Below are 57,268 nucleotides of genomic sequence, written 5' to 3' on the forward strand. Positions count from 1 at the left end.
GCAAATTGCTGTCCGGTCGATTGCCCTCGTGACTGCGCATCACCGGCGAGAAAGCGGACAGCTCGCTCCAGCGCATCAGCAGCTCGGGCGTGCGGACGTTGTCATACAGGCTGGTGTACCCGCCCAGATCGCTGTGGTGATAGGCATTGCCGACCAGGCCGGACGACAGCGCCGCGCGGATCACCGTGCCGATCCCGTCGTGGCGCGAGAAGTCGACGCACTGGTCGCCCGCCCACAGCAGTGGGCAATGCGCGCCCACCCCGGTGAAGCCCGCGCGCATGAAGAATACGGCATCGCCGGTCTTACTGCGGCTCGCCACCGCCCGTGCGTTCACCTCCGCCCAGAGCGTCGGCCAGGCATTGTGCGCCAGCATGCCATCGCTGCCGTCGTGCAGGCGCACGTCGGTCGGCAGATACTCGCCGAAATCCGCCATCCATCCCGACAGGCCGATGTCCAACATCTCGCGGCCGATCACGCGGTCGGCGAACCATTCGGCGGCGGCCGGGTTGGTGAAATCGACGATGCCGCAGTCGAACTCGCCGAAATCGACGATATACGGCTCGTCCGCGTCGAGCTTCAGCGCGAGATACCCGGCTTCGGCGGCCTCGACATATTGCGTGCCGTCGATTGCCAGATAGGGGTTCACATAGCCCATGAAGCGGATGCCGCGATCGTTCAGCTCCGCAATCTTCTGCTTAAGGTTTGGATAGCGCGCGTCGTTCGCTTTCCAATCCCAGAACAGCCGCTTGCCGAAGCTGGTGACGCGCAGGCCGATCCAGTCCTCGCACCACAGCCCGGTCACCTCGGCCCCCGCCGCGATGATCTTTTCCATGCGCTCGAAGCTGCGCGTGCCGTCCTTCAGCCCCAGGATCGCGCCCGAAAAGGCCCAGGCGGGTAGCTGCGGCTGCCGCCCGAAGCGTGTGGAAAGCTGTCCGACGAGGCTGGCGAAGCGATCCGCCGCGAACAGCTCGATCCGTGCGGGTATTTCCCAGACCTCGATCTCGGGCGCGTCCGCATCGCGAAAGTCGAAGCAGCTATATGCCGTCGTATCGACATGCAGCGCGTAGCGGCGCGAGGAAAGATAGGTCGGCTGCGGATAATTGGTGTTCCAGTAATCGCCGCCGGAGCGGTGGTCGCGGTCGCACTGGAACGTCATGAGCGTCGACTTGTCGCGCCCGATACCCGGCTCCGACGTCCACATCGGAAAACGCCGGCCCGCCATGTCGACATAGGACAGTTGCTCGCCGCCGCCCCAGAAACGCTCGCCAGCCTCGCCGACGGTGCTCAGCCACAGCCGGTTGAGCGCCGGGTCGAGCGCCTCGCATGCCAACGCGCCGTCGCGCACGGTCAACGCCAGCAGCGCGCGGCCGCCTGCAGACAGGATTACGCGATCGCCGTCGATCGCCGCTTCGCGGAGCGCCACGCGCTCGGCAAGCTTGTCCTCAAGAAAGTAATTGCCGCGATACATATCGACGCGGGGGCTTCCCGCGCCGACGAACAGCGCCGGCGCGTCGGCACGGTGGCGGATGACCAGCACGTCGCCGGCAAAGATGTCGAACCCGCCCTCGGCAGCGTGGAGGCGTACGCTCATGCCGCGGCCCGCGTTGCATGGTCGCGCAGCGCGGCGGCGGCAACCTGCCGTCCGACGAGGCGCAGTTGCTCGATCACCGCCGGGTCGCTGCATCCGCCCTGCGCGTCGAGCTTGGTCTGCGCGCTGTTCACCGTTGCCGCAAAGGGCGTCGGCCAGCCCCGCAGCGCATGCGCGATCGAGCGCAGCGCCGCGACCGTCGATCCGGTCGCCTGCCAGCCGTAAGCGGTGGCGATCAGCCCGACCGGCACATCCGCCAGATACGGCCGCGAATCGCGCGCGGTTTCTTCCAAGAGGTCGATCGCGTTCTTCACGAGGCCGGACACGCTGCCGTGATAACCGGGCGAGGCGATGATCACGCCAGAGGCGGCGCGCACCGCCGACACCAGCGCTCGCTCTTTATCCGCACGGGTCACGCCGGGCGTGTATAGCGGCAGTGCGGCCAGCGCCTCGCCGCCAAACAACTGGATGTCTGCGCCTGCCGCGGCAGCGGCGGCGAGCGCGATCTGCAACGCGCGCTCGGTTGACGAGCCGGCGACGGTGGTCCCGCCGATGCCAACGATCAGTGGCTTGTCGGTGTGCATGTATCTTTTCCTCTCACCGCCGCCGCGCGGGGTCATCGTCCGGCCTGCCGGTCTGCCGACGCCACGCGCGCTGCAGGGGCAGGTCTCGGCCGGTGCGGCACAAGGCGGGCGGACTGCGCAGCCCGCCCGCCTGGACTTCTCAAACCGCGAGCGGCCCGTGCTCGAGCTTGGGCAGCACGTGGCGGGCGAACAGATCGGCTTCCGCGGCATGCGGATAGCCCGACAGGATGAACGCCTCGATGCCCATGTCCTGGTACATCTTCAGCTTCGCGAGCACCTGATCTGGATCGCCGACGATTGCCGCGCCGCAGCCCGAGCGCGCCCGGCCGACACCGGTCCACAGATTCGCCTCGGCATAGCCATCGTCGGTCGCGCCCTCGCGCAGTGCGGCCTGAGCGGCGACGCCGGTTGAGGTGGTGTCGAGCGACTTGTTACGGATCGCCTCGCCCTGCGCGGCGTCCAGCTTCGACAGCAGGCGGTCGGCAGCAGCGCGCGCCTCGGTTTCGGTGTCACGTACCACGACATGCGCGCGATAGCCGAACTTCAGCGTGCGGCCGTGCTTGGCGGCGCGCGCGGTCATGTCGTCGATGATCGACTGGACCGCTTCCTTCTTGTCGGGCCACATCAGATAGACGTCCGCGCCCTGCGCTGCGACTTCCCGTGCGTCCGGCGACAGCCCGCCGAAATACAGCGGCGGGCACTTGCCCGACACGGTCGTTACCGCCGGCGGATCGAGCTTCAGCTTCCAGAACTCGCCCTGGTGATCCAGCGCCTCGCCGTTCAGCATGGTTTTCAGGATCTGCATCGCTTCCAGCGTGCGGGCATAGCGCGGTGCCGACGCCAGCGTCTCGCCCGGCAGGTCGGAGGAGATGATGTTCACCGTCAGCCGCCCGCCCAGGATGCGATCGATCGTCGCGATCTGGCGCGCCAACTGCGGCGGCCAGCTCTCGCCGATGCGCACTGCCATCAGCAGGCGCATGCGCTTCACCATCGTCGCGATCGCCGCGGCAAAGGCGGTGGTGTCGATCCCCAGCGCATAGCCCGACGGCAGCAGGATATTGTCGAACCCGCCCGTTTCGGCCTGCATCACGATGTCGCGGCAATGCTCCCAGCTCGACTTCAGCTTGGGATCGGGAACGCCGAGAAACTCGTAATCGTCATCGCACAGCGCGGAAAACCAGCTGACTTCGCACCCTTTGTTCGTCGAACCCGTCACGGCAAACGTTCTCCCATGCTGGCTTGAAGGACGGCGTACCATTGCTCGCGCGTCCATTGCGGTTTGTAGGCATCGGGGATCGTGGCGATCCGCGACACATTCTGCGTGCCGACGATCGGGATCGGGCGCGCGGGATGCGCCATGATCCAGCTATAGGCGGCTGCCGTGCGATCGACGCCGGCTTCGCTCGCCTTCTCGTCAAGCAGCGCGACCACGGCGCGCGAGCGCTCGTCGGTCGGCTCGGCCAGGCGGCCACCGCCCAGCGGCGACCAGGCGAGCACCGCCATGCCGCGCTGCATCGCCTGATCGAACAGACCGTCGAACAGCGGCGCGGTGGCGAGCGCCGAAAACTCGGGCTGGTGGCTCACGATCGGCACGGAAAGGAACTCGGCAAGCGCCGCGGTCTGCTGCGGCGTGTGGTTCGACACGCCGATCGCGGTGATCTTGCCCGCGGTACGGGCATCGTCGAGCGCGCGCGCCACTTCCTGCGGGTGCGCCAGCATGTCGGGGCGGTGGATCTGGTACAGGTCGATCTTGTCGCAGCGCAGTCGCGTCAGCGAGGCGTCGATTGCCTCGGCGAGATAGCTGGCGCTCGAATCATACGGCACGCCCATGCGGATGCCGCCCTTGGAGGCGAGCACCATCTTGTCGCGCAGGGCAGGCGCGTCCGCGAACACTTGGCCGAGCAGCGCCTCGGAGGCGCCGAAGTCCTCGTTATTGTCCGGGCCATAGATGTCGGCGGTGTCGAACAGGGTCACGCCGGCATCGAACGCCGCTTCGACGAGGGCGCGCGCAGCGGCGACATCGGTGCCGCGAAAGCGCCACATGCCCCAGGCCATGGTGCTGATGGTGAGTCCGGTGTCACCCAGGGCGACGGAGCGAGCGGGGGGAGCTAAATAAGACACCGTTGTCTTATACGTTCGAATCGGCTTATAGGGAAGCGGTCAATTGAAACGTCGCCCGATCCGCGATCGCCATGAAAGTCTCTGCCAAGGAGCGGGATGATTGCAGGGCGCCGTGGATTTGGCGGCGTTTGACTGGTTTGGGGTTTGGAGAGGGTTATGGTAAGTTTCTCTAAGAAGGCGGTTTTGCTCGCCGCGAGCGCGGCATTCGCCGTCGCGGCGCAGGGTGTGTCGGCGCAGGCCATGTCGCCTGAGGGGCAGGCAGCCGAGCCGATGACGGCGCAGGAAACGCCGCCGGCACCGGGTGTAGCGGCCGAAGCGCCTGCACCTGCCGACGTCGGCGCAGGAGACATCGTTGTCACGGCGCAGAAGCGCAGCGAGCGTCTGCAGGACGTGCCGCTCGCCGTTTCCGTCGTCGGTGGCGAGGCGCTGGCCAGCACCGGCGCGCCGGGTCTCGAAGGCGCGACCACGCTGGTTCCCGCGCTCAACATCCTGAAGTCTGGCACCACGCTCAACCAGTCGCTGTTCCTGCGCGGCGTCGGCACCACCACTTTCTCGATCGCGGGCGAGCCGTCGGTGTCGGCGGTTGTCGATGGCGTCGTGCTGGCGCGCACCGGCGAAGCGTTCGGCGATCTCGTCGACGTGGAGCGGATGGAAGTGCTGCGCGGCCCGCAGGGCACGCTGTTCGGCAAGAATGCCTCGGCCGGCGTGATCAACATCGTCACCAAGCAGCCCACGCGTGATTTCGGCGGCTATCTCGAGGGCAGCTATTTCACCGGCGGTGACGAAGCTCGCGTGCGCGGCGCGCTGAACGTGCCGATCACCGAGAACCTGCTGTCGCGCTTCACCGGCTTCTACAGCCGCTACGATGGCAACATCCGCAACGACGCCTTTGGTGGTCGCCGCGTGAACGGCTACGAGCATGTCGGCGGCCGCGTGCAGCTGAAGTGGATGCCGAGCGATGCGACCACCGTCGCGTTCATCGCCGATTATCGCAAGAACGACGACGATTGCTGCGCCGAAGTGATTGGCACCGGCCCGCTCAACGGCGCCGGCAATCCGATCACCAGCCCGATCTCCGCTGCGCTGCCGACGCCGCGCGGTGACGAGACGCGCCGGATCAACCAGAATCTGATCACGCGCACCGAAGAGGAAAGCTACGGCGCGTCGCTCCAGATCGATACCGAGCTCGGCACGCAGACGGTCACCAGCATCACCGCCTATCGCGAATATTCGAACACCGAGATCCGCGATGGTGACTTCCTGGCGACGCCGTATGTCGGCTTCACCCAGCTGCACGATCTGGGGCCGCAGACCGGCAACACGTTCAGCCAGGAACTGCGCCTCACTTCGCCGTCGCGCCAGTTCATCTCATACGTCCTCGGCCTCTATTACTCGCGCGCCGAGTCGGAGCGGACCTTCTCGCGTGCGGTGGTGAACTGCAATGCGGCCGCCGTACCGACCACGCTGATCCCGTGTGGTACGCCCGGCGCCCCGGCGACCACCAATCCGTTCGGCAGTGCGACCTTCGGCTCGGTGTTCCAGAACATCGCGGCGTTCAGCCAGTTCACGGTCAACTTCACCGATCGTTTCCGCTTCATCGGCGGGCTGCGCTACACCACCGATCAGCTGAACGTGTCGCACCTGCGCGCCACCACGCTTGCCGGCCCGGGTGTGAACCCGAACTTCGACCAGGGTGTGTTCGATCGCTACAACCAGCTGCTCGCCGCCGGCGTTGCGCCGGGCGCGGCGCAGACCCAGGCGGTTGCGGCCTCGAACGGTATCCCGTGGCGTGGCAAGACGACCAACGACAATTGGTCGGGCAAGGCGACGCTGCAGTTTGATGTCAGCCGCGACGTGGTCGCCTATGGCGGCTGGACGCGCGGCTACAAGGGCCCGGCGTTCAACGTGTTCTACAACCTGAACTCGAACGGCACGAACGTGATCGCGCCCGAAACGTCGGACAGCTACGAGATCGGCCTGAAGAACACGCTGTTCAACGGCCTGCTGACGCTTAACCTCGCCGGCTTCTATGCCAAGTACGACAATTTCCAGGCGAACAACCCGGATCTGGTCGCCGGCGTGGTGGTCACGCGCTTCACCAACGCAGGCGAAGTCTCGACACGCGGTGTCGAGGCCGACCTCGTGCTGCGTCCGGTTGACGATCTGTCGATCTCGGGCGGCCTTGCGTACACCGACGCGCACGTCGATCGCTTCGTCCGACCGGCGGGCGCGCCGGCATCGGCAGTGATTGAACCGGGCACGTCGCTGGCGTTCGCGCCAAAGTGGAAGGGGTCGCTCGGTGCCGACTATCGCTGGCGCACTGGCGGCGCGGTGGACGTATTCCTCGGCGCGCAGGGCAGCTACCAGTCGAAGCAGCTCGCGCTGTTCTCGCCCGATCCCGTGCAGCGTCGCCTGGCCACGATCGACGGCTACGGCCTCGTAAACCTGTCGGCTGGCGTAGGCGATCAGGACGATCGCTTCCGCCTGACCTTCCAGGTGCGCAACCTGTTCGACCAGAGCTTCGCCGCGGCGATCGCCAATGGCGGCCCGGCCGGCTCGTACCGCTACCAGATCCCGCGTGACGCCGATCGCTATTACGGTGTCACCGGCCGCATCAACTTCTGACGCCCCCTCCCAAGTCAGAAAACCTCGAGGCTCCCGGTGCGAACCGGGGGCCTTTTTTTGTGCGTGGCGGGTCTGCGCTCCGACGCGCTTCGTCGCGCATCAGGCTCATGCTGCGGTGCGGCAATATTAACTTACGTTGGCGTTCTCCACCGGAAAGACTGCCGCCCCATGTTGCGCAGCCAACGAAAGGACATTCATGACCCAACCCCCCGAGGAAGAACGCAGCGAGGCAATTTATACGGCGCGCGCCTCGCTGGTCCTGCTGGCCTTCGGCCTCGCGGTGCTGGCATTCCTGGTCGCGATCGATCGGCCGCACTGGTTCAGCATCAAGCCCGTCAGCGGCACGGCCGCTGCCATGGCGATCAGCGCGCAGCCGGCTGCGACGACGCGGGGTGGGCTTTCCTGAGGGTGAGCAACCCCTTGTGTCGCTATTCTCGAGTGCGGCGGCGGGAGCCGATTGAGCCCATCGGCGTTGGGCGGCGATGATCGTCGGAGCCGCACCGCGCCTTAGCCACATCGTCAGCCAAGTCTGGAAGCCGCTGGCGGCTTTGTTCGTGTGGGATGTGGTGGTGACGCTCACCTATTATGTTCTGCCGTTCCGCGCACCATCGCTGCCGCTCACCCTGTTCGGCTCGGCGCTGGCGCTGTTTCTCGGCTTTCGCGATAATTCGGCCTATCAGCGCTGGTGGGAGGGCCGCGTCCTGTGGGGCGCGATGATCAACGCCTCGCGCAGCCTGGCGCGTAGCGCGCGCAATTTCCTGCCCGAGGAAGCGGTCGATCTGAAGCGGAGCATCGTGCTCCGCCAAGTGGCCTATGTGCACGCCCTGCGCTGCCAATTGCGGCGGCAGAAACCCGACGAGGAGGTGCTGCGCTTCCTGTCCAAGGGCGAGGCGGAGCCGGCGCTTGCCCGCACGAACCCGGCCAATGGCCTGGTCGACGGCACCGGCCGCCGGATCGCCGATGCGGTGCAGCGTGGCTGGATCGATACCATCCAGCAATCGGCGATCGAGCGCGTGCTGGTCGACATCTCAAACGCGCAGGGCGGCATGGAGCGGCTGAAGAACACGCCGCTTCCCAATCAATATCGCTTCTTCCCGACGCTGTTCACGCACCTGTTCTGCGTGCTGCTGCCGATCGGCCTTGTGGAGACATTGGGCTTCGCAACCCCGCTCGGGTCGACCATGGCGGGGCTGATGTTCCTCGCGGTGCTGCAGATCGGTGACGATCTGGTCGATCCGTTCGCCGATACGGTCCACGACGTGCCGCTTTCGGCCATGTGCCGCACGATCGAGATCGACCTGCTGCAGGCGATCGGCGACGCGGCGCCCGGCCCGCTGCAGCCGGTCAAGGGCGTGCTTTGGTAAGCCACGCCCGACCGGCTGCCCCGCGTTGACCGGGCTCAATGTCCGGTCGGCGCCACCTTTGCGATACCAGGCTCGGCCACCACCAGCTTCGGCACCAGCAGGTGGATGAGCAGCAGCGCCACCAGATACGATCCGCCACAGATCAGGAGCAGCGGCGTATAGCCATGGCCGTTGTCGAGCGACCAGCCGGCCAGCTCGATCATCCCCATGCCCGACAGGTTGCCGGCAAACGCACCGATCCCGATCGCGGTGCCGATCATGCGCGAGGGGAAGATATCCGCCGTCATCGCGAACACGTTGGTGGAAAAGCCCTGGTGCGCAAACAGGCCCAGCCCCAGCAGCCCCGCGGCTACCCACGGATCGCCCGTCAGCAGCACCAGCGGCACCGGCAGGATGAGGCAGGCGTAGAGCAGCATCGATCCCTTGCGCGCGCGGTTCACGTCCATGCCCCGGCGCAGCAGATACGTCGGCAGGATGCCGCCGCTGAGGCTGCCGAGCGCGGCGAGGAAGTAGATCATCGCAATCGGCACGCCGAGGCTGCCCTGGCTCATCCCGAACATGCGATGGAACAGGTCGGGCATGAAGAACAGGAGGAACCACCACACCTGATCGCTCAGCGCCTTGGCCGCGATGACCGCCCATTGCCGCCGGTCGCGCAGCAGCGCGGTCCACGGCACGGAGGCGCCGCGATCGCCATCGGCGGCGCCCGGCGCACCGGGCGTGCGCGAGGTGCGCGGCGTGACGAACAGCCACGCCACCACCCACAACAGTCCCAGCCCGCCGGCGATCAGGAACGCCGCGCGCCACCCGAGCCACAGCGCGAGCGCCGGAATGGTCAGCGGTGCGACCACCGCGCCAAAGTTCGACGCCATGTTGCCGACGCCCAGCATCAGCGAGCGTTGTTCGGGCGGGAAATAGGTCGCCGCGGTCTTCACCTGTGCCGGCGTGCCGATCGATTCAGCGGCGCCCAGCGCCGCGCGCACGCCGACAAATCCGCCGACGCTGCCGACAAAGGCATGCGCCATGCCGGCCAGGCTCCACGCGCCGACGCCAATGGCGAAGCCGCGCCGCAGCCCGATGCGATCGATGAACCAGCCGGTGCCAAGGAACGCCACGGCCGCGCAGAACTGAAAGGCGGAGGCCATGTGGCTGTAGTCGCGATCGCTCCAGCCGAACTCGCCCTGCAGCATCGGCTTCAACAGCGCGATGATCTGCCGGTCGACATAGTTGAGCATGATCGCCGTGAAGGCCAGCCCAACGATCAACAATCGGCGCGTGTTGCCGATCCCCTCCACCATTATCCTACTCCAACAACCCGTAGGACAACGGTGTCACCTATGCGGACGGATTAATCAACCTTTTGGTGGCGCCGTCGACGCGCGGGGCACCACTTCGTGGCCCAACAGCCGCTGTTCCGCCTTGTTCACGGGTGCTGCGGCGAGCAGCAGGTCGGTGGCCGCATCGGCCAGTGCGCGCACCGGCTGGCGCACCGTCGTCAGCGCCGGCCACACGATCGTCGCCGTGGGTCCATCATCGAAACCGGCAACCGACAGCGCCTCCGGCACGCGCAAGCCCCGGCGATGCGCCGCGGCGAGCACGCCCGCCGCCATGTCGTCGCTCGAGGCAAAGATTGCGGTCGGCGGATTGGGCAGCGACAGCAGCACGTCCGCCGCCGCTTCGCCCGAGGCCACGTCGAATTGCCCCTGCCGGATGAGGTCGAGATCGACCTCGACGGCATGGTCGCTCAGCGCACTGATATAGCCCGCCAGCCGCTGGCCCGACGCAGCATAGCTGCGATCGCCGACGACAAAGCCGATGCGGCGATGCCCCAGGCCGAGCAGGTGCACCGTCATGTCGAATGCAGCGCGTTCATTGTCGATCAGCGCGGCGGGCGCATCGTCGATCCGCATGCCCGGTTGTAGGCGCACGAACGGCGTGCCCCGCCGCGCCAGTTCATCGAGCACGCGGGTATCGTCACAGGCAGGCGGCGCCAGCACCAGCCCGTCGGGATTCGCCTGATCGAGCAGCGCGACGATGTCGTCGAGCAGCGTCGGCGAGGCGCGGTCGTATGGCTGCGCGATCATGCGCACCTGGTCGCGCGCGCAGCGTTCGCGCACGCCCGCCTGAATCTCGTACACGTACCAGGGATTGGGGTTGTCGCAGATCAGCGCGATCTGGTGCGATCGATGGCCGGCCAGCGCGCGCGCCGCCTGGCTCGGTTGAAATCCGATCTCGCGCATCACGTCGCGGATACGCTCGCGCTTGTCCGCGCTGACATATTGCTGATCGTTGATGACACGCGAGACGGTCTTGATCGAAACACCCGCGATCCGCGCGACATCACGGATCGTCGGGCGCGCGCTGTCGGGGGGAACGATGCTCATGATCTGTCCCATAGGACAGATATTTCTATTGTCACCCGAAACAGTGAATTGAGCCGACCTGTCTCGCTCAGCCGGCCGGCTGCGGCTTCGTCTCCTGCGGCGCCGCTTGTTGTGCGCCCGATTGTGCCGCCTGTTGCGCCGTCAGATACTCGACGATCAGCGGCACCTCGCCCGGGCCGATCGGCGCCTTGTAGGTATCGCGCATCTTTTCCACCGTCGCCTGCCATTGCGCCGCGGTCAGCCTGGGCTGGGTCAGCGCCATGCTGGCCGAGTGGCACGACAGGCAGCGTTGATTGACCACGTCGACATGCGGACCGGCAGGATAGGTCGCAGCATCATCGGGGAGGTCGATCGCGGTGGAGGTCAGCGCAAAGCCGTTGGCGGATACCGATGGCGCGGGCGGCACGGCCGAGGTCACCGGCTTCGGCGCCCCGCCGCTGCCCGCGCCGATCGCGACCAGCACGAAGAGGCCGCCGGCGATCAGCACCACGACGATGGCGGCGAGTGACGGCGCACGCATCAGCCGAGCCTCACGATTACGGGCTCGACGCAGTTGCGCATATAGCCACCGGGGTTCCAGTTCGCTTCCATCGGCTGCGTTTCTCCGCGTGTGTTGGTGCAGCGCGCCATTACCTTGACGCGCCCGGGGCGCGGCACGTTGACGCGCGCCGTGAAGCGGCGGAAGCCGTAGCGATCATCCTCGCGTCCAAGCGCCGCCGGCTCCCAGGTGCGCCCGCCAGTCGCCGATATGTCGACCCGCGCGACGCCCACGTCGCCGCCCATCGCGATGCCCTCGATCGGCAGCACGGGATCGTAGCCATAGGTGGCGCCATCCGCGACGCTGGTGATCCACGATCGCGGAATCATGCGGTTGATCGGCGTGGTCGGGAAATCCTTCGACCCCGGCGCCACATTGGCATGCGGCGTCGTTGGAATCTTGTACGCCTTCGCCATCCAGTAATTATCGTCCGGTCCGGCAAGCACCTCGATCGTGTCGAGCGTCTTCATCCAATAAGTCGAGAACCAGCCCGGCACGATCAGCCGTACGGGAAAGCCGTTGAGCAGCGGCAATTGCTCGCCGTTCATCGCGAACGCCAGCATCACCTCGCCGTCGCGCGCGTGATCGAGCGCCAGCGACTTCTCGAAATCGGCCGCACCCGCGACCAGCGGCTTGTCCATGCCACCGACGCGCACGGCCGTAGCACCGCCGCGGACCCCCGCGAGATCGAGCACGTGACGCAGCGGCACGCCCATCCACTTGGCGTTGCCCATCGCGCCATGGCCCCATTGTGCGCCCGGCACGCGCGGCTCGAACAGGCCGCGCGAATTGCCCGAACATTGGTTCACCGCCGCCAGTTCGATCCGCGGCATTCGCAGCAATTGCGCAAGCGAGATCGACAGCGGCCGCTCGACATGCCCGCCGACGCGGATGCGATAGGTCTCGACATCGATGCTGGTTGGCAGGTCGCCCCAATGCCAGCGTACGAAAAATCGATCGTTGGGCGTGTAGAGCGATTGCTGAAACACCTCCATCGGCGTTTCCAGCAGTGCGGGGCGCGTCCGTTGCAGGATCATCGCGCCCTTTTGCGGAAAGTCGCTCGTCATCGCGCGCTTGGACGGGCCGCCCGGCAGGCGCAGATCGACATCGGCACCCAGCGCACGCGCCGCCAGCATCGCGCCGCCGCCGGCAATTCCCGCCGCCAGCAACCGGCGCCGCGTGACCGCGCGCGCCTCGTTGAAATCAAGCCGATCCATTGCTCACCTGCTTTCTTGCCCTCGCTGCTTGCGCGTGCGGCGTGGCGGCCGGGCTGGTGCCCCCCGCCTGCGTGCGTCCTTGCGAAAGGCTGGTCATATCACCCTGACGATCGTGACGTTTGCCGCATCGCAAGCCGTGGCTAGCGCATCGTCAATCTCGTCGGTCACCAGATAGTCGATGTCGTCCAGCCCGCCGATCCGCACCGGCGCGGGTCGGCCGAGCTTGGAGGAATCGAGCGTCAGGATCACCTTGCGCGCCTGTGCGATGATCGTCTGCGACACGCGCACTTCATCGACGTCGAAATCAAGGAAGGTGCCGTCCGGCTCGATCGCGGAGGCCCCGATCAGCGCAAAGTCGACGCGAAAGCTGCGAATGAAGTCCATCGCCAGCGCGCCCACCACCGCACGGTCGCCCGGCCGCACGCGCCCGCCCGCCGCGATCACCTCGATCCCCGGGCTATCGGCCAAGATATCGACCACGTTCAGATTGTTGGTGATCACCATCAACTCGCGGTGGCCCTTCAGGTGCCGCGCGATCGCCTCGGTGGTCGATCCGATGTTGATGAACAGGCTCGATCCGTCGGGTACCAGTGCCGCCGCCGCCGCGCCGATTGCATCCTTTGTTTCCGCCGCGATCAGCCGCCGCTCGGCATAATGCAGATTGCCGACGCCCGATGTCACCACGGCGCCGCCATGCACGCGCGACAGCATCGATCTTTTGGCGAGCTGGTTCAGGTCCTTGCGGATCGTCTGCGGCGTCACGCCCAGCGCGTCGGCAAGCGCGTCCACCGAGACGCTGCCGGTATGCCGCGCCGTTTCCAGAATCTGCCGGTGGCGCGTGGCCACCACGTCGGCGCTCTGCTGCATCAGCCCGCGACAGCCGCCTCGGCAACCTGCGGCGTGGCGAGATATGCGTCGATCGCCGCGGCGGTGTGATCGGGCGTGTGCAGCCCCAGCTTGCTGCGCCGATACAGGATGTCCTCGCTTGTCCGTGCCCATTCGTCGGCGACGAGGTAATCCACTTCGGCCTGGTACAGGTCGCCGCCAAAGCACTGGCCCAGATCCGCCACCGTCTGCGCGCTGCCGAGCACCTGGTCGATCCGTGTTCCGTACGCGCGCGCCAGGCGGCGCAGCAGCGCCGGAGGCAAGCTGCGATAGCGCGCGCGCAGCCCGGTCACGAAGCGATCGAAATCGGCGTCCGCCATGTCGCCGCCCGGTAGCACCGCGCCCGCCGTCCACGCCCCGCTCGCCTGCGGGAAGAAAGGTGCCAATTCCTTCATCGCGTGCTCGGCGAGCTTGCGGTAGGTGGTGATCTTGCCGCCGAAGATGCTCAGCATCGGGGCGCGGCCTTCGCTGGCATCGAGATCGAGCACATAGTCGCGCGTTACCGCCGACGCGTTGGACGATTTGTCGTCATACAGCGGCCGAATACCGGCATAGGACCAGCGAATTTCGTTTTCGCTGACGGTCGTGTCGAAATAGCGGCCGATTGTCTCCAGAAGATACCCGGTTTCCTCCGAACTGATCGTGGCTTTGCCCGGTTTGGCATCCCAAACCTCGTCCGTTGTACCCACCAATGTATAGTCGCGCTCGTAGGGGATCGCGAACACGATGCGCCGATCGGGGTTCTGCAGCATGAAGGCATGGTCGCCCGGATAGAGCCGCGGCACCACGATATGGCTGCCCTTGACCAGCTTCACCCCGCGATCGGTGCGCGCATCGGGTACCCGGCCGAGCACGTCGGCCACCCACGGCCCCGCTGCGTTCACGAGCACCTTGGCCCGTACGGTGCGGCATCCTTCCGGCCCTTCGACGATCGCTTCCCAGCCGCCGGCGACGCGGCTCGCATCCACCAGCCGCGTGCGCGTCTCGATGGTGGCGCCGCGCGCAGCCGCGTCCATCGCGTTCAGCACCACCAGCCGGCTGTCCTCCACCCAGCAATCCGAGTAGATAAAAGCCTTTCCCTTTCGCGGGTTAAGGCCAGCGCCGACCGCGGCCTGCGCCAGATCGACCGTGCGCGTCCCCGGCAGCTTTTCACGCCCGCCAAGGTGATCGTACATGAACAACCCCAGCCGGACCATCCAGGCCGGACGTGGCGACTGGTTCTGCGGCAGCACGAACTCGAGGGGCCAGATGATGTGCGGCGCCATGTTGAGCAGCCGCTCGCGCTCGATCAGCGCCTCGCGCACCAGCCGGAACTCGCCATATTCCAGATAGCGAAGACCGCCATGGATCAGCTTGGTCGACGCGGAGGAGGTGTGGCTCGCCAGATCGTCCTGCTCCACCAGCAGCACGCTCAGCCCGCGCCCCGCCGCATCGCGCGCAATCCCCGCCCCGTTGATCCCCCCACCAACGATCAGCAGGTCCACGCCGTCCACCGCCACATTCGCCGCCATTCCATCAATCTCCGCCATCTCACCGCCATACGCCAAAACTTACCCAAACGAAAGTGTTTGACGTTCGTCCGAAAGGTGCCAAGGTTCACTCGAACGTTCAGGTGGAGAGTTTTGTGGCGGCGCATATCCTGGTGATCGATCAAGGGACGACGTCGACGCGCAGCGTGCTGTTCGACGATCAGGCCCGCCGCGTCGCGATCGCGCAGGTCGAGTTCCCGCAGCATTACCCCGCACACGGCTGGGTCGAGCATGATCCGGAGGACATCTGGCGCGATGCCGTGGCGACCGCACGCGAGGCGATCGGCAAGAGCGGCGTGGCGGCAGGCGACATCGCCGCGATCGGCATCACCAATCAGCGCGAGACGGCGGTGGTATGGGATCGTGCCACCGGTGAGCCGATCCACCGCGCCATTGTTTGGCAGGACCGGCGCGGTGCGCCGTTGTGCGCAAAACTGCGGGCGGAGGGTGCCGAGGCGCTGATCCAGGCGCGCACCGGCCTGCTGATCGACCCGTATTTTTCCGCCACCAAGATCGCCTGGATACTCGACAATGTCGCCGATGCGCGCGCGCGTGCCGAGCGCGGCGAGCTGGCGTTCGGCACCATCGACAGCTTCCTCCTCTGGCGGCTGACCGGGGGCAAGGTGCACGCGACCGATGTGACCAACGCCAGTCGCACCATGCTGTTCGACATCCACCGCGGGGCATGGGACGAGGAGCTCTGCCGGCTGATCGGCGTGCCACCCGCAATGTTGCCGCAAGTGCATGACAACGCGCACGTTTATGGCACGGCTGACCCGTCGCTGTTCGGCGCTGCGATCCCCATCGCGGGCATGGCGGGCGACCAGCAGGCGGCGCTGTTCGGGCAGGCATGCTTCGAGCGCGGTGCGGCGAAATCGACCTATGGAACGGGCTGCTTCATGCTGCTCAACACGGGTGATCAGGCGGTGGAATCGAAGCATCGCCTGCTCACCACGCCGGCCTATCGACTGAACGGCAAGACGACGTACGCGCTGGAAGGATCGATCTTCGTCGCGGGCGCTGCGGTGAAATGGCTGCGCGACGGGATCGGCATCATCACCCATGCAAGCCAGACCAACGACATGGCGACCAAGGTGGAGAACAGCCACGGCGTGTACATGGTGCCGGCGTTCGTCGGGCTGGGGGCGCCGCACTGGGACCCCGATGCGCGCGGCTCGATCCATGGGCTGACGCTGGACACGACCGCCGCGCATCTCGCCCGCGCCGCGCTGGAAGCGGTGGCGTATCAGACGCTGGATCTGGCGGAGGCGATGGTGGCTGACGGTGGCAGCCGCCCGGAGGTCTTGCGGGTCGATGGCGGCATGGCGGCCAACGACTGGCTGTGCCGGTTCCTCGCCGATCTCACCGATATGGCGGTGGAACGCCCGGCGGATCTGGAGACAACCGCGCGCGGTGCGGCCTTCCATGCAGGGCTTGCGGCCGGGATCTGGCCTGATCTCGGCACACTTTCGGCCTTGTGGTCACGCGAACATTGTTTCGAGCCGTCGATGACGCCCGAAACGCGCGCGCCGCTCGTCGCCGGATGGCGCGATGCCGTGCAACGCACGCTGAGCCAGCGCGCCGACACATAACGTTACACAGGGGCCACGGCCGTTTGGTGGACTTCGCCCCCGATCACGTTCAATAAGGCTGCCGCCCCCCCATTTGTAGGGGCCGCACAGGACAAGCGCTTCTTCAGGCTCTGACCCGATGACGCCGCACCACCGTCGCTTGAACGGAAAGGACGACGCCATGCCGCTCTTTGTCGCCTATTGCGGAGAGGCGCCCGCGCCGGCCGCGCTTCTTGCTCGCTGGAATCTCGATCCCTGGTTGTTGCTCGCCCTCGCGATCGGCACCGCCATCGTGGCGCGCGGCGCCGGCAGCAACGAACGGCGCCTGCTGGCGGCCGCCGTGCTGACCTTGCTGGTCATCTTCGTGTCGCCGCTTTGCGCGCTCAGCAGCGCGTTGTTCGCCGCGCGCATCGTGCACCACGTGCTGCTCGTCGCAATTGCCGCGCCGCTGCTGGCGCTGGCCATACCCGCCGGCCGCGCGCAGGGGCTTGCGCTGCCGTTCGCCGTCTCGACCATTACCTTGTGGCTGTGGCACGTGCCGGCGCTGTACACCGAGGCGCTGCAATCGGTGGCGCTCTACTGGCTGATGCAGCTGTCGTTGCTGGCGACGGCCTGGTGGTTCTGGCGGGCGGTGTTCGCTGCGCGCGACGCGCTGCCGACGGCGATGCTGACGATCGCGGCGGCGGTCGGGCAGATGGGGCTGCTCGGCGCGATCCTGACCTTTGCGCCGCGCCCGCTCTATCCGCATCACCTGGTGGCGCCGCTCGCCTATGGCGTGAGCCCGCTTGAGGACCAGCAACTCGCCGGCCTCATCATGTGGGTGCCCGCAATGCTGCCGTATGCGATCATCGCCGCCTGGGTCGCGCGGCGCGGCTGGAGCGCGGGCTGGACGACGCGACCGGCATGATGCTGGCCATCACCATCGTGAAAGGGGTGCACATCGCGGCGTTGCTGCTGTGGGGCGCCGGGTTGATCGGCCTGCCACTGCTGCTGGCGGAGCACCGGCGCGACGACGGCCAGATCCAGTACCAACGGATCCGCCGCTTTACCCATTATGGCTATACCCACCTGCTGACCCCGGCGGCGGTGGTGGCGGTGGCGGCGGGCACGGCGCTGCTGTTCCTGCGCGGCGTATTCGTGCCGTGGATGTTCGCCAAGCTGGCGCTGGTCGCCGGGCTGGTCGCGCTGCACGCCTGGATCGGCAATCTGGTGGTGCGCATGGGAGAGCACAACAACCGGCGCCAGCCGTCGCCCCCGCTGCCGCTGGTGATCGCCGGCCTGACCCTGATGACCTGCATCCTGCTGCTGGTGCTGGGCAAGCCCGATATCGGCACCGACATCGTGCCCGACTGGCTGCAAAGCCCGCGCGGTCGTCAATTGCCGGTCGACGAGGTGCCGAGTTGATAGTCGAAGACCAGCTTGCCCCCATGCCAGCCGGTGAAGGCGACCATTGCGGCGGACAGGACCGACAGGATCAGCCCGTAGGGGAGCAGCGCCTGTTCGTAGCCGTGGAGGCGATAGCCCCAATTCGCGCCGAGCACCGCCAGCAGCGTCATGGCGATGATGAAGTGCGTCCAGCTGGAGGCACGCACGCGGATGCCGGGCACGCTGAGCAGCTCCACCGTGCCCGACAGGCCGGCAAGCAGCCCCATGAGGAAGGCCATGCCGGCACTCCACAGCGCCGCGCGCGCCCAGAAGATGTCGCCCGTCCACCAATAGAACAGGTCGGCGCCGAGCGCACAGGCGGTGAGACCGATGGGGAAGGATACAAGCATGGCGTGGATCGGATGGCCGGCCACCGCGATCTTCGATTCGGCGCGGTTGAACTGCGGATTGGCGCTGATCGGGTCGGTAAGCTGATCCTCGACGTCTTGCGTGCTGCGCATGGTGCGGTCCTTCAAGCCAGGGTGTTTGGCCGAACAACGCCCGGCCTTGCGATTCTTTCAACAGGCTGTGCCGGGCCGCTGTCCACCATGGATCCGGCCGGCCCGGCAGCAGGCGCGATCAACACCATCTGGTGGGTGATGCTGGCCGGCGCCACGGCGATCTTCCTTTTCGTCACGGCGCTGCTGCTGCTGGCGTTTCGCCCACGCGCCTCGCACGACGCATCGGTGCGGCGGTGGATCGTGGGCGGCGGGCTGATCTTTCCCGGCGTGGTGCTGACTGCGCTGCTGACCTTTGCGCTGGTCGTCGGCGAGCGGCTGTTGCCGCGTGGCGACGTGCCGGCGGTTCAGGTGGCCGCCGAAAGCAGCCAATATCAATGGTCCTTTACCCAGCCGGCGGCCGGCGCGGGTTCCATCCGCACCAAGGGCGTGCTGCATATCCCCGCTGGCCGACCGGTCGACGTGACGCTGACCTCGCGCGATGTGATCCATGCCTTCTGGGTGCCGCGGCTGGCGGGCAAGCTCGACGCCATTCCGGGCCACCGCAACGTGTTGCGCATCGAGGCGGATGCGCCAGGCGTCTATCAAGGCGTGTGCGCCGAATATTGCGGCGTCGGCCATGCCGGCCACGTGTTTCGTGTGGTGGCGCATGACCCCGCCGGCTGGGCGCGCTTTCAACGGGAGGGCGGCGCATGAAGGCGTTGCGGCTGCACCGTCAGTTCGAGGCGATCTGGGGAACGCCGCCGGGGTGGCGCGGCGCGCTGACCACGGTGAACCACAGCACGCTGGGTAAGCGGCTGATGCTGACCGCGTTCGGCTTTTTCCTGATCGGCGGCGTGCTGGCCATGCTGATCCGCGCGCAACTGGCGACGCCGCACAGTGCCTTTGTCGGGCCGGCGATCTTCAACCAGCTGTTCACGATGCACGGCAGCATCATGATGTTTCTGTTCGCGATCCCGATGTTCGAGGGCTTCACGATCTACATGCTGCCCAAGCTGCTGGGCACGCGCGACTTCGCCTTTCCGCGGCTCACCGCTTATGGCTGGTGGTGCTATCTGTTCGGGGGCAGCTTGCTGATCCTAGCCATGCTGCTCGGCGTGGCGCCGGACGCGGGCTGGTTCATGTACACGCCGCTGTCGTCAAAACCCTATTCGCCGGGGATCAACGCCGATTTCTGGCTGCTCGGCATCACCTTTGTCGAGATTTCCGCGATCGTCACAGCGGCCGATATCGTCGTCACCATCCTGAAGCTGCGCGCGCCGGGCATGTCGCTCGACAAGATGCCGCTGTTCGCCTGGTACATGCTGGTGACGGCGATGATGATGCTGATCGGCTTTCCGCCGCTGATCCTGGGATCGGTGCTGCTGGAACTGGAGCGGGCGTTCGACTGGCCGTTTTTCGATGCCACGCGCGGGGGCGATGCGCTGCTGTGGCAGCACCTGTTCTGGCTGTTCGGCCATCCGGAGGTGTACATTATCTTCCTGCCCGCCGCGGGGGTGGTCTCCACCATCCTCCCGGTGATGGCGCGCACCCGGATCCTTGGCTACGGCTGGATCGTCGGGGCGATCCTGGCGCTCGGCTTTCTGAGTTTCGGCCTGTGGGTGCATCACATGTTCGCGGTGGGCATCCCGCACATGGCGCTGGCGTTCTTTTCGGCAGCGTCGACGCTGGTGGCGGTGCCGACGGGGGTGCAGATCTTCGCCTGGATCGGCACCTTGTGGTCGGGACGGCCGCAGATGCGGCTGCCGATGCTTTATCTCCTCGGCTTTTTCTTCGTGTTCGTGATGGGCGGCCTGACGGGGGTGATGGTGGCGGTGGTGCCGTTCGACTGGCAGGCGCACGACACCGCCTTCGTGACCGCGCACCTCCATTACGTGCTGGTCGGCGGGTTCGTGTTTCCGATGCTGGCGGGCGCCTATTACTGGCTGGGGCACCTGATCGGGCGGCAGCGGCAATATACGCTCGGCGTGACCGCCTTCTGGCTGATCTTCATCGGCTTCAACATGACGTTCTTCCTGATGCACGTGGTGGGCCTGCTGGGGCAGCCGCGGCGCATCGAGACCTATCCCGAGGGGCTGGGCTGGACGGGCTACAACCTCCTGTCCTCGGTCGGCAGTTTCGTGCTGGCGTTCGGCATCGCGTTGTTCATCATCGACCTCAGCCTGCAATTCTTTCACGCGCCCCGGACACGCCGCAATCCGTGGGGCGCGACCACGCTGGAATGGGCGATGATGCTGCCCTCGCCCTCCTACAACATCGCCAGCATCCCCAACGTCGACGATCGCGATCCGCTGGCGGCGCGGCCGGCGCTGGCGCTCGAACTGGCGCGCGGCGAGGGGTATCTGGGCGAGCCCCGCCACGGCTGGCGCGAAACGCTGGCGGTGGAGACGGCGAGCGGGCGGCTGGATCACATCGTGGTGCTGCCCGGCAACACCAGCCTGCCAATCTGGACCGCGGCGGTGACGGGCGCGTTTTTCGTCGCCATGCTGCTTGGCCTCTACTGGATCGCGCCGGTGCCGCTGATCGGCGTCGCCGTGCTCGGCTGGCGCTGGGCCGCGGTGCTTGGGCGCAGAACCGATATCGGCCCGCTGCCGCTCGGTGGCGGCGAGACGGCGGTGACGCATTGGGAGGCGCGCGACCCGCCGGGCTGGTGGGGCAGCGTGTTCGTGCTGCTGGCCGATGCGACGTTTTTCGGGTCGCTGCTGTTCGGCTATGCCTATCTGTGGACGGTGGCGCCCGGTTGGCCGCCGCCGCGGCTGATGGCGGGATCGCTGATCGAACCGGCGCTTGGCGTCATTGGCGCGGGCCTTGCCGTGGTCGGTGCGCGGGCGGCGACCAGACGGCTGGCGCGCGATGGCGAGGGGCATTCCGGGATGGCCGGGGCCGGCCTCGCGCTGCTGTTCGGCGCGCTGCTCGCCACGGCGCTGCTGCGCGCACCGGCGCCGACCGGGCACGCCTATCATGCCGTGATCGCGGTGATGATCGGCTATGCGCTGTTCCACGTCGGTGTGGCGCTGCTCATCCAGATCTTCGTTCATCGGCGCGGGCGGGCGGGGTACCTTTCGGCACGGCGCAGCGCGGAGCGGCGCATTGCCACCTTGTGGACCGATTATGGCGCGGCGAGCGGCGTCATCGTGCTGCTGGCGACGCATCTGCCGGGTTTGGTCGCGTGATCGCGCTGCTGCGCGCCGTGGCGGGGCTCATCGTCTGGGCGGTCGCCTTTTCGGCGATCTACGGCGCCCAGGGGCTCGTCTGCGCCCGTGGCTGGCAGGACGTCGCGATCGGGCCGGTTGGTCTTGGCCGGGCGCTGCTGATCGCGTTGTGGCTCGCCTTTTGCGCGGTGCTGGGACGGATGACGTGGCGCCTGCGCTGCGCTTGGCATGGCGGCGTCTTTCTGGATCGCCTCGCCGCCGCCAGCGCGGTGGTCGGCCTGATCTCCACCGTCTATACCGGCCTGCCGGTCGTCGCCACAGCGGTTTGCCGATAGCGGGCGCTGGCACGCCGTAGGGGCATGGCCTATCTGACACGCGATGCCCGCCGTGCCGCTTCTGTATTCCTTTCGACGCTGCCCTTTTGCGATTCGGGCGCGGCTGGCACTGTTGGCGAGCGGCACCGATTGTATCGTCCGCGAGGTGAAGCTGTCGGCCAAGCCGGATGCCTTGCGTGCCGCTTCGCCCAAGGCGACCGTGCCGGTGCTGGTGCTGCCCGATGGCGCGGTGATCGACCAGAGCATCGATATCATGCGCTGGGCACTCGCGCGGCACGATCCGGCAGGCTGGCTCGCACACGACGACCGGCAATTGATCGAGGCGAACGACGGCCCGTTCAAGCATCACCTCGATCGTGCGAAATATCCCGAGCGGCACGGCAGCGATCCGGCAACGCACCGGGTGGTATGCCTAGACATGTTACGCCCGCTCGACGATCGTCTGGGTACGTCGGCATATCTGTGCGGGGCAACGATGGGCCTTGCCGATGCGGCGGTGCTGCCCTTCGTCCGGCAGTTCGCGTCGATCGACCGGGCTTGGTTCGACGCGCAGCCGGTGCCGCATGTCCGTTGGTGGCTGGACCAGTTTGTCGGATCGACGCTGTTCGAGACGGCGATGGTGCGCCTTGCGCCGTGGAAGCCGGGCGACCCGGACACATACTTTCCGGCGCGAGGCTAGCCCGCGCCACGCCGCACCTGCGCGCTGGATCGCGGGGTGAGCGCAGGCGTTGGTGCCCGGTGACAGTGCTTGTGCCGATCCTGGGCGATCAACTCTCCTTGAACCTGTCGTCGCTTGCCGCCGCCGATCCGGCAACAAGCGTCGTGCTGATGATGGAGGTGGCGGAGGAGACGCAATACGTCCGTCATCACAAGACCAAGCTCGTCTTCATCCTGTCGGCCATGCGGCACCATGCCGAGGCGCTGCGCGACGCGGGCTGGACGGTGGATTACGTCCGGCTGGACGATCCCGACAATAGCGGCAGCTTCACCGGCGAGATCGCCCGCGCGATCGCGCGCCACGCGCCGGATCGCATCGTGGTGACGGAAGCGGGCGAGTGGCGTGTCGCGGCGATGCTCGACGGGTGGGAAACGCTGTTCGGCACGCCCGTCGACCAGCGGCCCGACACGCGCTTCATCTGCTCGCACGCCGCATTCGAGGAATGGGCGAGCAGCCGCAGCGTCCTGACCATGGAATGGTTCTATCGCCGCATGCGCGCCGCCACGGGATTGTTGATGGAAGGCGGCAAGCCGGTGGGCGGCCGGTGGAATTACGACAAGGAAAACCGCCGTGCAGCCGAGCGTGACCTGCTGATGCCGCAGCCGCTGGCCTTTACGCCCGACGCGATCACCCGCGAGGTGATTGCCCTGGTCGAACAACGTTTTGCGCACCATCCCGGTAGCCTGGACGGGTTCGACTATGCCGTGACCGCAGCCGATGCCGAGCGCCAGGCAGCCAGTTTCATGGCCAATGCGCTGCCGCAGTTCGGCGATTACGAGGATGCGATGCTGACCGGCGAGCGCTTCCTGTGGCACTCCATCCTGTCGCCGTACATCAACGCCGGGCTGCTCGACCCGCTCGACCTGTGCCGGCGCGCGGCGGCCGCCTATGCGGCAGGACATGCACCGATCAATTCGGTCGAGGGCTATATCCGACAGATCCTGGGTTGGCGCGAATATATGCGCGGGATCTACTGGCGCGAAGGCCCCGATTATGTGGAGCGCAACTTCCTTGGCCACACGCGGGCGCTGCCCGGCTGGTATTGGACGGGGCAGACCGACCTCGAATGCCTGGCCGAAACGCTGGGGCAGACGCTCGCCACCGCGCATGCGCATCATATCCAGCGGCTGATGGTGATCGGCAATTTCGCACTGCTGATCGGGGCCGATCCGAAGGCGGTGCATCATTGGTACCTGGAAGTGTACCTCGATGCCTATGAATGGGTGGAGCTGCCGAACACGCTGGGCATGAGCCAATTCGGCGACGGCGGTCTGCTGGGATCGAAACCCTATGTGTCGTCGGGCGCCTATATCAACCGCATGTCCGATTATTGCGGCCAGTGCCGCTATGACGTGACCAAGCGCGTCGGCGAGGATGCCTGCCCGTTCAACGCGCTCTACTGGCACTTTCTTGACCGGCATCGCGACAAGCTGGGGAGCAACCGCCGCCTTGCCATGCCGTACCGCACCTGGGATCGGCAGTCGGCGGCGGCGCAGGCGAGCACGCTCGCACAGGCGACGGCATTTCTGGACACGCTCGATGCGGGCGGTGACGGTGATTATTGACCACGCGGGCGAACAATGTCGCGCGCATTGAGCTTTCCTCTGCGCGCGATCGGTGAGAAGCGTCGACCATGAAATTCGTGATGGCCGATCTGCCGCCGCGGCAGCGCTACAAGCTGCTCGTCTCCACCGTCACGCCGCGGCCGATCGCGTGGGTGACGACGCGCGGCACGAACAGCGTGGTGAATGCCGCACCCTACAGCTTTTTCAACGCAATGGGTGACGATCCGCCGCTGCTGGTGCTGGGTTTGCTGAAAAACGCCGAGGGCGCGGACAAGGATACTGCGACCAACATCATCGAGACGGGCGAGTTCGTCGTGAACCTCGTGAGCGAGCAGGATGCCGAGACGATGAACCTGTCGTGCGTCGATGCGCCGCGCACGGTGAGCGAGATCGATTATGCGGGCATCGCCACCACGTCCGCGACGCGTGTCGCGCCGCCGCTGATCGCAACCGCCCCGGTGAGCTTCGAATGTGTGAAGCGCGAGGTGCTGGAGATCGGCCCGCGGCAGGTGATCGCGGTAGGCGAGGTGCTGGTGACGCACATTCGCGACGAATTCATCGCCGATCCTGACAAGCTGCACGTGGATACCGCCGCGATGCGGCTGATCGGGCGGATGCATGGTGCGGGCACGTACCTGCGCAACACCGACACCTTCACCATGACACGGCCGGTGTTCGACCCGGCGCGGGTTGGCGGAGACGAGCGATAAGGCCGATCAGCCGCATCGACCTCAACCTGCTCGGCACCTTCGAGGCGATCTATACGCAGGGCGGGGTGACGGCGGCGGCGCGGCATCTGCATCTGTCGCAATCCGCGGTGAGCCACGCGCTGGCGCGGCTGCGGCTGGCGTTTGATGACGAATTGTTCGTGCGCGCGGGCAACGCCATCGTGCCGACCGCGCTCGCCCGCTCGATCATCGATCCGGTGCGCGACGCGCTGCACGGGGTGGAGCAGGCGCTGGTCGCGGCGGCGCGGTTCGATCCGGCGACATCGACCCGCGCCTTCCGCATCGGGCTGCGCCAGGCGAACGAGGCGCGGGTATTCGCCGGGATCGTCGCCGAGGTAGTGCGCGCGGCGCCGGGCGTGACGCTGGGGAGCGTCAACTTTCGTCGCAGCGAGGTGGCCGAGGAGCTTGCGCGCGGCGACCTCGACCTCGCGATCGACGTGGCGAGCGATGCGACCGCGGGGCTACGCGCAATTCCGTTGCAGACCGATACGATGGTGGTGGCGGCGAGGCGCGGCCATCCGCGGATCGCGGGCACGGTCGACCTCCCGACGTATCTTGCCGCGGATCACGTGCAGGCCTCGCCGCGACCGTCGGGTCCGGGGCTGGAAGACGAGGGACTGGCGGCGCTGGGCGAAACCCGGCGGGTGGCGATCCGCTGTCAGAATATCTGGTCGGCGTGGCAGGTGGTGGCGCAATCCGACCTGATCCTGACGCTGCTGGGCACGCATGCCGCGACGCTGCTGCCGGTGGCGGATAACCAGATCGTGCCGCTGCCATTCGAGATCGCGCCGCGGCCGCTGCAGCTGTTGTGGCATCCGGCGGCAGAGCGCGACCCCGGCAATGCGTGGCTTCGCACGCTGGTAGAGGCGCAGCTTGCCGCCGCGTAGGTCATGCATGATGGACATGCGTGCGATCAGGGATGATCATTACCGCCGATGCCCCGTGCGGCGGTACAATGGCACCATTGCAAACCGAGGGTGGGCCTGATGTCGAATATCTTCACGATTCCCGAGCTGGACGATCTGCGCATGTCGGAAGGCGTGCGGCCGCTGTTCGACGCGGTGAAGGCGTTCGTGCGCGACCACGTCGATCCGATCTATCCCGAGTTCGAGCGGCTGGGCGAAGGGCGCGAGAACCGCTGGAGCTTTGCACCGGGGCAGCTGGAGCTGCTGCAGGGTGCCAAGGATAAGGCAAAGGCTGCGGGGCTGTGGAATTTCTTCCTCCCCAATGCGGAGACAGGCGAGGGGCTGTCGAACCTCGACTATGCCTATATCGCTGCCGAGCTGGGCAAGTCGCCGCTCGCGTCCGAAGCGCTGAACTGCTCCGCGCCCGACACCGGCAACATGGAAGTGCTGGAGCGGGTCGGGACGCCCGAGCAGAAGAAGCAGTGGCTCGAGCCGCTGCTCGCCGGCGAGATCCGCTCGGCCTATGCGATGACCGAGCCCGATGTCGCCTCCTCGGACGCGAAGAACGTGCGCTGCGCCGCGCGGCTGGAGGGTGACGAATGGGTCATCAATGGCGAGAAGCATTATATCTCGGGCGCTGGCGACCCGCGCTGCAAGGTGATGATCACCATGGTGCGCACCAATCCCGATGCGCCGTCGTCGCAGCAGCAATCGCAGATCCTGGTGCCGATGGATGCCGAGGGAGTCGAGATCCTCGGCGCGATGGAGGTGTTCGGCAAGGATCACGCGCCGCGCGGGCACATGCATCTGCGCTTCAACAACGTGCGGGTGCCGCGCGAGAACATCCTGCTGGGCGAGGGCCGCGGCTTCGAGATCTCGCAGGTCCGCCTCGGGCCGGGCCGTATCCACCATTGCATGCGCACGATCGGCAAGGCGGAAGTCGCGCTCGACCTGATGGTGAAGCGCGGCAATTCGCGCGAGGCGTTCGGCCGCTCGCTGATCATGCTGGGCAAGAACCTGGAGCTCGTCAGCCGCGCGCGGATCGAGATCGAGGCGATGCGCCTGATGGTGCTGAAGGCGGCCAAGGCGATGGACGTGCTTGGCAATCGCGAGGCGCGCGTGTGGGTCAGCATGGTAAAGGCGATGGTGCCGGAGAAGACCTGCCAGATCATCGACCAGGCGATCCAGATCCACGGCGCCTATGGCATGAGCCAGTTCACGCCGCTCGCCGAGCTGTACGCCGACGTGCGCCACCTGCGCTTTGCCGACGGGCCCGACGAAGTGCACCACATGGTGGTTGGCCGCAACGAGCTGGCGCTGCATTGATCGCGCAGCCCTGATCGAGACGACAGGCGACAGCGGAGGCGTCGGGGCATAAGGCTGTTCCGACGCCTTTGTTGTTTGGGGGAAGCCGTACATGAGCGATGCCATCTTCACGCGCGATGGCGCCGACTTCGTTGCGGGCGGCTATGCCGCAGGGCCGTGGCATCCCGGTCTGCAGCATGGCGGCGCCCCTTCCGCGCTGGTGGCCTGGGCGGCGGAGCAGGTGCCGACCGCCAGCCCGATGCGCGTCGCGCGCGTGACGGTGGAGCTGCTGCGGCCGGTGCCGGTGGATCGGCTCGCGGTGGAAGCCGAGGTGATCCGCGACGGGCGCAAGATCCAGCTCGTCCAGGTGCGGTTGCTGCATGCGGGCAAGGAAGTGACGCGGGGGGTCGTGCTGCGCGTGCGGATCGGCGACGAGGCGCTGCCGGAGGGCGCGGGGATCGCGGGCGGGCCCGGATCGCCAGACGACGTGGCGCCGGACACGACGTTCCAGAACGAATTGCCGAACCGCGTCAACTTTGGCGCGAACTTCGACATGCGGCGCATCCGCGGTGGCTTCGGGCAATTGGGTCCGGGCAAGATGTGGTTTCGCCAGCACCGTGCGCTGATCGCCGGTGAGGCGCAGACGCCGGTGACGCGCGCGATGGCGGTGGCGGATTTCTCCAACGGCATCGCGCCGATGCTGCCGTTCGACGCGTGGACGTTCCTCAACGCCGACCTGACCGTCAGCTTCGCGCGGGCGCCGGAGGGCGAGTGGATCTTTTCCGACGCGGAGACGTGGCTGGGCGACGACGGCGCGGGGCTGGCGATGACGCGGCTGGGCGATTCGCGCGGCTGGTTCGGCCGGGCGGTGCAGTCGCTGATCGTGGAGCGGCGCTGAACGGCGTGTTCTAGCGGCGACCGCCGCGGCTGCTGGCGGCGCGCGCGGGTGTGCGTGCGGTGTCTAGTTGCGGACGGTAACGCTGGCCCACGCCCTTGCCGGCGCCCTTTGCGGCGTAGAGCGCGAGGTCGGCGCGCTTGCGCAATTCCACCGTGCTGGCGGCGTCTTCCGGCAGGCAGGCAAAGCCGATGCTGGCGCCGACGTGCACCTTGCAATCATCGGAAACGTCATAGGGCGTATCGGCGACTGCCTCGATCAGGCGATCGACCAGCGGGGCGGCGCGATCGGCGGCCACGCCGCGCGCGACGACCATGAACTCGTCGCCGCCCATGCGCGCGAGCAGGTCGTCGGGGCCGAGCTGCTGCGCCAGGCGATCGGCCACTTTCATCAGCAAGACGTCCCCCGCGCCGTGGCCATGGGTGTCGTTCACCTGCTTGAACCCATCGAGATCGATGCTGAGCAGCGCCATGCAGCGGTGCGCGTCCGGTGCGATCCGGCCGAGCGCATCATCCATGCCGTGACGGTTCAGGATACCGGTCAGTGCGTCATGCTCCGCAAGATAGAGCGCCTGCTTTTCCGCCGCGATCATCAGCAGCATCGAGCGATGAAAGGTGCGGATGATCTGCATCGCGCCAAGGAGAAACGGCGGCGTGAGAATAAGGATGACGAGCAGCCACGGCTCGCCCGACAGCGCGGCGCCGGCAACGAACGGCAGGTCGCAGAGCAACACCAGCAGAAAGGCGAAGCGCGGCGCGGGATAGTTGCGTGCGCACACCGGACCCAGCATGGCGACCAGCAGCGTGGTGGACAGGACGCTGAGCACCAGATCGCCCGACACCATGGCCGTCAGCGCAAGCGTACCTTGCGTTGCGCACCAGATGACCGACAGCACCGCCGAGCCGTCAATGGATGGAAGATAATCAGGGTTCGCTCGTGACCGCGCGACACGAGTTCGCCATTCAAGCAGACGGGCAACCAACACCACGAGTTCGATCAGGCAAAAGATCGCAAAGACAGTCTGCCCACTGCGGATCAGCGCCGCGCCCGCCACGACAAGCGAGCAGAACGAGCCCATGATCGCCGCGGCGGTGGAATTCAGCAGCTGTCCCAGCAGCAAGGCGCGGCCCTTGGCGTCGACCTCTCCACCTGGTTCGAACAACCAGTGTAGCGCCCGTCCAACGGGGCCCAGTTTTGCAAAAGAATGGCCGTGCACGTCGTCAGCCTTGTCCGCTTTCCCCTTGCAATAGCGGAAAATGTTGGCGGAGACGTTAAGATCGTCGTGAGACGGGCGGTCATCGCCTGGAGCGGCAGGATCGCGTCTTAGCGAGTCCTGCCGCTCGCGCGATCAGCGCGCCGGCTGCTCGAACAGGCGGCGCAGGAACACCGTTTCCACCTCGCGGCGCAGATCGTTGTTCGGCTTCTTGTAGAAGCCGTGGCCTTCGTCGGCGAAGAGCACGTACCAGGCCTCGTTGCCGTTCGCGCGCAGCTTGTCGACGATCTGGTCGGATTCGAGCTGCGGCACGCGCGGGTCGTTGGCGCCCTGCATCACCAGCATCGGTTTGGTGATGCGATCGACGCTGGTGATCGGCGAAACGCGCTGGAGCACCGCGCGCATCTTGGGATCACGCTCATCGCCATATTCGGCGCGGCGATTGTCGCGGCGATACGCCTCGGTACGTTCAAGGAACGTGATCCAGTTGCTGATCCCGTACCGCTCGACCCCGCCGACCAGACGATCGGAATAATGCGTCATCACGGCAAGGCTCATGTAGCCGCCGTAGGATTGGCCATAAACGGCGACGCGGCTCGCATCGAGACCCGGCTGCTCGCCGATCCAGTCGAGCAGGGCGCCGATGTCCTTTACCGAATCCTCGCGCTTTTCGGCATTGTCGAGATTGAGGTAGCGCTTGCCATAGCCGTCGCTGCCGCGGACATTGGGAAGGATCACCGTCGCCTTCAGCACGTCGGCGAAATATTGCGCGCCATAGTTCCAGATCGGGCGGGTCTGCGCCTCCGGGCCGCCGTGAATGTCGATGATGACGGGCGTACGCGTGCCCGCAGGCACGCCCTTCGGTCGATAGACGAACGCCGGCACCGACAGACCGTCAAACGACGTGAAGCGGATCAGCTCGGGCTCGGCGAGCTGGGCCGGGTCGAGATCGCCGAGCTCCGACGTGGTCCAGCGCGTCAGGCCGGCACCGAGCACATCCCAGGCCCACACGTCGCCCGCCGACGTGGCGGAGGTGAGGCCGATCGCGAGCTGCTTGCCATCGAGCGAGAATTTCAGCGCGGTGAGCACGCCCTTGGGCAGGGTCGGTTGCGGCAGCGCGCGACGGGTGATGCGATCCTGCACCACCACGCGCGAGAAGCCGTCCTCGTTTACCGAATAGGCGAGGACGCGGCCATCGTCCGTCACGTCGTAGCTTTCGACGTCCCACTTGAGGTCCGGCGTCAGCACGCGCTGGTTGCCGGTGGCGAGGTCGATCTCGACCAGCTGGCGCGTGTCGCTGCCCCGATCGGAGATGGCGATGAGCGACTTGCCGTTGGGGAGGTAGCGCGGTTCCTGATAAACGGCTGCTTCCGCCTGCGGGGCGATCCGGCGTGCCTTGCCGGTGGCGAGATCGAGCTCGAACAGCTGGTCCTCGCGGTTCGACAGGCTGCGCACGAAGATCAGCCGCGATTTGTCGGGCGCGATGTCGGCGGGAGCAACCGCACCGTCCGCCTGATAGAGCGTGCGCGGTGTGCCGCCGGCCTTTGGATCAACCCCCAGGATCGTATAGGCGGCGCTACCCTTGGTTGCGCGCGCCCAGGCAAGGAGACTGCCGTCCTTGCTGAACACGGGCGAGCCGTTGCGCGTGCCGGCTTGCGTCAGCTGCTGCGCGGTGCCGGTGAGGCCACGGGCATACAGCTGAAACCATTCGTCGCCGCCGGTATCACGCACCATGACGAACCGGTCGGTGCCGGGGATGACGCTGGCGCCGGCTATCGGCTCGGCGCCGAAGGTGACCTGGGTGCGCGCGGCACCGGGGCTGGCAACATGGTGCAATTGCTGCGTGGCGCCGAAGCGCGTCGCGATCAGCATCGAGCCGTCGGGCAGCCAATCCTCGAACTGTGCGGCGCGGCTGTTCTGATAGCGCTGCACTGCCTCGCGCACGTCGGCGGGGATCTCGGGCACGCCCGACAGCGTGGCGCTGCCGACCTGCCGCTGGTTGACGGCGGAAGCGGGCGCGCCACTCGTCTGTGCAAAAGCGCCGGCACTAAGAGCGGCGAGGCTGATCGAAGCGGCGAGTTGTTTGAGCATGGCTCCATTGATCGGCCCTTGGCGGGCGCGGCGTCAAGCGCGCGTGCATCGCAACCGGTGACATAAGTCACTGGTGCGCAGCGCGACCGGCGAACAGGGGCGAGCGATCAATTGCCAGCATGGCCGTGCTGGGGCTACGGTGCCGAGCATGTCGCCCCTCGCCATGATCAGGGATAGTTCTGTCGCCGCGGTTATCAGCGACCCCAATCTTGCCGATACGCCGATCGTTGCGTGCAACCAGGCGTTCGTGGATCTGACCGGCTATGCCGAAGACGAGGTGGTAGGGCGCAATTGCCGGTTCCTGCGCGGACCGGATACCGAGCCCGAGTTGACAGAGGAATTGCGCCGCGCGGTTAGAGAGAAGCGCACGACGCTGGTCGAGATCCTGAACTATCGCAAGGATGGCACTCCGTTTCGCAATGCAGTGATGCTGGCACCAATCTTTGGCGAGGATGGTGCGCTGCGGTACATGCTGGGATCGCAACACCCCGTCGATGAAGCCGGTGCGTCGGCGCAGGCGCGGGAAGCGATCGCCCGTCTGTCGGAGAGGCAGCACGATGTTTTGGTGCGCATGGCGCGCGGACTGATGAACAAGCAGATCGCTTACGAAATGAACATCAGCGAGCGCACGGTGAAAATGCACCGAGCCGCCTTGTTAAAGGTGCTCGGGGTGCGCACGGCGGCCGATGCCATCAGGGCCGCAGTAGAGGCTGGCCTGTAATAAAGGTGATGGGGAGGCGGGGACCGCCGCCTCCCCATCTGCCGGCCCTGCGCAGGGGCAGAAAACAGGGCCGGTTGGCTGACGCCTGAGGCTTGGTCCTGGAAGCGGACCGCGTGGGATCAGCCGCCGGGCATCAGAACTTTGTTGATGACGTGCACGACGCCGTTGGACTGCGGTGCATCGGCCATCGTGACGGTGGCGCTGCCGCCGGCCGCATCGGTAATCATCACCTTGCCGCCCGACATGGTTGCCTTGAGCTGCCCGCCCTGAACGGTGGTAAGCATGGTGGTGCCACCGCCGGCCTTGATCTGCTTGGCAAGATCGGCGGCGGTCACCTTGCCGGCGACGACGTGATAGGTGAGGACGCTGGTTAGCTGTGGCTTGTTTTCCGGCTTCAGCAGCGTGTCGACCGTGCCGGCGGGCAGCGCGGAAAAGGCGGCGTTGGTGGGCGCGAATACCGTGAACGGTCCGGTTCCGTTCAGCGTATCGACCAAGCCGGCTGCCTTCACCGCCGCGACCAGCGTGCTGAGGTTCGGCATGGCCGATGCGTTCTCGACGATCGTTTTGGAAGCGCTTGCCGCAGCAGGCGCCATCACCGGCAGCGGCTTGGCAAAAGCGGGTGCGGTTGCTGCCAGGCCACCGGCCGCCAGGATGATCAGAGCGCGAGAGACAGACATTCACCGTTCCTTTCAGATGATCAGAAATGCTGATCGGTGAATGCACAGGTTATCGAAGCGTTGCAGCGACTATCAGCCTGCTTAAGATCTAGATTTCCACTTAAGTTGCTATGGTAGAGGGCAAAACCAGATTATTTGTATCTGGTTCTGCCCTTAAGGGCAGGTAAGGTGGGTAACGTTCAACTTCGCTGACGCTGGATACGCACAAGCGCCGCGTCAAGCGCCGAGAGGAAACGCGAGCGATCCTCCTTGCCGAAGGGCGGCGGGCCGCCGATGCGATCGCCACCGGCCCGCAGGTCGCTCATGATCGCGCGCACCGCTACCGCGTTGCCGATCGAACTGGCGGTGAAGGGCTTGCCGTTGGGCGCGATCACCGCACCCGCGCCGCCCTTGATGCAACGATCGGCGAGCAGGATGTCGGCAGTGATGACGACGCTTGCCGTGGTGACGCGCTCGGCAATCCAGTCATCGGCGGCGTCGAAGCCGTCGTCCACCACCACGCGGCTGACCAGCGGATGCGGCGGCACACGCAGGTGCGCGTTGCTCACCACGGTCACCGGCACGTTCAGGCGATATGCGACGCGATAGATCTCCTCCTTTACCGGGCAGGCGTCCGCATCGACGAGGATCATCGGTTGAACCATCGGCGTCTCATGCCCCGGCACGTGACGGCATGTCGACCGGCAAGCCTCAGACGCGATTGACGGCGCGGCGCACCATGCCGTCGACCGGGGCATCGTGCAGACGGCGATAGCGTGCCTCGATCAGCCCGAAGATGCCAAAGCCGAGCAGGCCGATGGCGATCACGATATCCCAGGGATTGGTCAGCCAGCCGAGCGCCTTTTCCATGCCGCCGGCCTGTTCGCTACGCTCCTGGAAACCGGCGCTCAGCAGGAAATAGCCGCTGATCATGAAGACGAGACCGCGTGCGGCGTAGCCGATCCGCCCGCTCCATTGCGCCCACGCCTGGCGCGCGACTCCGGGGTCGAGGTGCTCCAGAAATTTCGCCCTGACCGCCTTTACCATCTGCAGGATGCCGACGCCGACGAGGATCAGCCCGCCCAGCATCACCAGCACGCCGCCGCCGGGCAGCGACATGGCGGTCTGTGCGCCCTCCTGCGTCGAATCGCCGCCGGACGATGCCGCGCCCTGCATTAGTTTGATCGCCTGCCAGGCAAGGAACAGGTGGATGACGCCGCTGGCCGCCGCGCCGACGCGTTCCAGGACGCCGTGCTTGTCGTCATCGTGGCGTTCGATGTTGAAGGCGGCGTCGGACAGGCGCCAGATGCCGTAGCCGATCAGCCCGGCGGCCATGATGCCGAGCAACAGCTGCCCGCCGCTTTCGCCAAGATAGCGTAGCGCGCCGGCGGGGTCTTCGGCGCGCCCGGTGCGCAGGATCAGGAACGCGATGACGAGATAGAGCGCGCCGCGCACGGCGAAGCCCAATCTGGTGAGCATGGTGAGCCGTGCGCTGGTGTTCATGCGGATTGTCCCCTTTTCTTCTCCGGGCAAACCGCCGGATCGGCCGGTTCGTTCCGATCGCGACATGGTTAAGGCCGAGGCCAACGCGCCCGGTGCTTGCCGATGCCCGATATACACGCGGCGCTTGCCAGCATGGCACCAGAGCGGCGATGGCGGATGACGGGGCAAAAGACCCCGTTCGGCGCCGCGCCACAACCGCGGCGAAACAGGAGAGCGGCGATGGACCTGGGGCTTGGCGGAAAGACGATCTTTGTGGCGGGCGGTAGCCGCGGCATCGGGCTTGGCATCGTGGAGGCGTGCCTGGCGGAGGGCGCGCGCGTGGCGATGACGGCGCGCGGTGCGCCGGCGCTGGCGGCAACGCACGAGATACTGGCGGCGCGTTATGGTGCGGAGGCGGTCTGGAGCGCGGCGGGAGACATGACCGATCCGGCGCAGGTCGAAACGCTGATTGCCGCGGCGGAGGAGGCGATGGGTCCGCTGTGGGGCGCAGTGGCGAATGTCGGCCTGCATCCGTGCCCGCCCGGCCTTGAGGTGGATGACGCCACCTGGCGCGGCGGCATGGCGCAGAATCTGGACTCCGCCTTTTATCTCGGGCGGTCGGCGCTGCGGCGGATGATGCCGCGCGGCGAGGGATCGGTGCTGATGATCGGGTCGATCGCGGGGCTTGCCGCGCTGGGCACGCCGCTGACCTATGGCACCGCCAAGGCGGCGATGGGGCATCTGGCCAAGGAGCTGGCGGTAATGGCGGGACCGAAGGGCGTGCGCGTCAACACCATCGCGCCAGGCAACATCATCTTTACTGGGGGCGACTGGGAGGAGCGATCGACCGGCGCGCGGGCGGAGAGCTGGTGGCGGTGGATCCGGCGCGAGGTGCCGCTGCAACGTTTCGGCAAGCCTGACGAGATCGGCAGCGTGGCGGCGTTCCTGCTGAGCCCGCTTGCCAGCTTCGTGACGGGTGCGATCGTGCCGGTGGACGGCGGGCAGGATCGCTGACCTTCAAGGCTCCGGCGCTGGACAGCGCCGTGCGATGTGCGATGACTCGCGTCGAGAGGGGAACAGGGAATGGCGCGGATTGGCCGGATGCTGGCGTGTGCGCTGGTCGGCGGGGGATTGCTGATGGCGAGTGCGGGTGCGGTGGCCGATGAGGCCGCGCCGGTGGTGCAGCGTGCACGAGAAGCGGGCCTGCGCTTCGGCATTCTCCAGCCGGGCAGGCTGAACGCGATCACCGATGTGGCGGGCGTGAAGGTGGGACACACGACGCTGGTCGAGGGCACGCGCGTGCATACGGGCGTGACGGCGATCCTGCCGCACGGGGGCAATCTGTTTCAGGACAAGGTGCCGGCGGGGTTCAGCGTCGGCAACGGTTTCGGCAAGTTCGCCGGCAGCACGCAGCTGGTGGAGCTGGGTGAGCTGGAAACGCCGATCCTGCTCACCAACACATTGTCGGTGGCCGATGCGATGGCGGCGAGCGTCGAATGGACGCTCGCACAGCCGGGCAACGCGGAGGTGCGATCGGTCAACGCGGTGGTGGGCGAGACCAATGATGCACAGCTCAACGACATTCGGGCGCGCAGCGTGACGATCGCGCACGCCCGCGCGGCAATCGACGCGGCGAAGACCGGGCCGGTGGCGGAAGGCGGGGTCGGCGCGGGCACGGGCACGGTGGCTTTCGGGTACAAGGGCGGGATCGGCACCAGCTCGCGCGTGCTGCCGGCGTCGCTCGGGGGCTATACCGTTGGCGTGCTGGTGCAGAGCAATTACGGCGGCGTGCTGACAATCGCCGGCCTCCCGGTGGGCGAGCGGCTGGGTGGATACCTGCTGGAGGATGCGGTCGCTCGGCAGCAGGGCGACGGATCGGTGATCGTCGTGATCGCCACCGATGCGCCCCTGTCCGACCGCAACCTGAAGCGGCTGGCGACGCGCGCCTTCATGGGCATCGCGCGGACGGGATCGCCGATGACCAACGGGTCGGGCGATTATGCCGTCGCCTTTTCGACGCACCCCGACGTGCGGCGGACCGCGGCGCGGCGTGCAGGCGCGGCCAGCTATCCCGATGTCGGCAATGACCAGATGACGCCGCTGTTCCAGGCGGTGAGCGAGGCGACGGAGGAGGCGGTGGTCAACTCGCTGTTCGCCGGCCGCACCGTCACCGGGTTCCGCGGCACGGTGGAACGGCTGCCGGTCGACCGCGTGCTGGCGATGTGGCGCGCGGCTGGTCGCGCCGCGAAGCAATGATTTCATTCAAGGATCGACCATGATGCCTTCCTGCCGTTCGCTTGCCCCGCTGCTGTTGCTCTCCGTTGCAACGGTGCCGGGTGCTGCGCTTGCCCATCAGGAGGTGGCGCCGCGCGCCGCTCGGGCCGCAGCGCCGGCCGGCAACGATCCCGGCGTCGCGCCTGCTCGCGGGGTAGGCGAGGGCGCAGGGCCGTTCCGTCGGATGGTGATCCGCGGCGCGACGCTGATCGACGGCACCGGATCGGTGCCGCGCGGACCGGTGGACATCGTGATCGAGGGCAATCGGATCGCCGACATCCGCCAGGCGGGCTGGCCGGGATTGCCGCTGAAGCCGGGCCGCGCGCCGCAGGATGCCGATCAGGAAATCGATGCGACCGGCATGTACGTGCTGCCCGGCTTCGTCGATGCGCACACGCATCTGCCCGGACCCGACAAGGCGCCCGACGCCTCCTACGCCTACAAGCTGTGGCTGGCGCATGGCGTGACGACGGTGCGCGGTGTGTCGCTCGCCTCGCCCGCTTATACCAGCCGCGACAAGGCGCGATCGGCACGCAACGAGATCGTCGCACCGCGCATCTTCAATTACCAGACGCTGGGCTCGGGCTGGTCGGGCGGGCGCATTTCGAGCCCCGACAAGGCGCGCGAATGGGTGCGCTGGGCGGCGAGGAACGACATTGATGGCATCAAGTTCTTCGGGCGCGACGATGAAACGCCCGAGGTGATGACCGCCGCGATCGACGAAGCGCACAAGAACAAGATGGGCACCGTCGCGCACCTCAGCCAGACCGGCGTGGCCAATTTCAACGGTATCATCGCGGGCCGCGCGCATCTCGACACGATCACGCATTTCTACGGGCATATGGAATCGTTGCTGAAGGATCACACGATCCAGAAAGTCTCGCCCGATTACAATTTCTACAACGAGCTCCAACGCTTCGCGCAAGTCGCCGACATCAAGGACGAGGTGTACGCACCCGGCTCGCCCGAATGGTGGGAGTATCTGCACGAGCAGAAGGCAAACGGCGTCACCTTTGACCCGACGTTCAACATTTACGCCGCCTCGCGCGACCTGATGCGGGCACGCAACGCCGATTGGCAGGGGCGCTACACCACGCCGCAGCTGTGGAATTACTTTCAGTCGACCCGCGACAACCACGGATCGTACTTCTTCGACTGGACCAGCCAGATCGAGACCAACTGGAAGGGATTCTACCGCAACTTCTTTCAGCTGATCCACGACTACAACCAGATCGGCGGCCGGGTGACGATCGGGACGGACTCGGGCTTCATCTACAAGGTTTACGGATTTGCCTATGTCGAGGAGCTGGAGCTGTTGCAGGAGGCGGGGCTGACGCCGCTGGAGATCTTCCGCTCCGCCACGGTGAACGGCGCCAAGACGCTGATGGAGCCGAAGGGCGAGGAGCCGCAGTTCGGCGCGGTGCGGCGCGGGATGCTGGCCGATTTGGTGATCGTGCCGGAGAATCCGCTCGCCAACCTCAAGACATTGTACGGCACCGGCTTCGTCCGCCTGAACCCGCAGACCAACAAGCAGGAGCGGATCGGCGGCGTGCGCTACACGATCAAGGACGGCATCGTGTACGACGCGCCGCGCCTGCTGGCCGATGTGGCCGCTATGGTGGCGCGCGAAAAGCAGGTGGTGCCGACTCCCGTGCCACCCCCGGTGATCCCGCTGGAGCCGGGCTTTGTCGCCACGGCGCAGCCGGTCGCGACGCCGTGACTGCGGGGCGCGATCAGAAGCTGCGGCTGAGGCGCAGCGTCCATTCGCGCGGGGCCACCGGATAGCCGATCGTGCCGACGCTGCCGCTGTTGTAGCGGCGGTCGGCAAGGTTGGTGACGGCGAGCAGCAGGCCCCAATCCTGCGAGTCGACGCCCGCCTGCATGTTGATCTGCGCCGCATTCGTGACACGGTGCTGCGGCTCGTTGCACAAGGCGATCGAATAGGGCGAGGCGGCGCTGTAATCGCCGCCGACGCGCAGCCGGGCCGACCCGACCGCGCGGGTGTAGCTGGCGCGCAGCTGATAGCGCAGCGCCGGGGTGAAGCGCAGGTCGAGATCGCGTTCGTCGGGGACGAAGGACGTGCAGCCGGGGCTGGATGAAAGGCGGGTGAAACGATCGGCGAGCGTCGCGATCCAGCCGCCGATCTCCACGCCGGCAAACGGGCGCGCGCTCCATTCCAGCTCAAGACCCTGGATACGCGCGTCGCCGACGTTCTGGCGAAAGATGTCCGGCGGCCCCGCGGTGACGCGCGAGGCGGAAAAGGCGATGTTGGTGTAATCGTTAATGAAATAGGCGGCGTTGATGCGCAGGCGATTGTCGAGCCAATCCGACTTCACGCCAATTTCGTGATTCCACACGGTCTCGGGCGCGATCGCGGTTTGCCGGTTGAGCACGAAGTCGAGGTTGCGCGCGCGCCCATCGAAGCTGCCGCTGCGAAAGCCCTTGGCAACGAGCGCATAGGCCATCACCTCGCCGGTGGCAGTATCGAAGCGGTAGTCGGCCTCGACGCGCGGCGACACGTCCGTCCAGCGCTCCGCGATGCGGCGCTGTGCGAGGCGGCCGTTCGGCAGGACCAGGATCGTGTCGGGCGCGGTGAGGAAGGATACGGCGTATCGCTTGCGCTCATCGGTATAGCGCAACCCGCCGCTGACGCGCGCACGATCGCCGAGCGCGAGCGTCGCCGAGCCGAACACGGCGATGCTGCTGGTATCGAGCCGCGGCTCGTACGGCGACCAATTGCCCGAAGTGCCGGGCGCGCGCGATGGCGCGTTGAAGAAATCATCGTTGCGGAAGCGCGCGTTCGGGCCGGCGGGCGTCGCGGCGCTGATCGCGGTGAGCTGATCGTTATGCTCCGCGAAATAATAGCCGCCGACCAGCCATTGTACGCGCTGCGCCCAGGCGGTGCCGGCGAGCTGCAGCTCCTGGCTCAGCTGGCGCTGCTGCTGATCCTGAAGCAGGATGATGTTGGCGCCGACACCGGGCGCATTGGCGGTCTGGTCGAAGCCGATGCGGGAGCGGAGCGTGCGGTGTGCGGTGATGCTGGTGAGTGTCGTGGCACCGGCCCGGTATTCTGCGCGGAGCGACACGCCATCGGTGTCGGTGCGGTTGAGCGGATCGGTATCGGCGGATGTGAAAGAATCGATCGATCCGTTGGGGTTGACGAAGCTGTTCGTGAAGCGACCCGGGCGCGCCGGATCGGCCGCGAAGCGTTGTGGAAAGCGTGGGGTGGAGCGATCGCGCGTGATGTCGGCGCTGGCCTGGATCGTGAGATCGGGCGCGGCTTCCCACAAGATCGCGGCACGAGCGCCTTGCAGGTCCTGATCGTTGACCCGGACGCCGTTGGTCAGATTGCGGCCCCAGCCGCGCTGATGGCGCGTCAGGCCGGAGACGCGCAGCGCCAGCGTCTTGCCGAGCGGCACGTTGGCGGCGGCGCGCGCGTCGATCCGGCTAAAGCTGCCGACCGTCACGTCCGCCTGTGCCGCGGGCGCGGCGACCGACGGTTTCTTCATGACGAGCTTGATCGCGCCGCCGCTGGTGTTGCGGCCGTAGAGCGTGCCCTGCGGCCCGCGCAGCACCTCGATCCGCTCGACATCGAGGAGATCGAGCAAGGCGCCGGTGGAGCGCGGCAGGATCACATCGTCGACGTAGATCCCGACCGGGGGATCGTTAGTGAAGATCGAATCGCCCTCGCCGACGCCGCGCAGGAACACGAGCGCGCCCGAACTGGTGCCGAAATTGCGTTGCAGATAGAGGTTCGGCACCGCCGCGCCGATCCGATCGAGGTTGACGATCCCCTCGTCTTCGAGCCGGGCGGCAGGCAACACGGTGAGCGTGACGGGCACATCCTGCGCAGGCTCTTCGCGCCGTTCGGCGGTGACCAGAATGTCGTCGGCTGCCAGCGCGGCGCCGCGATCGTCAGCATATGCCGGCGCTGCGGCAACCCCCGCCAGCAGCACCAGCGCCCAATTTCGATCCATATTCCGTCAGCCCCGCTCGCGAAGCGGCAGCGCGCTATGGATAAGCTGATCCGAGGTCAAGCCGGTGCGGGTCGAGGACCCTAACACCAGCAAACATATGTTTACACATTATTAACTCAGGTTAATTAATCCTTAATGGACAAAAAAGATTTTCGAGAGAACATTCGACGCTGAGAGCGGGAAATCCGCCTCCGCAAACAGGGGGGTCGCATGCCGGGTGGGGACTTGGATGCTTCGACGCGTGATGGAGCGAGCATAGCGCGTGGTTGGGTCGCATGACCCAAGCGCTTCGCATTCTGATCGTCGGGCAGAACTATGCGCCGGAGCCGGTCGGGATTGGGCCGTGCACCGCGGGCATGGCGGAAATGCTTGCCAGCGCGGGTCACCAGGTGCGCGTGGTCTGCGGGACGCCTTCCTACCCGCAGTGGAAAGTTCTTCCGCGCTACCGTGGCCTGCGTTTCCGCCGGGCCATCGAGAATGGCGTGCGGATCGTTCGCCTGCCGCATTATGTGCCGGCGGTACCGGGCGGCGTCCGGCGGTTGCTGTATCTCGGCAGCTTCGCCTTTTTGGCGCTGATGGTGATTTGCGCGATCATCATGCGGCGGCGACCCGACGCGGTGGTGGCGATCATTCCGTCGACCCTGGCGGCGATCGTCGCGGGGCTTTGCGCCAGGGCTTTTCGGCTGCCCCTGTGGGTGCACGTGCAGGATCTGGAGGCGGAGATGGCGATCGCGACCGGGCAGATCGGGCGATCGAAATGGGTGATCGCCGCCGCACGCTGGGTTCAGCGGCTGGCGCTCCATAGCGATCGGCTCAGCAGCATCTCGCCCGCCATGTGCCGGCATCTGGCGACAACACAGCACCCGCCGCAGGATATCGTGGAGTTCCGCAACTGGGCGCGGCCGGACGTGCGGCCGATCGACGCGCCGTCCGCCTTCCGCGAGGAATGGCAGATCGAACAGCGCCATGTCGCGCTTTATTCCGGCAACATCGCCGCCAAGCAGGGGGTTGAAATCATCGCGGAAGCCGCGCGGCTGCTCGCCCACCGACAGGATCTGCTGTTCGTGATCTGCGGCAATGGGCCGCGGCGACAGGAGTTGGCCGACAGCGTCGCCGATTGTCCCAATGTCCGCCTGTTCGACCTGCAACCGGCCGAGCGGCTCGCCGACCTGCTCGGCCTCGCAAGCGTGCACCTGTTACCGCAAATGGCCGGCGCCGCCGATCTGGTGCTGCCATCGAAGCTTCCGAACATGCTGGCGTCCGGGCGGCCGGTGGTCGCCACGGTGTCGCCGGACACCGATCTCGGCCGCGAACTGGGCGAATGCGGGCTGATCGTGCCGCCGCACGATGCCGCTGCCTTTGCCGATGCGATCGTCCGGCTGATCGACGATGAGGCGCTGCACGCGAAGCTTGGGCGCAACGCGCAGGCGCGCGCGGTGGAGCGGTGGAGCAAGCAGGCGATTCTGGAACAGTTCGAGCGCGAGCTGTTCGCGGTGGTCGATGGCCCCGGCGGCGACGACGATTCGCCGGGTGCCGCGCAGGCGACCTGATCGGGTCGCACTCGATCACTGGTTGAAAGGACCCGGCGCAGGGACGGACGCCACCGTCCCCGCGCCGCTCACGATCACTCCTTTGCTGCGGCCTTTTTGGTCGCCGCCTTTTTCGGTGCTGCCTTTTTCTCGGCGGTCTTTGCCGCTGCCTTGGCCGGTGCCTTCTTGGCGGGTGCCTTCTTCTTCGTCGTCTTGCCCTTGCTCGGCATGGCGGCGCGCGCGTCGATGAGCTGCGCGGCTTCCTCCAGCGTCAGCGCGTCGGGCGCGATCGTCTTGGGCAGAGTCGCGTTGGTTTCGCCGTCTGTGACATAGGGACCATACCGCCCTTCCATCAGCTTGAGCTCAGCCTCGGTGCGCGGATGCTTGCCGAGCACCTTGAGCGGTTCGCGAGAGCCGCGCTGCGGGCGGCCACCGCCGGCCGCGGCCTCGGCAAGCTTCACGACGGCAGCGTTCATGCCGGTTTCGAACACGTCGGCCGCGCTCTGCAATCGGGCATATTTGCCGTCATGCTGCAGATAGGGCCCGTAGCGACCGATCGAAGCCACGATGTCCTTGCCCGTCTCGGGATGCTGGCCGATCGTGCGCGGCAGGCTGAGCAGCTTGAGCGCCAGTTCGAGGTCGAGCTCGCCCGCATCCTTGGGGATCGAGGCGCGCTTGGCGTCCTTGCCCTCGCCCAGCTGGATGTACGGCCCGAACCGTCCGACCTTGCGCTCCACCGGCAGCCCGGTTTCGGGATCCTGGCCGAGCTGTTCGGGCTCGCCGCTGTCACCAGCCTCACCGCCCGCCTGCGCAAAGCGCCGCGTGTATTTGCACTCGGGATAGTTGGAGCAGGCGATGAACGCGCCGAAGCGGCCGCCACGCAGCGCGAGCCGGCCATTGCCGCAATTGGGGCATAACCGCGCGTCGCCGCCGTCCGCCTTTTGTGGGAACAGGTAATCCTCAAGGAAAGTGTCGAGCTGTTCGGTGACTTCGCTCGGCTTGAACTCCATCACCTCTGCCGTGCGCGGCTTGAAATCGCGCCAGAAGCTTTCGAGCACCGCCTGCCATTGCGCGCGGCCGCCCGAGACGTCGTCCAGCTCCTCCTCGAGCTCGGCAGTGTAATCATAGCCGACGTAGCGTTCGAAGAAGCGTTCGAGGAAGGCGGTGACGAGGCGCCCGCTTTCCTCGGCGAAGAAGCGGTTCTTCTCGACGCGCACATAGGCGCGGTCCTTCAGCGTCTTGATGATCGAGGCGTAGGTGGAGGGGCGGCCGATGCCGAGCTCCTCCATCCGCTTGACCAGCGAGGCTTCGGAGAAGCGCGGCGGCGGCTGGGTGAAATGCTGTTCGGCGTCGACCGACTTCTTGGCCGGCGAATCGCCGTCGCGCATCCGCGGCAGGCGCTTCGCATCCTCGTCGGCGCTATCGTCCTGCCCTTCTTCGTAGAGCGCGAGATAGCCGGGGAAGAGCACGACCTGGCCGGTCGCGCGCAGCACGTTGCGCCCGGTGCCGTCCGCCATGTCGACGGTGGTGCGCTCCATCCGCGCCGATGCCATCTGGCTGGCGAGCGCGCGCTTGAAGACAAGGTCGTAGAGCCGGGCGTGATCGCCCGAGCCGACGCGGTCGCGGCTGAAGTCGGTCGGGCGGATCGCCTCGTGCGCTTCCTGCGCGTTCTTGGCCTTGGTCTGATACTGGCGCGGCTTGTCGGGCACGTAGCTCGCGTCATAGCGGTTGGCGATCGCACCGCGCGCGGCGTCGATGGCGCTGCCGTCCATCTGCACGCCGTCGGTCCGCATATAGGTGATCGCGCCATCCTCGTAGAGCTGCTGCGCGATCCGCATCGTGTGGTCGGCGGAGAAGCCGAGCTTGCGCGCCGCCTCCTGCTGCAACGTCGAGGTGGTGAAGGGCGGCGGCGGGTTGCGCGTCGCGGGCTTCGTCTCGACGCGCTCGACGGCGAAGCGGCCGGCCTCGACCGCGGACTTGGCCTTTAGCGCATCGCCCTCGTTGCCGATCGACAGGCGATCGAGCTTCTTGCCGTCCCATTGCACGAGGCGCGCGGTGAAGGGCGTGCCGTCCTGCTCCATGGCGGCGGTGACCGACCAATATTCCTGCGCGCGAAACGCCTCGATCTCGCGCTCGCGGTCGACGATCAGGCGCAGCGCCACGGACTGCACGCGCCCGGCGGACTTGGCGCCGGGCAGCTTGCGCCACAGCACCGGCGACAGCGTGAAGCCGACGAGATAGTCGAGCGCGCGGCGGGCGCGATAGGCGTCGATCAGATCGGTATCGAGCTCGCGCGGGTTGGCCATTGCGGTCGTCACCGCGGCCTTGGTGATGGCGTTAAAGGTGACGCGCTGAACGTCCTTGGGCAGCGCCTTGCGCTTCGCCAGCACTTCCTGAACGTGCCAGCTGATCGCCTCGCCCTCACGATCGGGGTCGGTGGCGAGGATCAGGCGGTCGGCACCCTTGGCGAGATCGGCGATCGCCTTCAGCTGCTTGGCCTTGTCGGCGTAATTTTCCCATTCCATCGCAAAGCCCGCGTCGGGATCGACCGAGCCGTCCTTGGGCGGCAGATCGCGGACGTGGCCGTAGCTCGCGAGAACGCGATAGTCGGAGCCGAGGTATTTTTCGATGGTCTTCGCCTTGGCGGGCGATTCGACGATGACGAGTTGCATTGGCGCCTAACTAGGAAGTCTCACACGTATGCGCGAGGGTGGAGATGACGGCGCGGTGCCGTCAAGCCGCCGGCGCGCTGTCGTACAGGTGGCCTATTGTTGTTCCGCTTTCATGAAAACAGCAAGGCGCGATCGTCGGGGATGCTATGCCTGGGTGGTCGCCGCTGCGACTGGGGTGGCGCGCCAGGCGAGGAGAAAGCCGAGCGCAAGCGCGAGATCGATCCCGGCGAACAGCAGCACCGCTGACGGTGCCTTGCCGCCGGCGAACAGCAGCAGCGCGGGAACGCCGAACGCCAGCTTCTCGGCAACGCCGGTCAGCATAAGCGCGCGATAGCGGACGGGATCGCCGCCAATGACCCAGAAGACGAGCTGGAACGCCGAGGCGGTGCCGATAAAGCCATAGGCCACGAGTTCCGCGTTCGCCGGCTGCGGCAACAGATATTGCGGCAACAGCGCGAGGAGGCCGTACACCGCCGCCCCGCGGAACCACCAGCGAACCCAGTGCGGTGCGGCAGCGATCGCAGCCGTCATGCCGCCTTGGCCGCGCGCTCCGGCGTGAACTCGACCTCAAGCCGACGGACGGCATGGACGAAATTGTTGGGCGCGATGTCCATCTCGCCCGTCCAGCGAATGTCGGGGAAGCGCGCGAACATCTGGCGGTACGCTTCCTCCAGCTGAAGCTGCGCGGTCATGCGGCCGATGCAGATGTGCGGCCCGTGGCCGAACGCGATGTTCTTTTCGGCATTGGCCCGCGTGATGTCGAACCGGTCAGGATCGGGGAACATCGCAGGATCCCGGTTGGCGGCGCCATAATACATGATCACCTTTTCACCCTCGGCAATCCGCTGCCCTTCGAGTTCCACGTCCCTGGTGGCGGTGCGGCGCATGTAGATGACGGGCGAGACCATGCGCGTGATCTCGTGCACCGCATTGGTGAGCAGGCTGCCGTCGGCCTGCAGCTTCGCCTTCTGCTCAGGGTTTTCGGTGAACAGCTTCATCGCGCCGGAAATCGAGTTGCGCGTCGTGTCGTTGCCGGCGAACACGATCAGCAGCCATGCGCCGTCGAGGTAAGGATCGGGCAGCGGATCACCTTCCACTACGGCATTGGCGATCGCGCTCATGAGGTCGGGCTGCGGATCGGCGCGGCGCTTGGCAAGCATGTGGCGGCCGTATTCGAACATCTCGCCGACGTTCTTGTTGAACAGCTCGATAAAGGCGGCGATCTGCGGGTTGAGCTCGCCGCCGGTCGCCATCTGCTCGGCTTGCTCGGTGGCGATCTGCTGCGCCATTTCGAGGAAATGGATCCAGCCGATGAACTTTTCGCGATCGGCCTCTGGTACGCCCAGCATCTCGCACAGGGTAAAGATCGGCAGGCGCTGTGAGAATTTCTCGACGAGGTCGCACTTGCCGAGCGGCGCCATGGTATCGAGCAGTCGCGTGACCTCGGCCGACACACGCTCGCGCAGGCCCTTGATATAAGTGGCGGTGAAATAGGGCATGTGCTCGCGGCGCAATTCCCGATGGGGGCGCGAATCGAGGTTTATCATCGAATTGGTGGAAGCGGAGAACAGGATTGGGTGGCGCGTCTCCTGCGGGCCGAGCGCCATCAGGATGCCGCCCTTCTCGCTGCTGTAGGTCTGCGGATCGCCGTTCACCTTCTTCACGCCTTCGAAGCTGGTGACGGCCCAGAAGCCGACGCCGTCGCGCGGCATGGGGTGCCACATGACGGGTGCTTCGGCGCGCATCCGGGCGAAATCGGCCCATGGCTGGCCCTGCGTGAAGCGGCGTATGTCGGTGAGGTCGACGCCGGGCAGGGTGGGATAGGTCTGGCCGAAGGTGGGGCCGTCGCGGCCTTCGATGATGTGATCGCTGACGAGATGCATGGATGGCTCCGGGTTCAGGCGAGGTCGGGCGTGAAGCGGATGTTGCCGCGCGAGAGGCCTTGGGTGACGACCTCCAGCCCGCCGGACTTCACCATCCATTCCAGCCGGTGATCGCGGTATTCGCGCTTGAAGAGCCCTTGGTCGAGCAGCTTGGCGACATCGCCCATGCCGCCGGTGGAAGCGGTGGCGGTTGCCTCGGCGACGGTATCACGAACGGACGGGCGCGCGTTGGCGCGGGCAAGCCATTGGGCGAGCTTGGAGCCAGGCTCTGGCGCGATGCCGTGACCGACCGAGCCGTTGACGTACGGCACGACCGACAGGTCGCCCCAGCCGAACGCGTCGCCGTTGAACCATTCGCGGTCGCCAAGCTCGCGCTCCAGCCAGCTGAAATAGCCACGCACCTGCTCCGTGGCGCGGGTGCTGAGCGTTTCGCCGAGCGCGCCCTCGGCGCGGCGGAACCAGCGCAGTTCGGACAGGCCCCAGTTCACCGCCTCAAGATGCGTGTCGACCACCTCCTCGATCATGCGCACGCGCGCACGGTCGGCCGGTCGGGCAGGGAGCAGCGACGGGTTCGGCCACGCGTCTTCGATATATTCCAGAATGATGGTGGAATCGAAAACGCCGAACCCGTCATGGATCAGCGCGGGCACCTCCGCGCGCGGATTGGCCGCGACGAAGTCACCTGCCGCGCCGCCGACGCCGATGCCGCCGGGCACCGCCGTGTCGAATGCCACGTCCTTCTCGCGCAGCGCGATCTTCACCTTCTGCGCATAAGGCGACAGCGGGTGATCCCAGACCGTCACGGCCATGCCGCACCTCCCCATAACTTTTGTTCTGAGGACGCTATGCTGCCCGGCCGCGGGAATCCAGTCCTATTCTGCTACTTGTTTCGCCGGCGGAAGCTGGCGCGGGCAAGCCAGAGGCCGAACGTCAGCAGCAGGAGGGGCGCGAGCCATAGCGGCAAGGTGGCGGCGCTGACCGGCGGATCATAGGTAACGTAGTCGCCGTAGCGATCGATCAGCCAGGCGCGCACCTCGTCTGCGCTTTCGCCCGCGGCGATGCGCTGGCGCACCAGGCTGCGCATGTCGCCCGCCATGTCTGCGTCGCTGTCGACGATCGCCTGCCCCTGGCAGACGAGACAGCGCAAGGTGGCCATCAGCGCGGTGGCCTCAGCCTCCTTTGCGGGATCGGGCAGCTGCACGTTGGCGTAATCGGCGGGTGCGCGGCTTTGCGCCAATGTGGGTGCGGCGAGCGCCAGCATTACCAGCGCGAGGAGGCGGCGGATCACCGGGCGGCGCGCCACGCGGCGGCGAGGTCGGCCACGTCATCGTCGCGGATGTCGCCGACGTGCTGCTTCACGATCACGCCGCGCGCGTCGATGACGAAGGTTTCGGGTACGCCGGACGAGCCGAGCGCGAGCTGCACCTGACTGTCGCGATCATCGCCGATGCGCGTGTAGGGATCGCCGTTGCGAGCGAGGAACTGCCGGATCGCGGGGCCGGTGTCGCGGATCGCGATCGCGTCGATCGGGATGCCCATGGCCTTCAGCTTCATCAGCTGCGGCGCCTCGGCGATACAGGGGACACACCAGCTGGCGAAGATGTTGAGGAGTCGCGGCTGGCCCTGCACATCTGCGGTGGAGAGGCCCGGCTTGCCGGCGACGATCGGCGGAAGGTCGAAGGTGGGCAGCGGCTTGCCGACCATTGCGGAATAGACGGTGCGATCGGTCGGCTTGCGCAATTCGCGCACCGCGAACGCCATCGCCAAGGCAAATACGGCGAGCGGGAGCCAGAGGAGCCAGCGCCTCATGCGGCCCACGCCTCGCGGTGCGCGGCTGCCTCGGCTGCTTCAATCGCGCGCTTTTTCTGGCGCCGATCGCGCAACCAATGGCCGAGGATCGAGAGCGCACCGCCGCCCGCGATCAACAGGCCACCGAACCAGATCAGCGTCACCCATGGCTTCCACCAGAAGCGCAGCTGCCAGCGCCCGGTCCCGTCAGGCTGGCCGAGCACGGTGTAGAGCTGGCCGTCAAAGGCGGTGAGGATCGCGCTTTCGCTGGTGGTCGTCGGCGGGTTGGAAAAGAAGCGCGATTGTGGGGCAAGCAGGCGGGTCGACCCATCGCCGCGCTGCACATCGAGCCGCGCTTCCAGCGCGGACCAATTGTCGCCGATTACAGGGCGGATGCCGCGCAGGGTGACGCGATAGGGGCCGACCGTTGCAGATTCGCCGATCGCCTTGGCAACCAGCACTTCGCGGGTAAAGGCGGTCGAGGCCGCCATGCCGGCCAGGCTGACTGCGATGCCGAGATGCGCCACGACCATGCCATAGACGAACAAGGGCGTCCGCAGGAGATTGCGCCCGGCGAGCGGCGCGACGCTGGCCACGGCCAGCCCGGCCGCGAGCGCCAGGCCGAGCATCGGCAGCATGTTGAACCAGCCGGCTGCCACGACGAGCGCCACAGCGGCAATGCCCGTCGCGACGATTGGCCAGGTCAAGCGCCGCACCAGCGCGCCGAGCGTATCGCGCCGCCAGCGCAACAGCGGCCCGGCCGCCATGACGACGACCAAGACCAGCGCGATCGGCCCGGCGGCTTTTTCAAAGAACGGCGGACCGACCGACAATTGCGTGCCCATCGCGGCGGCGAGGATCGGGTAGAAGGTGCCGATCAGGACGATGCCGAGAATGACCGAGAGCAGCAGGTTGTTGGCGACCAGGCTGCCCTCGCGGCTGACGAGTTCAAAAGTGTTGCCGGCGCGGACCACGCCGATACGCGTGGCGAACAAGGCGAGCGCACCGCCGATGTAGAGCGACAGGAGGATGAGGATAAAGGTGCCGCGTTCGGGGTCGACGGCGAAGGCGTGGACGCTGGTGAGGATGCCCGAGCGGACGAGGAACGTGCCGAGCATCGACATGGAGAAGGCGACCACCGCCAGCATCACCGTCCAGGCGCGCAGGCCGTCGCGCGTGGCGAGCACGCTCACCGAGTGAAGCAGGGCGGTCGCCGCCAGCCAGGGCATCAGCGAAGCATTCTCGACCGGATCCCAGAACCACCAGCCGCCCCAGCCGAGCTCGTAATAGGCCCAATAGCTGCCCGCGGTGATGCCGATCGTCAGGAACACCCAGGCGGTGAGTACCCAGGGACGCATGGCCCGGGCGAAGGCCGGGCCGACATCGCGGGTGATCAGCGCCCCGACCGCAAAGGAGAAGGCGACCGACAGGCCGACATAGCCCGCGTAAAGTGTGGGCGGGTGAAAGGCGAGACCGGGGTCCTGCAACAGCGGATTGAGGCCCTGTCCGTCGCTCGGCGGGTTGGGAAGGCGGGCGAACGGATTCGAGGAAAACAGGAGAAAGGCGTAGAAGCCAAGCGCGATCGCGGCCTGCGTGCCGAGCGTAGCGGTGAGCGTGCGCTCCGCCACACGCCGCTCGAGCAGGGCGACGGCGCCGCCCGCCACGCCGAGGATCGTGACCCACAGCAGCATGGAGCCTTCGTGATTGCCCCAGGCGCCGGCAAATTTGTACAGCCACGGCTTGGCCGAATGGCTGTTCGCCACCACCAGCGCGACCGACATGTCGGATTGCAGGAACACGCGGATCAGTGCCGCCATGGCGAGCAGCGCAAGCCCGCCCTGCACGACAGCGACGGGGCGCGCCGCACGGGCGAGCGTGTCGTCGTTGCGGCTCACGGCAAGCGCTGCGAGCATGAGCTGCATCGCGGCAAGCGCCGCGGCAAGCCACAGCGCGACGAGGCCGGCTTCGGCGATCATCGCGCGCCTGCTACGGCCGGCCGCCGTACGGCGGCCGACGGGATCGTCAGGTCAGGCACAACGGCTCAGCGCTCATAGGCTTTCGGCAGCGCGCCTTCGGTCGGCACGAGATAGCGATCGCGCAGCTGCGACTGGCGCGACTGCATCGGCTGTGCGCGGCCGTCGATCCACACCGCCACCGGAGCGGAGGACAGCTCGAGCGGATCGCCATCCCACAATACCACGTCCGCACGGCGGCCGGTGCGGAGCGATCCGATCTCGCCATCCATGCCCAGCGCCGCGGCTGGACCGGAGGTGATCGACGCCAGCGCCTCGCCCCAGTTCAACCCAGTGTGGCCGGGCACACGGGTGATGCCCACCAGGTTACCGGCATATTGGCGCAGATTGTGCTCGCCGCCGTTGGCGCCGGTGGAGGCGAGGCCGACCTGAACGCCGGCAGCGCGCATGCGGCCGACGTTCGATTCGGTCGCGCCAAGCGACTCGAACTGCGCCGGAAGGTCGGCCAGTGCGGCGGCGATCACCGGCACGCGGGCAGCGGCGATCTCGCGCGCCACCATCCAGCCTTCGGACACGCCGGTCAGTACCAGCTTGAGCTTCGGATAATCGCGCGGCAGGGCGAGTACCGTCAGGATGTCGCTCGCCCGCTCGACATGGACGACCAGCGGCACCGCGCCGTCAAGCACGCGCAGCAGCGCCTCGGCGTCGCCGCGCTTGACCAGCGAATCCTTCTCGCGCCCGCCGAACGACGCCGGATTGCGGCGATAGTCCTGCGCCTGCGACAAGGCGTCGCGTAGCATGGCGTACGCCGCCGGGCGGCTGCCGCCGGCGAGGCGTCCGCCGCCTTCGCCAAGCTCAACGAACTGGAACGCGCGCGCACGAGTGACGGGCTGCGGATCGTTGCCCAGATCGATTACGGCGCCTTCGCCAGCAAAGATCGAGCCCGATGCCTCGGGCGCGACCAGCGCGCGCGTCACGCCGCCGCGCCGCTCGTTGGCGACCTTCACCTCGGCCGGGTTGATCGACACGGAGACGTCGATCGCGGCGTTGAAGGGCGAGGTGCGGGCGCCGGCATCGTTGCTTTCGGCAACGCCGGCGGCATCGGTGATGCCGAGATCGCTGAAGCCGGCGACGAAGCCGGGGGCGACCCACTTGCCGCTGCCGTCGATCACTTCGGCGCCGGCGGGTACGGCGACACCGCGGCCGGCGGCGGTGATGCGGCCGTTCTGAAACACGACGGTGCCGCCTTCGATCGGGGCGGAGCCGTCACCCAACGCGACGGTGGCGTTGGTGATGGCAACGGTCTGGGCCGCAACGGGCGAAGCCAGCATGGTGGCGAGGAGCAGGAGCGCGCGCTTCACTTGACGTCTCCCGAGCCGGGCTGGCCGAGCTCGAAGTCGCTCACCGGGCGGCGCTTCGGATCGTTCATGTCGTAGAGCAAGGCGCCATCGACCCAAACTTTTTCGGGGCGCGTGTACACGCTGAACGGATCGCCGTTCCAAAGCACCACGTCCGCCATCTTGCCGGGCACGAGGCTGCCGGTCCTGTCAGCGATGCCGAGCGCCTTGGCGGGTCCGAGCGACAGCCACTTCCACGCCACCTGCGGCGCGATGTCGATACCGGCGTGGTGGCCGGAGGCGAGCACCTTGGCGACTTCCTGATTGAGCCGCTGGATGCCGTTTTCATCATCGGAATGGATCATCGCACAGGCGCCGGCATTTTCAAGGATCGCTAGGTTCTCGCCGATTCCGTCGTAGCTTTCCATCTTGAAGCCGTACCAATCGGCCCAGACCGCGGCGCAGGTGCCGTTCGCCTTCAGGATGTCGGCAATCTTGTACGCTTCCACCGCATGGTGGAAGGCGGTGACCTTGTAGCCGAACTCCTTCGCCATATCCTCGACGATCGCCATTTCGTCGGCGCGGTAGCAGTGGTTCTGGATTAGGATGTCACCGGCGAGTACGCCACGCAGCGTGTCCATCGCGATGTCGCGATCGGGCATGTCGCCGCCGTCCTGTTCGTACTTGTCCCACTTGCGGCGATAGCTCTGCGCCTTCGCCCAGGTGGCGCGGTCGACCGCGACATTGCCCATGCGGGTGGAAGGCTGGCGGCCCTTGGAGCCATAGACGCGCTTCGGGTTTTCGCCGCAGGCCATCTTGAGGCCGTAGGGCGCGCCGGGGAATTTCATCCCCTGCATGGTGCGCGAATAGACGTTCTTCAGCACCACCGAACGGCCGCCCATGAGGTTGGCCGAGCCGGGCAGGATCTGCAGCGTGGTGACGCCGCCGTTGGCGAGGGCGCGGCTGAAGCCCGGGTCCTGCGGCCACACGCTGTGTTCGGCCCAGACGTCGGCGGTGATCGGCCCGGTCGCCTCGTTACCATCGCTGTGCGCCTGGACGCTGGGTGTCGGGTAATCGCCGAGGTGGCTGTGGATATCGATGACGCCGGGGGTCACCCACTTGCCGGTGCCGTCGATCACCTGCGCGTCCGCCGGCGCATTGACGCTCTGCCCGACGGCGACGATCTGGCCGTTGGCGAAGAGCACCTGGCCATTCTCGATCCGGCCGCCCTCACCGTCGAAGACGGTGACGTTGCGGACCACCGTCGGCACGCCGGGATAGGCGCGGTAGGTCGACGGGTAGGGGTCGCGCGAATAGGGCTTGGGCGGCGCCTTGGACGAGGCCGTCTTGGGGCGGGCATCGCCCTGCGAGCAGGCGACCAGCGACAGCGCGGCGAGGCCGGCTGCCAGCACGCGCCCGGCGGTGGAGGTGCGAAGGATCATGGCCGCCGTGATTGGACGGACACGCGGCGGAAGACAAGCGCTTAGCCGCTATCCTGGCGCAATCCGTCGCAACCGGGCGGCCGGATCAGCTAACGCTGTCGAGCGTCTCCACGACGAGGCGGTCGTTGGTATAGACGCACACCTCCGCCGCAATGCCCATCGCCTTGCGGCAGATCGTTTCCGCGTCCTTTTCGTAATCGACCAGCGCGCGCGCGGCCGCGAGCGCGAAATTGCCGCCCGAGCCGATCGCGGCGATCCCCGCCTCCGGCTCCAGCACATCGCCATTACCGGTGAGGATCAACGTCACGTCCTTGTCGGCGACGATCATCATTGCCTCCAGGTTGCGCAGGTATTTGTCGGTCCGCCAGTCCTTGGCCAGTTCCACCGCGGCGCGCATCAGATGGCCCTGGTGGCGCTCCAGCTTTGCCTCCAGCCGTTCAAAGAGCGTGAAGGCGTCGGCCGTCGCGCCGGCGAATCCGCCGATCACCTTGCCCTCGGGGCCTAGCGTGCGGACCTTGCGCGCGTTCGGCTTCATCACCGTCTGGCCCATCGATACCTGGCCGTCGCCCGCGACGACCACTTTGCCGCCGCGCCGCACCGAGAGGATCGTGGTGCCGTGCCAGACGGGCATGCTGCTTTGTTCACTCATGCGGCGGCATGTAGGGTGGATGGCGGGCGTGCAACAGACCCCCGGACGCGTAGCAGCGTGACGGTGCGGCGGTGCAAACTTCTCGAACCTTGTGCATAAAGGCATGAAGTTCGCGGCGTCCGGGGATGTGCCATGGTCAGCGCCCCTTTGCCTTGCCCCATTCGCGCGCCACGGTGTAGCCGAGATAGCCGGTGCCGAAGAGCGCGTAGAGCGGCTCGGGGATGCCGGTGAGATAGGCGTTCATGCCGCGCGCGATCGCCTCTGCCGTGGCGGGGCGGATCGCGGCGATGACACCCATCGGGATCGACCAGAGCAGCAGCACGTACATGACGTAGAGGAAGCTCGGCCGCGCGCGGCTGGTCCAGGGATCGGGTGAGCCGGCCTCCGCCAGCATCGCGGCCATTTGCGCCTTCAGCTGTTCGAGCTCCTGCGATCCTTCGAGCCGCAGCAATTCGACCTTTGCCGCCGCGCGCGCCTTGGGATCGGGGACGATCTTGTCGATCAGCGCGGCAAGCGGGCCGATCAAGGTGTCGAGCAATGCCATATCGGTTCTCCCCTCAGCTCAGACGGTTGGCGAGCCAGCCGTAGAGGAATGCCTCGTTGGCGGGGCGGCGTTCGGCCAGCGACAGGTAGCGTTCGCCCTGCAGGGCCTCGATCGCCTTGAGCAGCACGCGTTCGCCGCCGTTCCCGCGCGTCGCGAGAAAGCCGTCGAGCGCGGCGAGCGTCTGCGGCCCGACGCGGCCGTCGAGCAGCACGTCGGGGTAGTCGCGCGCGCCGCGGTTCAGCGCGTTCAGCGCGCGCTGGAGGAAACCGGTGGCGACCGCCGACCCCATGTTGACCCCGGTGTCGAACAATTCGGTGGCGATCAGGGATGCGCGCGTCGCCACCTGGTCGAAGCGCGGGCGTTGCCAATAGATGTGGCGGTAGATGGCGACGGCGGCTTCGCGCGCGAAATGCCGCATGTCGCCGGCATAGCCGTTGGCGCGCGCCACCGCCTCGGTAATGCCCCAGCGTGTCGCCCCGGCGCGGTCGGCCCGGTGGTTGGTGTAGCCGCCTTCGCGGTCGATCACCGCGTCGATCAGGTCGTCGATCATATGCCCCTCCGTTGTGAGAACGTATAGGGAACATACAGGAGGTGGCGGCGTGTAGGACAGCGGGCGTGCGGGGTGGCTTAACGCCCACCGTCATTCGGACGTGATCAGGGTCCAATGTGCCGCGACCTCGCTGGATTCAGCCATTGCGGCACCATGGATCCCGGATCAAGTCCGGGATGACGGGTGAGTGGGTGTGAGCGTCTGGACAACAACTCGCGTCATGCCAGGCCTGTCGTGGCATTCACGGTACCACGAGCTTCATGGCCGAATGGGTTTGCGGATGGGTGGACCCCGGCACAGGGCCGGGGTGACGCAGTTTATGAGACCGTGGGAGCGTTTCTCAGAGGCCTCGCACAGGGCCGAGGTGGCGGGTGAGTGGGGCGACTGGTTCGGTCAGCGCAGGCCTTTGTAGTCTTTGAACCAGTCCACGAACATCGGGATGCCGATTTCGATCGGGGTGGTCGGGGCGAAGCCGTGGTCGCGTTGGATCGCGGTGATGTCGGCATAGGTGGCGGGGACGTCGCCGGGTTGCATCGGCTCCAGGCTGCGGATCGCCTCCATGCCGATCGCATCCTCCAGCACGTCGATCATGCGCAGCAGCGGCTCGGGCTGGTTGTTGCCGATATTGTAGACTCGGTGCGGGGGATGGGTGCCCTCGTCGCGCGTCGGATTGTCGGTGACGGCGAGGACGCCGGTGACGATGTCGTCGATGTAGGTGAAGTCGCGGCGCATGTCGCCGTGGTTGAAGACACGGATCGGCTTGCCGCTGAGGATCGCGTCGGTGAACAGCCACAGGGCCATGTCGGGGCGGCCCCACGGACCGTAGACGGTGAAGAATCGCAACCCCGTCAGCGGCAGGCGGTAGAGATGAGCATAGGCATGGCCCATCAGCTCGTCCGCCTTCTTGGTGGCAGCGTAGAGCGAGATCGGGCCGTCGACGCGGTCGTCTTCGGCGAACGGCTGCTTGACGTTGCCGCCATAGACCGAGCTGGAGGAGGCGTAGTTCATCGACACCAGCCCATCGAGCCCGCGGGCATATTCGAGCATGTTGACCTGCCCGACGAGGTTCGACTGGACATAGGCGTGTGGGTTGGTGAGCGAGTAGCGCACGCCGGCCTGGGCGGCGAGGTGGACGATGTGGGTGATCGGGTGCGGCGCCAGCGCGGCGGTGAGCGCCGTGTTATCGGCGATGTCGACCTCGGCGAAGGTGAAGTTGGGATGCGCGAGCGTTGCGAGACGATCGCGCTTCAGCTGGACCGAATAATAATCGTTGAGATTGTCGATGCCGACGACCTGCTCGCCGCGATCGAGCAGCCGCCTGGCGACCGCCGCGCCGATGAAGCCGGCCGCGCCGGTGACGAGATAGGCCATGTATTCGCTCCCTTGCCCGGCGCGCGGTAGCGCAGGAGCATTGCCGTGGGCTTAAGGCCGGGCTTGAGACAAGGCGGGAGAGCTTCCGTCATGCCGGGCTTGTCCCGGCATCCACCGTGCCGCAAACTTACACGCTGCTGAGTTTGCGGCGCAGTGGACCCCGGGACAAGCCCGGGGTGACGCTGCTTGCGAGGCGGGGTCGCGGTTAGGCGGCCTCGGCGAGGTCCGCGGGCAGACGGATGAGATAGTCGAACGCGGACAGCGATGCCTTTGAGCCTTCGCCCATCGCGATCACGATCTGCTTGTACGGCACCGTGGTGCAGTCGCCGGCGGCGAAGATGCCCGGCCGCGAGGTTTCGCCGCGATGGTCGATCTCGATCTCGCCGCGGGTCGACAGCGCGACCGCGCCCTCGAGCCATTCGGTGTTGGGGACGAGACCGATCTGAACGAAGATCCCCTCGAGCGCGACTTCGTGCAGCGTCTCGCTGTTGCGATCCTTGTAGGTGAGCGCCACGACCTTGCTGCCGTCGCCCTTCACTTCGGTGGTAAGCGCGGAGGTGATCACCGTCACATTGGGCAGGCTGGCGAGCTTGCGCTGCAGCACCGCGTCAGCGCGTAGTTCACGATCGTATTCGATCAGCGTGACGTGCGCGACGATGCCGGCGAGGTCGATCGCCGCCTCGACGCCCGAATTGCCGCCGCCGATCACCGCGACGCGCTTGTTCTTGAAGAGCGGGCCGTCGCAATGCGGACAATAGGTCACGCCCTTGTTGCGATACTGATCCTCGCCCGGCACGTTCATCTGGCGCCAGCGTGCGCCGGTCGACAGGATCACGGTGCGCGCCTTCAGCGTGGCGCCGCTTTCCAGCGTCACTTCGTGGAGGCCGCCTTCCTGCATCGCCGGGACGAGCTTGGCTGCCTTCTGCAGGTTCATCACGTCGACGTCATAATCGCCGACATGCTGCTCGAGCTGCGCGACGAGCTTGGGGCCTTCGGTGTGGCTGACCGAGATGAAATTCTCGATCGACATGGTGTCGAGCACCTGGCCGCCGAACCGCTCGGTGGCGATGCCGGTGCGGATGCCCTTGCGCGCGGCGTAGATCGCCGCCGACGCGCCGGCGGGGCCGCCGCCGACCACCAGCACCTCGAACGGCTCCTTGGCCGCAATCTTCTCCGCCGTGCGCGCGGAGGCGCCGGTGTCGAGCTTGGCGAGGATTTGCTCCA

General features: G+C 66.8%; 51 protein-coding genes (2 of these 51 cut by a window edge). 20 read left to right on the forward strand and 31 right to left on the reverse strand.

Going from position 1 to position 57,268, the window contains the following annotated elements; translation table 11 throughout:
• The 4 genes from SPDO_RS10560 to SPDO_RS10575 all read right to left on the reverse strand — a co-directional run.
• Positions 1-1,591 carry the 5' portion of an alpha-glucosidase gene (locus SPDO_RS10560; RefSeq protein ID WP_088367416.1) on the reverse strand. It extends 404 nt beyond the left edge of the window, so the window shows 1,591 of its 1,995 coding nt (coding positions 1-1,591); it begins with the start codon at positions 1,589-1,591; its stop codon lies off the left edge, out of view.
• Positions 1,588-2,172, reverse strand: a complete 585-nt coding sequence (locus tag SPDO_RS10565) for an NADPH-dependent FMN reductase (protein ID WP_088367417.1) — start codon at positions 2,170-2,172, stop codon at positions 1,588-1,590. Before SPDO_RS10565 ends, SPDO_RS10560 begins: the two co-directional genes overlap by 4 nt.
• A gap of 139 nt (positions 2,173-2,311) precedes the next feature.
• Positions 2,312-3,388, reverse strand: coding sequence for an LLM class flavin-dependent oxidoreductase (locus SPDO_RS10570; protein WP_245829382.1), 1,077 nt, complete (start codon positions 3,386-3,388; stop codon positions 2,312-2,314).
• Positions 3,385-4,293, reverse strand: coding sequence for an aldo/keto reductase (locus tag SPDO_RS10575; RefSeq protein WP_425441948.1), 909 nt, complete (start codon positions 4,291-4,293; stop codon positions 3,385-3,387). Before SPDO_RS10575 ends, SPDO_RS10570 begins: the two co-directional genes overlap by 4 nt.
• 156 nt (positions 4,294-4,449) lie before the next feature.
• Between SPDO_RS10575 and SPDO_RS10580 the strand changes: the two genes are divergently transcribed.
• The 3 genes from SPDO_RS10580 to SPDO_RS10590 all read left to right on the forward strand — a co-directional run bounded on the left by SPDO_RS10580 (position 4,450) and on the right by SPDO_RS10590 (position 8,282).
• Positions 4,450-6,918, forward strand: coding sequence for a TonB-dependent receptor domain-containing protein (locus SPDO_RS10580; RefSeq protein WP_088367419.1), 2,469 nt, complete (start codon positions 4,450-4,452; stop codon positions 6,916-6,918).
• Between the two features lie 196 nt (positions 6,919-7,114).
• Positions 7,115-7,324 (forward strand): hypothetical protein, encoded by a 210-nt coding sequence (locus SPDO_RS10585; protein ID WP_088367420.1) that lies wholly within the window; start codon positions 7,115-7,117, stop codon positions 7,322-7,324.
• 76 nt (positions 7,325-7,400) lie between these two features.
• Positions 7,401-8,282 carry a bestrophin family protein gene (locus SPDO_RS10590; protein ID WP_088367421.1) on the forward strand — a complete coding sequence of 294 codons (882 nt, stop codon included), beginning with the start codon at positions 7,401-7,403 and terminating at the stop codon, positions 8,280-8,282.
• A gap of 35 nt (positions 8,283-8,317) precedes the next feature.
• Here the strand turns inward: SPDO_RS10590 and SPDO_RS10595 are convergent, their stop codons facing one another.
• From SPDO_RS10595 to SPDO_RS10620, 6 genes are all read right to left on the reverse strand, one after another.
• A complete protein-coding gene (locus SPDO_RS10595; protein ID WP_088367422.1) occupies positions 8,318-9,580 on the reverse strand; it encodes an MFS transporter in 1,263 nt (420 codons plus the stop codon).
• A gap of 54 nt (positions 9,581-9,634) precedes the next feature.
• A complete protein-coding gene (locus tag SPDO_RS10600; RefSeq protein ID WP_088367517.1) occupies positions 9,635-10,666 on the reverse strand; it encodes a LacI family DNA-binding transcriptional regulator in 1,032 nt (343 codons plus the stop codon).
• Between the two features lie 67 nt (positions 10,667-10,733).
• Positions 10,734-11,186 (reverse strand): hypothetical protein, encoded by a 453-nt coding sequence (locus tag SPDO_RS10605; protein WP_211280047.1) that lies wholly within the window; start codon positions 11,184-11,186, stop codon positions 10,734-10,736.
• A complete protein-coding gene (locus SPDO_RS10610; protein ID WP_088367423.1) occupies positions 11,186-12,421 on the reverse strand; it encodes a molybdopterin-dependent oxidoreductase in 1,236 nt (411 codons plus the stop codon). The genes SPDO_RS10605 and SPDO_RS10610 overlap by 1 nt, the downstream gene beginning before the upstream one ends.
• 93 nt (positions 12,422-12,514) lie before the next feature.
• Positions 12,515-13,288, reverse strand: a complete 774-nt coding sequence (locus tag SPDO_RS10615) for a DeoR/GlpR family DNA-binding transcription regulator (RefSeq protein WP_088367424.1) — start codon at positions 13,286-13,288, stop codon at positions 12,515-12,517.
• Entirely contained in the window at positions 13,288-14,835 is a 1,548-nt protein-coding gene (locus tag SPDO_RS10620; RefSeq protein WP_245829384.1) for a glycerol-3-phosphate dehydrogenase, read from the reverse strand. Before SPDO_RS10620 ends, SPDO_RS10615 begins: the two co-directional genes overlap by 1 nt.
• Before the next feature lie 95 nt (positions 14,836-14,930).
• On the opposite strand from SPDO_RS10620, the gene glpK reads away from it, so the two are divergent.
• From glpK to SPDO_RS10635, 3 genes are all read left to right on the forward strand, one after another.
• Positions 14,931-16,427, forward strand: a complete 1,497-nt coding sequence (gene glpK / locus SPDO_RS10625) for a glycerol kinase GlpK (protein WP_088367425.1) — start codon at positions 14,931-14,933, stop codon at positions 16,425-16,427.
• Between the two features lie 160 nt (positions 16,428-16,587).
• Positions 16,588-17,313, forward strand: coding sequence for a cytochrome c oxidase assembly protein (locus SPDO_RS10630; RefSeq protein ID WP_088367519.1), 726 nt, complete (start codon positions 16,588-16,590; stop codon positions 17,311-17,313).
• A complete protein-coding gene (locus SPDO_RS10635; RefSeq protein WP_088367521.1) occupies positions 17,310-17,810 on the forward strand; it encodes a CopD family protein in 501 nt (166 codons plus the stop codon). Before SPDO_RS10630 ends, SPDO_RS10635 begins: the two co-directional genes overlap by 4 nt.
• On the opposite strand, the gene SPDO_RS10640 is transcribed toward SPDO_RS10635, so the two are convergent.
• Entirely contained in the window at positions 17,780-18,292 is a 513-nt protein-coding gene (locus tag SPDO_RS10640; protein WP_088367520.1) for a DUF2231 domain-containing protein, read from the reverse strand. The two genes, SPDO_RS10635 and SPDO_RS10640, sit on opposite strands and share 31 nt — an antisense overlap.
• An 87-nt stretch (positions 18,293-18,379) precedes the next feature.
• On the opposite strand from SPDO_RS10640, the gene coxB reads away from it, so the two are divergent.
• The 9 genes from coxB (at position 18,380) to SPDO_RS10685 (ending at position 27,895) form a co-directional block, all read left to right on the forward strand.
• Entirely contained in the window at positions 18,380-18,985 is a 606-nt protein-coding gene (gene coxB / locus SPDO_RS10645) for a cytochrome c oxidase subunit II (protein ID WP_143559636.1), read from the forward strand.
• Positions 18,982-21,462 (forward strand): cytochrome c oxidase subunit I, encoded by a 2,481-nt coding sequence (gene ctaD, locus SPDO_RS10650; protein WP_088367426.1) that lies wholly within the window; start codon positions 18,982-18,984, stop codon positions 21,460-21,462. Before coxB ends, ctaD begins: the two co-directional genes overlap by 4 nt.
• Positions 21,459-21,776 (forward strand): hypothetical protein, encoded by a 318-nt coding sequence (locus SPDO_RS10655; protein WP_088367427.1) that lies wholly within the window; start codon positions 21,459-21,461, stop codon positions 21,774-21,776. The genes ctaD and SPDO_RS10655 overlap by 4 nt, the downstream gene beginning before the upstream one ends.
• A 43-nt stretch (positions 21,777-21,819) precedes the next feature.
• The gene (locus SPDO_RS10660) at positions 21,820-22,455 is read left to right on the forward strand and encodes a glutathione S-transferase (RefSeq protein WP_088367428.1); all 636 of its coding nucleotides are present in this window, start codon (positions 21,820-21,822) and stop codon (positions 22,453-22,455) included.
• 59 nt (positions 22,456-22,514) lie between these two features.
• Complete coding sequence (locus SPDO_RS10665) at positions 22,515-24,059, forward strand: cryptochrome/photolyase family protein (protein ID WP_211280049.1); 1,545 nt, start codon at positions 22,515-22,517, stop codon at positions 24,057-24,059.
• Positions 24,060-24,127: 68 nt separating this feature from the next.
• The gene (locus SPDO_RS10670) at positions 24,128-24,769 is read left to right on the forward strand and encodes a flavin reductase family protein (RefSeq protein WP_088367429.1); all 642 of its coding nucleotides are present in this window, start codon (positions 24,128-24,130) and stop codon (positions 24,767-24,769) included.
• Between the two features lie 26 nt (positions 24,770-24,795).
• Entirely contained in the window at positions 24,796-25,674 is an 879-nt protein-coding gene (locus SPDO_RS10675) for a LysR family transcriptional regulator (protein WP_281252579.1), read from the forward strand.
• Positions 25,675-25,773: 99 nt separating this feature from the next.
• Positions 25,774-27,018, forward strand: a complete 1,245-nt coding sequence (locus SPDO_RS10680; protein ID WP_169716256.1) for an acyl-CoA dehydrogenase family protein — start codon at positions 25,774-25,776, stop codon at positions 27,016-27,018.
• Positions 27,019-27,109: 91 nt separating this feature from the next.
• Complete coding sequence (locus tag SPDO_RS10685; protein ID WP_088367432.1) at positions 27,110-27,895, forward strand: thioesterase family protein; 786 nt, start codon at positions 27,110-27,112, stop codon at positions 27,893-27,895.
• 10 nt (positions 27,896-27,905) lie between these two features.
• Here the strand turns inward: SPDO_RS10685 and SPDO_RS10690 are convergent, their stop codons facing one another.
• Both SPDO_RS10690 and SPDO_RS10695 read right to left on the reverse strand, forming a co-directional pair.
• Positions 27,906-29,054 carry a GGDEF domain-containing protein gene (locus tag SPDO_RS10690; RefSeq protein WP_245829386.1) on the reverse strand — a complete coding sequence of 383 codons (1,149 nt, stop codon included), beginning with the start codon at positions 29,052-29,054 and terminating at the stop codon, positions 27,906-27,908.
• 186 nt (positions 29,055-29,240) lie between these two features.
• Complete coding sequence (locus SPDO_RS10695) at positions 29,241-31,196, reverse strand: S9 family peptidase (RefSeq protein ID WP_088367434.1); 1,956 nt, start codon at positions 31,194-31,196, stop codon at positions 29,241-29,243.
• A 148-nt stretch (positions 31,197-31,344) separates the two neighbouring features.
• Here SPDO_RS10695 and SPDO_RS10700 point away from each other — a divergent pair, with 148 nt between their 5' ends.
• Positions 31,345-31,917 (forward strand): LuxR C-terminal-related transcriptional regulator, encoded by a 573-nt coding sequence (locus SPDO_RS10700; protein WP_169716257.1) that lies wholly within the window; start codon positions 31,345-31,347, stop codon positions 31,915-31,917.
• Positions 31,918-32,036: 119 nt separating this feature from the next.
• Here the strand turns inward: SPDO_RS10700 and SPDO_RS10705 are convergent, their stop codons facing one another.
• From SPDO_RS10705 to SPDO_RS10715, 3 genes are all read right to left on the reverse strand, one after another.
• A complete protein-coding gene (locus SPDO_RS10705; protein ID WP_088367435.1) occupies positions 32,037-32,594 on the reverse strand; it encodes a fasciclin domain-containing protein in 558 nt (185 codons plus the stop codon).
• Between the two features lie 179 nt (positions 32,595-32,773).
• Positions 32,774-33,238 carry a YaiI/YqxD family protein gene (locus SPDO_RS10710; protein WP_211280050.1) on the reverse strand — a complete coding sequence of 155 codons (465 nt, stop codon included), beginning with the start codon at positions 33,236-33,238 and terminating at the stop codon, positions 32,774-32,776.
• Positions 33,239-33,284: 46 nt separating this feature from the next.
• Complete coding sequence (locus SPDO_RS10715; protein WP_158212182.1) at positions 33,285-34,076, reverse strand: DUF1206 domain-containing protein; 792 nt, start codon at positions 34,074-34,076, stop codon at positions 33,285-33,287.
• A 219-nt stretch (positions 34,077-34,295) separates the two neighbouring features.
• On the opposite strand from SPDO_RS10715, the gene SPDO_RS10720 reads away from it, so the two are divergent.
• The 3 genes from SPDO_RS10720 to SPDO_RS10730 all read left to right on the forward strand — a co-directional run bounded on the left by SPDO_RS10720 (position 34,296) and on the right by SPDO_RS10730 (position 38,049).
• On the forward strand, positions 34,296-35,069 hold the full coding sequence (locus SPDO_RS10720; RefSeq protein ID WP_088367437.1) for an SDR family NAD(P)-dependent oxidoreductase: 774 nt from the start codon (positions 34,296-34,298) through the stop codon (positions 35,067-35,069).
• A 69-nt stretch (positions 35,070-35,138) separates the two neighbouring features.
• Positions 35,139-36,311, forward strand: coding sequence for a P1 family peptidase (locus SPDO_RS10725; protein WP_245829388.1), 1,173 nt, complete (start codon positions 35,139-35,141; stop codon positions 36,309-36,311).
• 19 nt (positions 36,312-36,330) lie between these two features.
• Positions 36,331-38,049 carry an amidohydrolase family protein gene (locus SPDO_RS10730; RefSeq protein ID WP_088367438.1) on the forward strand — a complete coding sequence of 573 codons (1,719 nt, stop codon included), beginning with the start codon at positions 36,331-36,333 and terminating at the stop codon, positions 38,047-38,049.
• Positions 38,050-38,062: 13 nt separating this feature from the next.
• Here the strand turns inward: SPDO_RS10730 and SPDO_RS10735 are convergent, their stop codons facing one another.
• The gene (locus tag SPDO_RS10735) at positions 38,063-40,306 is read right to left on the reverse strand and encodes a TonB-dependent receptor (RefSeq protein WP_088367439.1); all 2,244 of its coding nucleotides are present in this window, start codon (positions 40,304-40,306) and stop codon (positions 38,063-38,065) included.
• A gap of 275 nt (positions 40,307-40,581) precedes the next feature.
• Here SPDO_RS10735 and SPDO_RS10740 point away from each other — a divergent pair, with 275 nt between their 5' ends.
• Positions 40,582-41,856 carry a WcaI family glycosyltransferase gene (locus SPDO_RS10740; RefSeq protein WP_088367440.1) on the forward strand — a complete coding sequence of 425 codons (1,275 nt, stop codon included), beginning with the start codon at positions 40,582-40,584 and terminating at the stop codon, positions 41,854-41,856.
• A 74-nt stretch (positions 41,857-41,930) separates the two neighbouring features.
• On the opposite strand, the gene topA is transcribed toward SPDO_RS10740, so the two are convergent.
• From topA to ahpF, 14 genes are all read right to left on the reverse strand, one after another.
• Positions 41,931-44,507, reverse strand: a complete 2,577-nt coding sequence (topA, locus tag SPDO_RS10745) for a type I DNA topoisomerase (RefSeq protein ID WP_088367441.1) — start codon at positions 44,505-44,507, stop codon at positions 41,931-41,933.
• Between the two features lie 144 nt (positions 44,508-44,651).
• Positions 44,652-45,038 carry a hypothetical protein gene (locus SPDO_RS10750; RefSeq protein ID WP_088367442.1) on the reverse strand — a complete coding sequence of 129 codons (387 nt, stop codon included), beginning with the start codon at positions 45,036-45,038 and terminating at the stop codon, positions 44,652-44,654.
• Positions 45,035-46,390 (reverse strand): cytochrome P450, encoded by a 1,356-nt coding sequence (locus SPDO_RS10755; protein ID WP_088367443.1) that lies wholly within the window; start codon positions 46,388-46,390, stop codon positions 45,035-45,037. Before SPDO_RS10755 ends, SPDO_RS10750 begins: the two co-directional genes overlap by 4 nt.
• 14 nt (positions 46,391-46,404) lie before the next feature.
• A complete protein-coding gene (locus SPDO_RS10760) occupies positions 46,405-47,199 on the reverse strand; it encodes a glutathione S-transferase family protein (protein WP_088367444.1) in 795 nt (264 codons plus the stop codon).
• A 71-nt stretch (positions 47,200-47,270) separates the two neighbouring features.
• Positions 47,271-47,651, reverse strand: a complete 381-nt coding sequence (locus SPDO_RS10765; RefSeq protein WP_088367527.1) for a cytochrome c-type biogenesis protein — start codon at positions 47,649-47,651, stop codon at positions 47,271-47,273.
• 23 nt (positions 47,652-47,674) lie between these two features.
• Entirely contained in the window at positions 47,675-48,199 is a 525-nt protein-coding gene (locus SPDO_RS10770; RefSeq protein WP_088367528.1) for a DsbE family thiol:disulfide interchange protein, read from the reverse strand.
• Positions 48,196-50,154, reverse strand: coding sequence for a heme lyase CcmF/NrfE family subunit (locus SPDO_RS10775; protein ID WP_088367445.1), 1,959 nt, complete (start codon positions 50,152-50,154; stop codon positions 48,196-48,198). The genes SPDO_RS10770 and SPDO_RS10775 overlap by 4 nt, the downstream gene beginning before the upstream one ends.
• A 65-nt stretch (positions 50,155-50,219) precedes the next feature.
• Entirely contained in the window at positions 50,220-51,512 is a 1,293-nt protein-coding gene (locus tag SPDO_RS10780) for an amidohydrolase family protein (protein WP_088367446.1), read from the reverse strand.
• Positions 51,509-52,930, reverse strand: coding sequence for an amidohydrolase (locus SPDO_RS10785; RefSeq protein WP_088367447.1), 1,422 nt, complete (start codon positions 52,928-52,930; stop codon positions 51,509-51,511). The genes SPDO_RS10780 and SPDO_RS10785 overlap by 4 nt, the downstream gene beginning before the upstream one ends.
• 85 nt (positions 52,931-53,015) lie before the next feature.
• On the reverse strand, positions 53,016-53,561 hold the full coding sequence (hslV, locus tag SPDO_RS10790; protein WP_088367448.1) for an ATP-dependent protease subunit HslV: 546 nt from the start codon (positions 53,559-53,561) through the stop codon (positions 53,016-53,018).
• A 154-nt stretch (positions 53,562-53,715) separates the two neighbouring features.
• Positions 53,716-54,123, reverse strand: a complete 408-nt coding sequence (locus tag SPDO_RS10795) for a holin family protein (protein WP_088367449.1) — start codon at positions 54,121-54,123, stop codon at positions 53,716-53,718.
• Positions 54,124-54,136: 13 nt separating this feature from the next.
• Positions 54,137-54,673 (reverse strand): glycoside hydrolase family 108 protein, encoded by a 537-nt coding sequence (locus SPDO_RS10800; protein ID WP_088367450.1) that lies wholly within the window; start codon positions 54,671-54,673, stop codon positions 54,137-54,139.
• A gap of 393 nt (positions 54,674-55,066) precedes the next feature.
• Entirely contained in the window at positions 55,067-56,044 is a 978-nt protein-coding gene (locus tag SPDO_RS10805) for an NAD-dependent epimerase/dehydratase family protein (RefSeq protein ID WP_088367451.1), read from the reverse strand.
• Positions 56,045-56,249: 205 nt separating this feature from the next.
• On the reverse strand, positions 56,250-57,268 hold the 3' portion of the coding sequence (ahpF, locus tag SPDO_RS10810; protein ID WP_088367529.1) for an alkyl hydroperoxide reductase subunit F. 559 nt of this gene lie beyond the right edge of the window; only the last 1,019 of its 1,578 coding nucleotides appear in the window; its start codon lies beyond the right edge, outside the window; it ends in the stop codon at positions 56,250-56,252.

The organism is Sphingomonas dokdonensis, from assembly GCF_002197685.1.
GTDB lineage: Bacteria > Pseudomonadota > Alphaproteobacteria > Sphingomonadales > Sphingomonadaceae > Sphingomonas > Sphingomonas dokdonensis.

What these genes read in the sequence shown, in the direction of transcription:
- SPDO_RS10580 (WP_088367419.1), top strand. Translation starts at nt 4,450, where the DNA reads ATGGTAAGTTTCTCTAAGAAGGCGGTTTTGCTCGCCGCGAGCGCGGCA.
- SPDO_RS10710 (WP_211280050.1), bottom strand. Translation starts at nt 33,238, where the DNA reads ATGGTTCAACCGATGATCCTCGTCGATGCGGACGCCTGCCCGGTAAAG.
- SPDO_RS10585 (WP_088367420.1), top strand. Translation starts at nt 7,115, where the DNA reads ATGACCCAACCCCCCGAGGAAGAACGCAGCGAGGCAATTTATACGGCG.
- SPDO_RS10700 (WP_169716257.1), top strand. Translation starts at nt 31,345, where the DNA reads ATGTCGCCCCTCGCCATGATCAGGGATAGTTCTGTCGCCGCGGTTATC.
- topA (WP_088367441.1), bottom strand. Translation starts at nt 44,507, where the DNA reads ATGCAACTCGTCATCGTCGAATCGCCCGCCAAGGCGAAGACCATCGAA.
- SPDO_RS10660 (WP_088367428.1), top strand. Translation starts at nt 21,820, where the DNA reads ATGCCCGCCGTGCCGCTTCTGTATTCCTTTCGACGCTGCCCTTTTGCG.
- SPDO_RS10685 (WP_088367432.1), top strand. Translation starts at nt 27,110, where the DNA reads ATGAGCGATGCCATCTTCACGCGCGATGGCGCCGACTTCGTTGCGGGC.
- SPDO_RS10695 (WP_088367434.1), bottom strand. Translation starts at nt 31,196, where the DNA reads ATGCTCAAACAACTCGCCGCTTCGATCAGCCTCGCCGCTCTTAGTGCC.
- SPDO_RS10730 (WP_088367438.1), top strand. Translation starts at nt 36,331, where the DNA reads ATGATGCCTTCCTGCCGTTCGCTTGCCCCGCTGCTGTTGCTCTCCGTT.
- SPDO_RS10775 (WP_088367445.1), bottom strand. Translation starts at nt 50,154, where the DNA reads ATGATCGCCGAAGCCGGCCTCGTCGCGCTGTGGCTTGCCGCGGCGCTT.
- SPDO_RS10785 (WP_088367447.1), bottom strand. Translation starts at nt 52,930, where the DNA reads ATGATCCTTCGCACCTCCACCGCCGGGCGCGTGCTGGCAGCCGGCCTC.
- SPDO_RS10740 (WP_088367440.1), top strand. Translation starts at nt 40,582, where the DNA reads ATGACCCAAGCGCTTCGCATTCTGATCGTCGGGCAGAACTATGCGCCG.
- SPDO_RS10565 (WP_088367417.1), bottom strand. Translation starts at nt 2,172, where the DNA reads ATGCACACCGACAAGCCACTGATCGTTGGCATCGGCGGGACCACCGTC.
- SPDO_RS10680 (WP_169716256.1), top strand. Translation starts at nt 25,774, where the DNA reads ATGTCGAATATCTTCACGATTCCCGAGCTGGACGATCTGCGCATGTCG.
- SPDO_RS10765 (WP_088367527.1), bottom strand. Translation starts at nt 47,651, where the DNA reads ATGCTGGCGCTCGCCGCACCCACATTGGCGCAAAGCCGCGCACCCGCC.
- SPDO_RS10600 (WP_088367517.1), bottom strand. Translation starts at nt 10,666, where the DNA reads ATGAGCATCGTTCCCCCCGACAGCGCGCGCCCGACGATCCGTGATGTC.
- SPDO_RS10715 (WP_158212182.1), bottom strand. Translation starts at nt 34,076, where the DNA reads ATGAACACCAGCGCACGGCTCACCATGCTCACCAGATTGGGCTTCGCC.
- SPDO_RS10755 (WP_088367443.1), bottom strand. Translation starts at nt 46,390, where the DNA reads ATGCATCTCGTCAGCGATCACATCATCGAAGGCCGCGACGGCCCCACC.
- SPDO_RS10630 (WP_088367519.1), top strand. Translation starts at nt 16,588, where the DNA reads ATGCCGCTCTTTGTCGCCTATTGCGGAGAGGCGCCCGCGCCGGCCGCG.
- SPDO_RS10640 (WP_088367520.1), bottom strand. Translation starts at nt 18,292, where the DNA reads ATGCGCAGCACGCAAGACGTCGAGGATCAGCTTACCGACCCGATCAGC.
- SPDO_RS10760 (WP_088367444.1), bottom strand. Translation starts at nt 47,199, where the DNA reads ATGGCCGTGACGGTCTGGGATCACCCGCTGTCGCCTTATGCGCAGAAG.
- SPDO_RS10805 (WP_088367451.1), bottom strand. Translation starts at nt 56,044, where the DNA reads ATGGCCTATCTCGTCACCGGCGCGGCCGGCTTCATCGGCGCGGCGGTC.
- SPDO_RS10795 (WP_088367449.1), bottom strand. Translation starts at nt 54,123, where the DNA reads ATGGCATTGCTCGACACCTTGATCGGCCCGCTTGCCGCGCTGATCGAC.
- SPDO_RS10590 (WP_088367421.1), top strand. Translation starts at nt 7,401, where the DNA reads ATGATCGTCGGAGCCGCACCGCGCCTTAGCCACATCGTCAGCCAAGTC.
- SPDO_RS10635 (WP_088367521.1), top strand. Translation starts at nt 17,310, where the DNA reads ATGATGCTGGCCATCACCATCGTGAAAGGGGTGCACATCGCGGCGTTG.
- SPDO_RS10770 (WP_088367528.1), bottom strand. Translation starts at nt 48,199, where the DNA reads ATGAGGCGCTGGCTCCTCTGGCTCCCGCTCGCCGTATTTGCCTTGGCG.
- SPDO_RS10720 (WP_088367437.1), top strand. Translation starts at nt 34,296, where the DNA reads ATGGACCTGGGGCTTGGCGGAAAGACGATCTTTGTGGCGGGCGGTAGC.
- SPDO_RS10705 (WP_088367435.1), bottom strand. Translation starts at nt 32,594, where the DNA reads ATGTCTGTCTCTCGCGCTCTGATCATCCTGGCGGCCGGTGGCCTGGCA.
- SPDO_RS10595 (WP_088367422.1), bottom strand. Translation starts at nt 9,580, where the DNA reads ATGGTGGAGGGGATCGGCAACACGCGCCGATTGTTGATCGTTGGGCTG.
- SPDO_RS10610 (WP_088367423.1), bottom strand. Translation starts at nt 12,421, where the DNA reads ATGGATCGGCTTGATTTCAACGAGGCGCGCGCGGTCACGCGGCGCCGG.
- SPDO_RS10735 (WP_088367439.1), bottom strand. Translation starts at nt 40,306, where the DNA reads ATGGATCGAAATTGGGCGCTGGTGCTGCTGGCGGGGGTTGCCGCAGCG.
- SPDO_RS10750 (WP_088367442.1), bottom strand. Translation starts at nt 45,038, where the DNA reads ATGACGGCTGCGATCGCTGCCGCACCGCACTGGGTTCGCTGGTGGTTC.
- SPDO_RS10800 (WP_088367450.1), bottom strand. Translation starts at nt 54,673, where the DNA reads ATGATCGACGACCTGATCGACGCGGTGATCGACCGCGAAGGCGGCTAC.
- SPDO_RS10620 (WP_245829384.1), bottom strand. Translation starts at nt 14,835, where the DNA reads ATGGCGGAGATTGATGGAATGGCGGCGAATGTGGCGGTGGACGGCGTG.
- SPDO_RS10670 (WP_088367429.1), top strand. Translation starts at nt 24,128, where the DNA reads ATGAAATTCGTGATGGCCGATCTGCCGCCGCGGCAGCGCTACAAGCTG.
- coxB (WP_143559636.1), top strand. Translation starts at nt 18,380, where the DNA reads ATGGATCCGGCCGGCCCGGCAGCAGGCGCGATCAACACCATCTGGTGG.
- SPDO_RS10615 (WP_088367424.1), bottom strand. Translation starts at nt 13,288, where the DNA reads ATGCAGCAGAGCGCCGACGTGGTGGCCACGCGCCACCGGCAGATTCTG.
- hslV (WP_088367448.1), bottom strand. Translation starts at nt 53,561, where the DNA reads ATGCCCGTCTGGCACGGCACCACGATCCTCTCGGTGCGGCGCGGCGGC.
- ctaD (WP_088367426.1), top strand. Translation starts at nt 18,982, where the DNA reads ATGAAGGCGTTGCGGCTGCACCGTCAGTTCGAGGCGATCTGGGGAACG.
- SPDO_RS10605 (WP_211280047.1), bottom strand. Translation starts at nt 11,186, where the DNA reads ATGCGTGCGCCGTCACTCGCCGCCATCGTCGTGGTGCTGATCGCCGGC.
- SPDO_RS10725 (WP_245829388.1), top strand. Translation starts at nt 35,139, where the DNA reads ATGGCGCGGATTGGCCGGATGCTGGCGTGTGCGCTGGTCGGCGGGGGA.